Source organism: Thiomicrospira microaerophila, from assembly GCF_000934765.1.
GTDB classification, from domain to species: Bacteria; Pseudomonadota; Gammaproteobacteria; order Thiomicrospirales; family Thiomicrospiraceae; genus Thiomicrospira; species Thiomicrospira microaerophila.
Genome location: NZ_JYNN01000008.1, coordinates 57672 through 115342 on the forward strand (window position 1 = coordinate 57672; position 57671 = coordinate 115342).

A 57671-nucleotide genomic window follows, 5' to 3' on the forward strand; every position below is an offset into this window, starting at 1 on the left:
AAGATTTAAGCGCGTTTTTAACCAGTGTGCGCGATATTGAACAACAAACCGGGCTTAACTTTTTTCACAAGCTTGATGATAGCGTTGAAGCCTATATTGAAACCCTAATTGATCCACAGAGCTGGCAATTTACACCCAACATCGCGAACCGACCTGCACGTTTTTAACTCGGATGTTTCATAAATTCGCGTGATGATCGCGCAGGATATTGGTTTACCAGTGCTTTTTTTCGAAGGAGCGCTGTAGTTATTCATACAGCCGACTGAGAAAAAAGTGCTGGGGAATCAATAGACAAGCGAGGGCGCGTGAACTTTATGAAATATCCGGGTTAAGGTCAAATACCATCTTCGGCGCGAATTTTTTTGCGCTGAAGAATCGCTTTTTTTAAAATGGGAACAATAAAATGATCCATTTGATTGAGCGCTTTTTTAACGGTAATTTTCTTGTAGTGCGCTAAATCTTCTTCCAACTCTTTACGTTTAATTTTGGGCAGGTTTTCCATCACTTTCTTTTTGATACGGCCCGACTTATCAATATTACACAAAATAACTTTTTGCATAGGATTGAGTTCTGTAAGCACTTGCTGAATCGTGGGATTGTCAATTTCAACCATTTTCAACACCAGTCTACGGTGCGCTTCTAGGCTTTTTTGCAGGGCCGCTGCATCTTCAGGGGTCAACTGCTTGAGACGATAATCCATCATCTCCACCAACGAAACAGCCGCTTGATCGGGTAAAGTAATAATAACATAACCCGCTTCAATCAAAAAAGTGTGCGCATCCTTGCACTTAACCTTAACATCCATACATTACCCTACAAATAAGCTGACGAATCGTAGTGAAACTCGATAACACCCTGATCTTCAAGCTCATAAATCAATCGGATCATACGCACGAGCGCCTCTTTCTGCCCAAGTTTATCTGGTAAAGGCAGAGTTTGAATATCTTCGAGCATTTGTTTTTCCAACGCCTGCCCCATATTACGTAAAACATTGCGTTTTAAATCCGGATCTTGTAACAAGGTGAGCCAAACCCTAAGGTCCGATTTATCCACTCTTTGCATAAATTGTGGCCAATCTATCGATGATATAAACTTGAGCTTTAGCGCCATTTTTAAATAGCTTTTAATCACCGCATCCTGATCTTGCCCTGCACCCGCTGAACGCAAGGAGTGCTTTAAACTAATGCGTAATAAATGTGTTGTAAAACGATCAAGACGCACAATCGCATTCCCCATTTGTATCAACCACTCATTATCATTTACTTTTTGCATTCCAATTTTCATAGGCGTCTTCTTTTTGGCATTTACTTTTCATCTAACGAAATAATAATCTCTACACGGCGATCTTTAGCATAGTTTGCAAAATCACCGGCTTGCGTCACCGGCTTAGAATCCGCTCGCCCTTCCACTCTTAAGTTGGTCGGCTTTACAAATCCTAACTCAATTAAATACTCGCCCACTGAAGCGGCGCGCGAAGCCGACAAATCCCAGTTAGTGCGAAAACGACGGCTACCGGTTAAGGGTATCCTATCCGTGTGGCCACGCACCAAAATCTTTGCATCATCTATATCCCTAACAGGAAACATCCGCCGCAACTCAACCCTAAACTCAGGCAATAAATCCGCACTACCTGAACGAAACAACGCTTCACCTTCAAAGGTCAAATGCACCGTTTGATCCTCCGGGTTAACATCAACATTTACATCTTGCTGCTCTTCAAAGATTTCCTGAATGATCTGCGCCATCTGCTCAAACTTTTCGTTTTCCTCATGATCATTTTCTACTGGCGAATCAGGGTGCATTTCAATAATAGTTTTACCATCATGCTCAAAGATACCACTTTTTGCATCACCAAATACGCTTTGTAGCGAGGTGGCGATTTCTTGAAACTTATGGTCCTCTATCGAACTCATCGCATAAAGCAATGCAAAAAAGGCCATCAACAGCGCCATTAAGTCAGCAAAGGTCACCATCCACCCGGGTGCACCCTTTTTACAGGGTTTAGCAGGTGGGCACTTATTTTCACTCATTAGGACGTCTCAGGTAACTGATAAAAGTCATGGGTTAAATAGGGTTTGACGGCTTCTCGCATAATCATCGGCGACTCGCCGTTTTTGATATACATCAAACAAATCGCAATCATCTCGCGCTCATGCACCGTCACCGCCTGCCAAGACGCAATTTTTTCCGCCATCGGAATAAAGGCCGCGTTGGCGACAATCGCACCGTACAGCGTCGTCAACAATGCCACGGCTAACGAGGGGCCGATGGCCGACGCATCTTCGAGGTTACCCAACATCAAAATCAGGCCGATAACCGTACCAATCATCCCAAACGCAGGCGCGGCGTCAGCCATTGAGTCTAACACCGCTTTGCCACGCTGAGCCTGGTTAATCACATTTTGAATTTGATCCGATAAATAACGCTCAAGCGATTTAGCATCCGGTGCCGCCAACATATAGGCTAAGCCATCATCGTAAAAATCATTGCCCGACGATTGGCCCTCAATCGAAATTAACCCCTCTTTACGGGTTTTCTTTAAAAGCTCTTCGGTAATATTAACCAACTCATTTAAATCCGTGACATCTTTACGTCCTTTTGCTGCCAAAGTCGCTGTTTTAAATCCCTTACCAATATCTTTAAAGTTATATTTCGCGATGGTCGCACCGACGGTCCCCCCGATAACAATTAGAAAAGAGACCGCATCAAAAAAGGCGCCTAACCCCCCTCCCATCAACATAGCCAAAATAATAAAGACAAAGGCAACGGTAATGCCAACAAACATCATAATAACGGCCCTTTTATAAGGATGTAACAGTTATAAATTAAAGATAATTGCAAATTCTATAGAAAACACAAGGATTTGTGTAAAAATTTGTGCCTTAAAATCACTGGGGGAGATAGGTTTATTCGACAGAACCTCGTCCTCCCTCACGCTTTAGGAGGATTAATAGGCAGGACCGACTCGATGCGATAAGGTGCCAGGACTAAACAATACTAAAGCAATACTAAAACAATTGAGCTGTCAGTTTATCGAGATCTTCTTTGCGAATCGGCTTGGTCAGGTAACCATTCATACCGGCTTCACGCGCCGCTTGACGATCCGCAGGTGTATCATTACCGGTCAGCGCCAAAATCGGTGTGCGAATACCGGCTTTTCTGATTTGTCGCGTGGTTTCTAACCCATCCATACCCGGCATCATCACATCCATTAAAATCAAATCAAAAGACTGGCAAGACAAGCGCTGGATCGCCTGCTCACCACTGCTCACAGCCTCAACCTGGTGACCAAATTTAGTCAGCAGTGCCGTTTGAATTTTATGTAAAAACAAGTCATCATCAACCAGTAAAAGTGTTAAGTTTGTTATCGACATGCCACCAAGCCTAATTAAAAAAAGTTATTTTAACGTTGTTTTGCGGCGTGAGCCAACCACTTTTCCAACGTTGTTTTCGTTCCCACGCTGTGCGTGAGAACGCCAGTCCACTCGAGCCGGGAGTGCGTTATGAACTTGCAGAAACTGAGACCGAAACAACAGATCCATCTATACTGAAATTAACAGTGGCTGAGCCAGTTTCATCAGCAACGCTCGGTGCCGTTACCACCACTTGCATCGAACAGTTACCCAGCTCATCGGTACGGTTGCTGTTTGGGCCATAACATTGTGGGGTCACAGTAACTAAAAATCCAGCCGGTCTCTCCAAATAATCAACTGAATGACCGATAGTGATATAAGGCACAAGTATGTCGCTGGCATCTCTAACACGTAAACTAATGTTTGTTGTCCCCACACCAATTTGTTCAACCCCATCCACACTTATCAACTGCAATGGGTGCAATGGCGAAAAACAACCCTCATTGAAAAGAACGTTATGGGATAGTAAAACTTATACTAATGGGTGATGCATTACCCCCCGCACTTATTGTTACGGTCGCTGAATCGCCTGATGCTCCACCTGTGACATTAATTGGCAACCTACAATTTCCATTTGCATTCGTGCGTTGATCCGTGCGCCCAGAACAATTGCCAACTGAAACCGCAAGCAGTCCTGTATTCGTTTCATAACTGACATAACTGCTTAGCGAAACAAAAGGTAAAGGAATCAATGTTGCATCGCGCAACGTGACACTTACCGAACCATCGCTGGAAATGCCGTTATTAATTAACTCAAAGTCATGTAGCGCACTAAAACACGCTCGATTATCAACCGTAGTTGCACCAGTTTCTGAACTCTCAGCCACCACCCAAACCTGGGCTGAACCAGCGGGCGCAGCACTTTCTCGGGTATCCAATGTCGGGTTATCTTGAAAACAACCGGTTAAAATATGTAATTCATCAGCAGGGTAGCGTAAATAAAAAGTTGCATATCCATCTTTGGTGATTGCCTGTCCTCTAACTGGCGTGCCTGTTAGCATATTCATCCCATCAATCTGAGAACTCAATAAAGAAGCGCCTGCGACATAGACAAGGCTACTATTTACAGTCTGACTTTGATAGTTTTTATTAGCCGTTACCGTATTAGCAGTAAAGTTATCTACAAAACGGCTTTTATCTTCCGATTGAGCATTTAACAATAAAACACGGTCCTTGTTTTTCAGTCCTCGTGAGGTATTATTCCGCGTAATGCTTCCCAAGAAAGGAGAGTTCGTATTATCTCTCAACAAACTAGTGCCAGAGTCAAAGGAGGCATTCGAGTCTGGATTCCCTGTATTGACCGCATATCCTGGACTAGGATTATTACTGGCTATCACACTATCCAATACCCCTAAACTGATTACGGTGCCATCAGGAACGGCATTACCAAAACGGTCAGTCACAAAGGCTGAACCCACTCTGCGATACACGCCATTTCCAAGGTTACTAACTGCATTAGCTACCGGATAGCTCAAATTAATCGAGTGAGGTGGCCCTGATGCAATAGAAACTTGCGGTACCACCCCAATTAAACGTGGAGCTAACGAGTCACCATTTGGCATCAAGGCTTCGGCTTCAATCTCAACCACACCAGGTAAAGTCCCAGATTGCAATGTTAACGTCGCCACGCCATTGAGTGTTCTTAATGGCAGTGTCGAGACACCCGAACTGGTCTCCACAACATTACCCGAAGCATCTTTACCAATCAGTTTTTCACCCGCATTGGGACGGGTTTTTAAACTAACTCTTAAATTATTTACCCCCACCTCTGCATCATCAATTAAATTACCTGAAGCGGTTTTGACCGTAATCGTTAAACTGGTCGTGTCTTGCTTACCTACCCCAAACACATAAAGTTGTTTGTTAGCAATATTGAACTCAAGATTAGCTGGATTGCTATTAGTTTCAGAACCAAAGGTAACGGCTCCAGTTATGCTAGGATATTCCAAAATAGAAAGTGTGGCGTTGGAGGCGATGGAGGGGGCTTGTAAAGTAAAAGTCGCACGACCTAATGTTGTTGTAGCTGGGTTGGTTGAAATAATGGCCCCCGCTGTGGTTTGTAGGGTAACCTGAGTGCCATCGGCCACTAAATTGTTATTTGCATCTCTTAAAGAAAGTGTTATCACCGAAGTGCCTAGTCCGTCTGCTGGCAAACTGCTGGGCGAACTAACTAATGTTGAGTTCGCCGCACTCGGTTGAGCTGCACGAAACTGAACCGATGTCTGCGCGCTAACTCCCTCCGAGTATGCCCTAATAAGTGCTGTGGTTGCTTGGGTAGAGGCTTGTAAAAACACCCTAACTGAGCCATTATCATCGGTAGAAATTGTCAGTGCATCGGTTGCGCCGAAAAAATTAGAAGCTGAAGCCGAAAGTAATCCACTGGTTGTAGTTAAGGTTAATTGTGTATTCGGAAGCCTGGCAACCGCGCCAGCAGAACTATTTAAATCATAAGTCACGACATCAATTGCAACAGTTGAAGAAGCATTAGCGTTAATTTCATTATTTCTTGGGGTAAGTTCAATCGAACCTAAAAGGTTTGATATAGCTGCCGTACCAACATTGATATCAAAAGCCGTTGAATTAATACCGTTACTGCTAATGGCTTCAACCACATCTTTTACGCCTAAACCTCCTCCATTTGAACCAGCGCGATAATAAACCATTGCACGGCCAAAGGCATCTGTTGTTGCACTTAACGAGTTCACACGAACTTGTGAAGCGTTATAAACGAAATCTGTTGTTAAGTCAGTAGTTAAATAGGCGCCCGAGTTATTTGTACTGATAGCAAAAGTTACCGCTTCACCGATTAGTTTTAAACCATTAACATCCAACACTTCAGCAAGTAATGTTGAATATCGTCCAGGTTGAGTATTTAGGGGAATAGCGGTTAAGCTAACAGATGAAGCTTGAGAAGCGGTAAAAGTGGTTGTCGCATTCTCAACAAACCCAGCTACAGATGCGGTTACTTTTGCCACTCCCACTTGTGAACTGGTCAAGAAAACAGTCGCTAAACCATTGGAGTCCGTTGTAGCCGATGATTCAGACAATGAACCAAGCGTAGTCAAAAAATCAATCGCTTGATTAGGCATGGGTAAATCAGCGCTACCTATTGCTAACACTTGAAACCCTATCGCTGTAATAGCATTAGCTGGCGCTTCTGCTCCTAATGCGCTCAGTGTGATGCTTTTGAGCGTTTGGTTTGTGGCAGCAGGGTCATTTGTAGATTGCCCTACTGGCGGAGGATTTGAGCTTCTCTGGGCCAATTCTTCGTCTGCGCCGTTACAGGCTATTAGTGTTAGAGTTGCTAGTAGGAGTAGGATGGATTTAATGGATTTCATAACCGTTTTCTTTTAGATAGGGAACATTTTTAATGCTTAGCAAAAACCAGTCCAAGACTAAGCTTAAGACTGGTTTTTATGCTTTTTTAAACTAACTAAACTTTAGCCTGTGACTTGGCTCTGAGGTCTAGTAGTCGTTCTTTGCCTTTGGCGCGTTGGGCGGCGATGACGTCGAGTTGGTTTTGGATCGCTTGCTTGGCTTCCTCATCCGCTGCCTGTTCGAGTTCAGAGCGTAGCTTTTGTTCTTTTTGCTTGAGCCCCTTTAGCACTTCGCGCAGGGATTTAATTGTCTTTTTACACTCTCGCTTTTCTGAATCGAGTAATAAACCGAGTTTTTCTAGCATTTTTTTCAGTTTCATCTTTCGCTCCTAAGGCTTAAGCCTTTGCTTGGTTTTGCGCTGTGTCTGTTGCCAATTGTTCAATCTCATGACCGCTTAGTGTCAAGTCTTGGTTTGATTTTACGTTTGACTCAATTAATATCACTTGTAATGCTTCAATTAGATTACGCCCCAGTTCTACACTGTAGCCTTCATCATTCATAATCGATGTCGCAATAGCCGATTGAATTCGACGGTGACGGATTTTGTCATCCAGTTGCGCAATCAATTGACGCGATGATTTTTCAAGCTCTAACTTTAGCGCATCCATGGATAAAGGAATCACCTCGGCGGGGTCTTTGCGCACAACTTGCAGTGCGCGCAAGAGTTTGGCAATCATTAAGCGCATCGCATCATATTCTTCACGAATCGCTAAATTACCGGATACACCATGTTTGCTGAGGTTTTTATGCAGGTGTTTCATCGCTTTTACTGATTCCACCACATCACGGCTCGCCTGACGCAAAATATAGAGTTCTTCAGTCGCTTCGGGGGTTAATTCTCGCATTTGCGCTTGACCGATAAAATCCACAATTTCATTATGCAGGCTTTTGATTTTATTTTCATAATTATCGTCTAAATCCAGCGGCATAATGCGGCGCGTGTATTTAACCGCCTCTTCTAACGATTCATCAGATTCAATCACCGCGCGACGCAGGCTAATGCCGTGTGCGAGGATGCCATAGGCATTGTCAAAAAGGTGAGCCACTTCTTGACGCACCGCACTCACGGCGGTAGCTGGGGTTTCTAGTGCTTGAGGATAGAGATAAAGCGGTTGCTCGGACGATTCGGGTTTGAAATCAACACGCTTGATCAATTCCGCTTCAAGACGATTAACAAAAGGCCAAAGTAAAATCACACCCAATAGGTTAAACAGTGTGTGAAACAAGGCCAGTTTTAATAAATAACTATCATCGGCGATGCCTAAAAACGAGGCTAAATGATCGACCAACCAAACAAATTGGTTGATAAAAATAATCGTGACAGCCGCGGTTAAAATATTAAAAGTAAGGTGCGCAAACGCCAAGCGCTTGCCCCAAATATTGGAAGCCACCCCGCCCAATAAGGCGGTAATGGTACTGCCTAGGTTTGCACCAATCGCTAAAGCCAGCGCGTTTTCATAGGTGACTTGTCCGGTCGCTAAGGCCGCAATCGTGATCAACAAGGTGGCATGGCTCGATTGCATAATAGTGGTTATCGCCATCCCGATTAAAGTAAACAGCAATACTCCAACCAGGCCTGGTACCGCATAAGCGGTTAAATCAAAGCCAGATTGAAAGGCTTCAAAGCCGATTTTCATGTAGTGAATGCCGAGGAATAAAAACGCCACCCCCATTAAAATAGAGCCGATGCCTTTATAAACTTTATTTTTTTGAAACAGCAATACCACACCAAACACCAACATCGGCATTGCATAACTGGCGATATCGACTTTCAAACCAAAGCCGGCAATCAACCAAGCGCCGGTGGTGGTGCCGATATTCGCCCCCATAATAATGCCGATACCTGCCGCCAATGTAATCATTTGCGCGCCGACAAACGAAATCGTAATTAAAGACACCAAACTACTGGATTGCATCAAGGTAGTGGCCACTGCACCAAAGCTAAAGCTTTTCCATTGGTGACTGGTGGATTTGCGCAACACTGTTTCCAAAGCACCGCCGGTAAAGGCTTTAAAGCCCTCCTCCAATAAAATCATGCCGAACATAAACAGCGCAATGCCGGCGGCAACGTCTTTAAAATCAGGACTGACCCAGAAGCCATAGGCCAGTAGTACAAGAATCGTTGGAAGGAGTACTTTTTTTAACATGTAATAAATCTCAAATAAAATTAAGGGGTAACATTAAGGGGTAGCCAGTTGATCTACCGCAGGATAGTTTATCTTACCTGTGCCCAATAAGGGAATCTGCTCAACAAATAAAATTGTTTTCGGTACGGCTAATTCGCTTAAACCCGCTTGACGAATCGCTTGGGAGACCTGTTGTTTGCTAAGATGCGTGTCATCGGTCACAAGCACAATCCGCTCACCTTTCAGTTCATCAGGCAAGCGCACCGCGACCGCCTGACCTTGATGACATACGCTGGCAACCGCCGCTTCTATCGCTGACAAAGACACCATTTCACCCGCAATTTTAGCGAAGCGTTTTGCGCGCCCTTGAATCGTGATAAAGCCTTGCGCGTTGATGGTGACGATATCCCCTGTGTCGTACCAGCCCTCTTTTACAGGCTCCAAAACACCGGGATTATCGGCTTTAAAATAGCCGAGCATCACATTTGGGCCTTTGACCCAAAGCTGCCCGCCTTCAACCAAGCCTGCTACGGGTTCCAGCCGATATTCCATCCCCGGCACCAACTGGCCGACCGTGCCATGCTGACACATCTGCGGGATATTGACCGCCAACACGGGTGCCGTTTCGGTGACACCATAACCTTCAAAAATCGGTTTATGAAATTGATCACTATACAACTGGCGGGTTTCAGGTTTAAGTTTTTCCGCGCCAGCGACCAGTGCATCAATGCTATAAAAATCATAGGCATCGGCTTTTTTGGCATAACCCCGATAAAAACTATCGGTGGCAAAAAACAACCGCGCATTGGTTTGGTAAATGCGCTCGGGGATAATGTGATAATGCAGCGGCGATGGATGCAACTCGACCCGCGCACCTTTTAACAGCGGCCACAATAACCCAGCGGTTAAGCCAAAACTATGGAAGGTCGGCAAGGCATTAAACACCGGATCACCCGGTAGCAAGCTAAACATCGCGCTGACCTGTTCAATATTCGCTACGATATTGGCATGGGATAACAATACGGCTTTGGGTACGCCTTCCGAACCGGAAGTAAACAATACAACGGCGGGTTCGGAAGGCTTAACAACCCGACCTGGTAGGGTTTTAACCGAACGGCTTAGCGCCTTAAGCTTTAAACTGAGGCCAATCTGTTCACGCAAGTCTTCCAAATATACCAACTCTACCTGTTCGGCTAATTTTTGCGCCAAACTCTCCAACCCCGCCAATTCAATAAATTTTCGGGAGGTTAAAATGGTTTTGAGTTGCGCGGTTTCGCAGGCCGAACGCAAGGCCGCTTCACCAGCGGTAAAGTTCAACATCGCTGGCACACGGCCATACGCCTGTAATGCAAAAAACACCGCCGCCATCCCCGCCACATTCGGCAACATCACGCCAACATAGGTTTGATTAGGCAAGCTTTGATCAAGCTTTAATCCTAAAACCCGAGCCGCCAGCACCAGTTTTTTCAAACCCAATTGATTGCCTTGCGCATCAGAAATCGAGCAGGCCTGGTGACCAAACTGCTGTTTGGCATCGAGCAAAGCTTGGGTTAAATTTTTAGGTTGATAGCGCGCATAGAACTGGCTGTCGCGCATCAGCAGGTAAATCGCCGATTTAAGCTGGGCATGACGCGCATGACCTTTTAATTCAGCGGGAATGTTAAGTGACTGAGGCGCTAAAATCGTTAAGGTAATCTTAGGAAACCAACGGCGTTTAATCCAGCGTACTCGGCCATCTAAATAAGAAAAACGACTCAAATGCGCATTATCAATATGCACGGGTAAAATCATAGCGCCAGTCTTATCCGCCACTAAGCCGGTGCCTTCATACACTTTCATCAAGCCGCCAGTGGTGCTAATGCGCCCTTCTGGGAAAATCATGCCTTGTTTACCGGCTCTTAATGCCTCAATCATGTGCTTGGCGGCCAGCGGACTGCGCATATCAACCTCAATAAAGTCCGCCAGCTTTAACAACCAACGCTTCCAACCGCCGGTATGATCGGCATGAATCATAAAGGTGGTGCGCCCCGGCACAAATAAGTCAATCAAAGGCCCATCTAGCAACGATTGGTGGTTCGCCACGATTAGCATCGGCGTTTGGCTTTGATCCACTTTTGTATAGTGCTCCAGCCCTCTCACCTCTACCCGCCACAACAGCTTAAACAACCACCTTACTAGTGTTTTCATCTCGCCTCCTCAATATGTTTAGTGGCTCTTCTCCGCTCAAGCATGTAAAAAACCAAATAACCAGAGCGGTATTTTTTTACTAGTCCCCACTTCTATGCCATCTAAAGCAAGATAAGCAGGACGTTGTTGTTGCTTTAATTGGCTAAAATCCTTTGAGCGGCCGCCAATTTCGAATACCCATTGCTCATCTACCAAAAAATCACCTTGATCACAAAACTCAATCCGATGATGACGCCCCAACTGCGACGCAAAAAACGATTCCCTTAAGGTACCTATTTCAGGCGCTATACACAAGGCACTAAACAGATTAGGATGGAATAAATAGAGCTTGTCTGCTTTCCTAATTGTTTTATATTTTTTTAACTCATGCGGAACTTGACGAACCAATTCGCCGCGCTCTAAATAATCTAAAAACTTATAGAGTGTCGGCTTTGATAATTCGACACTTGTAGTGATCTTTTCAATCGACAACTCCAGTGGTTTAGAGCGACAAATAACCACCAACAGTTTTTTTAAAAAATCGAGTTTATCGGGTTGGATATTAAATATCATGCCTAATTCTAACTGAATAACAAGATTAATCGTATCCGTTAATCGCTGGGCGTAACTATTAGGGTCTTCATAATAAAATGGATAAGCACCCGTTTTTAAATATTGATTAAACAGCGGGAGTATTTTTAATTCGCCTAAGGCTTGGGTAACCGCAAAAGCCGATTCCATTGGCTGATTCAAAACATCCTGCAAACTAAATCCAGGCATAACAAGACCCGTGGCAATTTCAATCGATTCTTTTAAACTCAATGGACTTAGCGAAAACATCGAAAACCTGCGCGCTAAATCTGGGTGGGTAAGTGAGATCGCAGAGGATCCAGAAAAAATCACACGAATAGAAAGAAAATCATAAATTGACTTCAGCGATTGTTCAAATCCGTCTGACTCATGGATTTCATCGACCACTAAGGTTTTAATGCCATATTGCTCAAAAAACTGGGCTAACGCAAATAAATTAACCCCTTTATAAATAGGATGATCACAAGAAATATACAGGGTTTCACTCAATGGCAAATGTTGTTTTTTTAGCCACTGTAACATCAAGGTCGTTTTGCCAACACCGCGAGAACCATAAATACCAATAATTCTGGCTTTAGATAAACCCACTTGACTCAGGCATTCACGTTCATAAGCGGGTAAAGGCTTTTTAAGCAAACCCAAATACAATAATTGAGAAGATTCAAGTATATTTTCCATAAAACCCCTTTTTAGTAAAATGTATTTTACTAAAAAAATATATAAAGTAAAATAGATTTTACTTACATCTTTAACCATCCTGATGTAACACGACACGTTTGCGCCAGTGCCATTCTATTAGCGCCATTAATAATATCGCGACAACCAGGCCTGAAGCGACGGATAACCAATTTAAGCCGATGCTGTAGCCGAGCATAATCAATATTGCCGAGCCAACCATAAACAAGGCGTTCATTACATTATTCAATGCAAACGCTTGGGCTCTTTCTTCATCGGCGACTTGACGCTGAAGTTGGGTATAGAGCGGTACCGCATAGGCACCCGCCAAGATGGCTAGTAACAATAAGTCAAACATCACCCGATTGCCCGGCCATTGGATTAAATACTCAGTCAAGCTGAGCAAACTGGTTTGCACAGGCACTTGCGAGCTTGCCCAGAGTGCATCCACCAGCGCCAGCGCCATTAAAACCAACAGAAACGGTTGATAACGCAATTGCGTGCGGCCTTTTAGATGGCGGTTAATCGCCCAAGCACCTAGCGCAAAACCCAAGGCAAACAGCGCCATAAATAACACCGCGACCTGCTCATCGGCATACAGAAAGTCTTTCACCCACAAGGGAAACTGACTCAGCAACGACGCGCCAATAAACCATAAAAACGAAATCGCCACCACAATATAACCGCGCCCATCGGCAAAATGATTAAATGTGTTTTTGAAAATTGACCACCAGGCCTGGTTGTTAATTGGCTCATTTTGAATCGATGTTTGAGCAGATATTGGCAGTGAACTTGGCAGAAAACTTGGCTGTGAAATCGCACTATTAAGCGGCACCCAACGGCTAGCTGTATAGCCGATTAACGCCAGCGCGAGCATTAAGCCGCTTAATACCATAATACCACCTTCGCTGAGCACCACCAGCCCGCCAATGACGGTACCGATTAAAATAGCGACAAACGTTGAACCACTAAACCACGCATTGGCTTGCATCAACAAGCCTGAAGGAACCTGCTCTGGCAGAATTGAATATTTAATTGGCCCAAAAAACGCCGACTGTACTCCCAGTAAAAACAACACCATCAACATCAAACCAATTTCACCACTCACTAACGCCAAGGACGCTAGTAACATAATCAACACCTCGGCTAGCTTAATTTTGCGCATTAGCCAAACTTTATCCCAACGATCAGCCAAATAACCGCCATAAGGTGAAAACAAGAAAAACGGTAAAATAAACAGCCCCGCCGCCAGCGTAATCGTCAAGCCCGCATCGCTATCCACCATAATTCGATAGGTAATCAGCATCACCAGTGCGTTTTTAAACAGGTTGTCGTTAAATGCCCCCAAAAACTGCACCACAAACAGTGCAAAAAATTTAGGTTGGCGAATCAGATTCGAATCGGATGGCATAGGCTACCTTAATTGTTGATCTGAGCGCGCATCCCAGATTTGAGAAGGCTGCGATAAGCCACCCAATGCGCCAGCTAAACACCAAACCTGATCGGCAAAATAGTGTTTAATTTGTTGACAATTGAGGGCGGGCGCTAAGCCTGCAGGGTTGGCGGATGTGGATACGAGTACACCTTGCTCGCTGGCTTCACAAAGAGATTTAACGATAGGATGATGGCTGACACGCACCGCCACCGAGTCATGCTCGCCGCTAATCCAGTTTGGGCACGCCGCCGTTTTAGGCAGTACCCAGGTTATTGCTTGCGCAGGATTTTTCCACGAATTTAATACTTTTTCTGACCAGGCCTGGTGGTAAAGTTGGGTTAAATTTGACAACGCATTCGGGTCTGCGGCGACCAAAATTAAACCTTTTTCAACAGAACGTTGTTTTAAACGTAAAATCTGCTCAACCGCTTGCTGGTTAAAAGGATGACAGCCTAAACCAAATACCGCTTCAGTTGGGTAAGCAATCACCTCACCAAGTTGTAATTTTAATATTGCTTGCGCAATGCGTTCATCCATAGCTCTCAATCCAAAAAGAATAAAATTAAAACAACTATTTTAGGCGAGTTGGCTTCACTTTAGCGGATATTTAACCCGAATATTTCGCTTCGGGTTAAGCGCCTGTCGGCTTAGTTGTAATACGCCTTATACTAATCTACAAACCTAGGAGCCTGTCGGACTAAACCGGTCGAAGCGAAAAAAACCCATATACCCGGCTCCTGATATGGCAATTTTTACTTTAACTCGCTACCGTCTCGAATGGACTGGCGTTCCCTCACATAGCGTGGAAACGCAGAAAGAAGTGTGCATACGTTAGGCGGTAAACGACGGAAATATAAGCGCTGTTTGGATAAATTAAATGTCTTGCCTCTATAAAAACATTTATAATACTGTACTTTAAAATTAAGTAATAGTGGAATTTATATGTTGTACTTGCCATTCTCTATCAACACAAAAGCCCGCTGGTTGGGCGTAATGTTTTCTATCCTTTTTACATTCACTCATGCATCTGCCGCGCCCACTGCACAAGAGATTGAACTGTTTAAAAGCCTGCCCGCTGCACAGCAGCAAGCCCTGATTGAACAGCAAACGAGTGGACAAACCTCAAGTACACCATCTAGCGCCCCGGCGCCTTTTACGGATACAGTTAAACCGCTCCCTACTGAAAACAAGCCCTCTGAAAATAAAGCGGTTGAAGAAACAGTAGAAGTCGCTATTGCAAACGAGCCCGCTTTAGCTCGATTCCAAGGACTGAGTGCGCCTCGCAACCAGCTGGCTACAACACGCCTTGAGCGCTTTGGCGCCGGATTGTTTGCTGGACAGCCCACCACCTTTGCACCTACCAACGATGCGCCCGTTCCACTAGACTACTTATTGGGCCCAGGTGATCAAATTATTATTCAATTGTTTGGCTCACGAAATGAGCGTTTCCAGTTAACGATTGACCGCAGTGGCTTTGCCACTATTCCGCGCGTTGGAACGGTAAATCTATCAGGGCTCACTTTTGAGCAAGCCAAACAGGTTTTAGAAAAACGTTTGGAAACACTAGGCGTGGGTATCGACCCGGTTATTACTATGGGTGAAATGCGCTCATTTCGCGTTTTTGTAATGGGTGAAGCCCGGATGCCAGGCGGCTACATGGTATCAGGCATGGCTTCAATTACCCATGCACTCTACATTTCAGGCGGCATCTCCAACATAGGCTCATTTCGCAATATTGAACTGCGTCGCCAAGGTGAGCTCGTTGCCAGCCTAGACTTGTATGATCTTTTAACCAAAGGCGACAACTCAAGTGACATCCGCCTACAACCAGGTGATACCGTATTCATTCCAGTTCAAGGCAAGCAGATTTCTTTAATGGGCGAAGTCCATCGTCCGGCTGTATATGAGGTTAAAAACGAAAAAAGCTTCCAAGACATGGTTAAGCTAGCAGGCGGTTTAACCTCAAAAGCCTATGCCGAAAACACCAAGGTCACCCGTATACAAGACAATGGTTTTGCAACGGTTTTAGGTCTAAATCTTAATAAGTCATCTGATCTAAAATCTAGCTTTCAAAATGGTGATCTTGTCAAAGTACCGGGCCTTGTGGATGAGCTCGACTCGGTGGTCAGTTTAATCGGCGAAGTACAGCGCCCAGGGGTCTATCCTTGGTTTAACGGCATGGTTTTACAAGACATCCTGCCCAATGTGCGCACCTTTAAACGCGACGCAGATCTGGGCTACTTGGTGATTCTTCGTCAAGAAAACCCTGGCGATAACTACCATGTGGTGACCCAATCATGGTCAAGCAATAATCGTACAAACTTAAAAGCCGGTGACCGTGTATTTGTATTTTCTAACATGTCAGAAGAAGCCCGTGCCGATTTATTAAGACAGGTTACAGGCTACCTTGACGAGCAAAAAACCGCTTCTGAACCAGCACAAATTGCAAGCATTGCTGGGAATGTTCGTTTTGCAGGCCGTTATCCTATTGAGCAAGGCATGTCATTGCATGATCTTGTTTTAGCATCAGGTGGCTTATTGGCAAAAACAGATGAAAACTACATTCTAGTTCGCCATGAACACCCCAGAACCGGCCACCTATCATTTTCTCGCTATAAATACGCTGAGCTCAACAATGTCAAAATTAAGCCTTATGATAAAGTCTATTTGTTTGATTTAGAGCAGCAAAACCGTGCGGCGCTTTTGGCTGCGGATATCACCGTTTTAAATAGACAATCTTCACAAAATAAGTTACCTGCGGTTGCCTCTATTTCAGGCATGGTGCGCCATAATGGCACCTTCCCAGTTCCTGAAAATAGTACCGTGGCCTATTTGCTAGACGCCTCTGGTGGCTTGAGACAAAAAATTGACGAGGACTATATTCTTGTGCGCAGTGAAGAGCCTAGAACCGGAATGCTCAGCTTTAATCGCTACCGACTAACTGAACTCGATCAGGTCGCACTCAAGCCCAAGGATAAGGTGTATGTGTTTGATGTTGAAAGTATGAACCGTTCCGAACTTTTGGCAGGTGATATAGAAAAACTAATGACACAATCATCACAAAACAATCCGCCTCCGATCGCCACCGTTTCAGGCCTGGTCAGAAATGCAGGAACCTTTCCCCTGTCAGCCTCTAGCCGAATCAGTGATCTTATTGAATTGGCCGGTGGTTTAAGCATTAACGCGGTAAGCACAGAAGCTGACCTTATAAGAACCCGGATTATCAACGGCGAAGAGCGTACAACTGAGGTGGAAACTATCAACCTGTCCGCTGTGATGGCTGGCGACACTCGCGCAAATCTACTGGTCGAACCTGGCGATCAAGTTATTATTAAACGTGTAGCTAACTGGGAAGATTCCGCGAGAAGCATTCTCGTTGAGGGTGAGGTACGCTTTCCTGGCCGTTATACGATTGAACCAGGTGAAACCCTAGAAACCATACTCGTGCGCGCAGGTGGGTTCACTCAGTGGGCGGCGCCCAATAATGCGGTATTCTTAAGAGAAAACTTAAAAGCTCAAGAAAAGCGCGAACTTGAAGCGGCGGCCGATGAGTTAGAGAAAAACCTACTCCTCAGCGTGAAGGCCGATGCGGGTTTTTACACCACAGACCCAGGTTCTATTTTGCAGATGGGAAATGCCTTGGTTGAGCGCATGCGTCAATCCCCTGCACTCGGTAGGCTGGTCATTGGTTTGGATCCCGCCAACGAAAGACGTTATCGGTCGACCATGCAAATGACATTATTAGATGGTGATCGTCTAGTAATCCCACCAAGACCAACAGAAATCGTGGTAACTGGCGAAGTGTTACGCAGTGTTTCGTTTATTTATCAAGCAGATATGTCGATTAATGATTATATAAGACAAGCAGGCGGCATTTCTAAACGCGCAGACAAAAAGTCTATATTTATTGTTCAAGGTGATGGCACGATAGAGCATTACAGCATGGGATTGTTTAGCTCGTTTAATAACATCAAGCTTCAGCCTGGCGCAACCATTGTCGTACCCATGGACGTGGAACGTGTTAACCCGCTGCTAAAATGGAACAGTGTAGCCAAAATTCTAGCCAATTTTGCGGTCACAGCGGCGACGCTTAAAACTTTGGGGGTCATTAACTAATGGAAAAGCCATTAAATACGACATCATCAACAGAAGACACAAAAAAACGCAATCAAGCTGAGACGCGTCGAGAAGAGCCACACTATGATGATGAAATTGATTTGGTCGAGTTGTTTCAAGCACTCTATAAGCGCAAGTTTTTCATTATCGGGCTTTCTTTGTTATTGGGCGTGATTGTGGCGGCGTATTCACTCACCATTCCCAATCAATTTAAGGCGCAGGCCACTCTAATGCCCGTTGGTTCTGGTGGAGGTGGGCTTGGTCAATATGCGGGGCTAGCAGGCTTAGCAGGTATCAGCTTACCTAGAGGTGAAACACCCAAGTCTGAAGAAGCCTTAACAATCTTACGTTCTCATCGGTTTTTAAGTGGATTTATTGACCAATACCAACTCAAGCCACTACTTTTTCCCGACAATTGGGATAAAGAGCAAAGTCAATGGATTGTGGGTGAACCCGGCTTGCGTTCTCGCATTATGGCTTCTTTGCGTGGAACGCCAGATGATACCGGTGAATCAAAAGCTTACGAAGGTCAAGAAATCCTGTTGCCCGGTGAGCCTAGCATGCAACGTTCGGTAAATAGGTTGCGCGGTGCGTTGCAAGCGAACGATGGTGGTAGAACAGGTGTCATCACTGTTGCTATAGAGTGGACAGATCCGGTCTTAGCGCGTGACTGGGTTAACTTACTAGTGCGGGATATTAACGAACACTTGCGTCATCAAGAAATGCAAAGCGCGCAACGTTCAATTGATTTCCTTGAGCGTCAAATTCAACAAATTAGCCTAGTAGAACATCGCCAGGTTGCCTTTAAGATTATCGAAGAAAACCTCAAAAGCCTAACGCTTGCGCAAACCGAAGCGGATTTTGTGTTTAAAGTCATCGATCCAGCCATAGTACCCGAAAACAGATCAAAACCTAAGCGCAGCCTCATGGTTGCCGTTGGGTTAGTTTTAGGTTTTATGTTAGGGGTGTTTATCGCACTAATATTAAACTGGCGTGAAAAAAGAGCCGAAGACACTCTACTTAATTGAAATTAAATATCGACGGATTCAAGCGGCTATTTACAACCAGGCCTGGTTGCAAATAGCCGCTTTTTTATGCGTTTTAAGCCGCCTTGGTTAAGCTTAAAATACCGCAGTGGCGTAACAGTGCCTCTATCTGAGGTTCACGGCCACGGAATGCCTTAAACAACACCATCGGATCAATTGAGCCGCCTGCCGCCAGTATAATGTTTTTAAACTTATGACCGGTTTCTGGGTTTAATATGCCGGTTTCTTCAAACAAACTAAACGCGTCCGCCGATAATACCTCCGCCCACTTATAGCTAAAATAGCCCGCCGCATAGCCGCCAGCAAAAATATGACTAAAGCTATGGGCAAACCGATGATAGCTAGGCGGCATCACCACCGCAACCTCGGCACGCACTCGCGCAACCAGATCACTCAAGGGTTCAGGGTTTTGTGCATCGTACTGGGCATGTAATAAAAAGTCGAATAACGAAAACTCTAGCTGACGCGCTAGCATCATCGCTGACTGAAAGTGTCGGCTTTGCTGTAAGGCGCTTAACAAATCATCGGGGAGTGTTTCGCCTGTATCGAGATGCGCAGAGATGAAATCTAACCCTTCGCGCTCCCAACAAAAGTTTTCCATAAACTGCGACGGTAACTCGACCGCATCCCAAGGCACACCGCTAATCCCTGAGATATTCAAATGCTCCATTTCGGTAAGCATATGGTGCAAACCATGACCAAACTCATGGAACAGCGTGGTGACCTCATCATGGCTTAAACAAGCGGGCTTATCGCCAATCGGTGGGGTGAAGTTGCAAACTAAATAGGCAACGGGCAAATGCAGCTCACCCTGCGGATGACGCCAACGGCTTTGTACCACATCCATCCAAGCGCCACCGCGTTTGTTTTCTCTGGCATATAAATCTAAATAGAAGCCTGCAATCACCTGGCCATCGGTATTATGCAATTCATAATAGCGCACCGCCTCATGCCAGACAGACACGCCGGTCTTTTGTTCGACCTGCACACCAAACAACTTCTCAACAATCTTAAACAAGCCACCCAGTGTGTGCTCTACTGGAAAATAGGGTTTCAGTTGCTCTTGAGACAGGCTGAGGGTTTGTTGTTTAAATTTTTCGCTGGCATAGGTGATATCCCAGGGCTGTAGGTCATCAATCGCTAAATTAGACTTTGCAAAAGCTTGCAGTGTGGCGAGTTCGTTTTGCGCCTGAGGTTTAGATTTGTGACTTAAATCACGTAAAAAATCGATAACCTGATCGGTTGTTTCGACCATTTTGGTGGCAATCGAATAGTCGGCATAACTTGCAAAGCCAAGCAACGCCGCCTTTTGCTGACGAAGTTGACGAATTTCTTCAATTAAAGCAGTATTATCAAACTCGTTATGCTCACTTTGATCTGACGCACGGGTGGCAAACGCGCGATAGACCTCTTCGCGCAGCGCGCGGTTATCGGCATGCGTCATCACCGCTAAGTAACTGGGGAAGTCCAGGGTCACGCGCCAACCCGCTAGCGCTTTTTGCTGGGCATATTGCGCCAACAACCCCTGCGCTGACTCAGGCAAACCCTGTAACAAGGTGACATCGCTAATGTGTTTTGACCAGGCCTGGGTCGCCTTTAAGACTTGATTACCAAATTGACTGGATAACTGGGATAACCGTTGGCTGATTTTTTTATATTCCGCCTGCTGCTCGCTCGGCAAATCAATGCCCGATAATCGAAAATCGCGCAGGGCATTATCAATCACCTTTTTTTGCGCAAGGCTGAGTTGCGCATAAGCATCACTGTTCGCTAAGCCATCAAAACGCGCAAATAACTCGGCATTCTGTCCCAGCTCGGTGTAATACTCGGTGACCTTTTGCATCGCCGCATCATAAGCCGCATGCCAATCATCCGCATTACGCACCGAATCTAAATGCCCAATCGGCCCCCAAATACGCTCGAACTGCTGATCAATCATTTCAAGCGGCTCAACCAAATTTTGCCAGCTCGGTGCTTGGCTACTGGTCACTATTTGACTTAAAGCTAAGCGACTATCCTTCAATAATTGATCAATCGTAGGTTCAATTTGATGGGCGCTAAGCGCATTGAAATCAGGCAGTTGATTTTTTAAGAAAGCGGTTTGCATGAATAAAGAGTCCTTTTAACAAAAATAATCAACTCGATTATAACTGAAAGACTAATGTGCTGCTTCGACCTGTTTATCAAAAAGGAAACTGATAATACGGCGGCGATCTTGTTCAATCACATCCTCAAAGTACAAGCCTAAGTAATTTGGCTCCCCTGGCACTAGCCTGACAACCCGTGAGCGAATCAATATCAACGCATCTTCACGACTTAACTTAATCATCACATCCACAATATCACCCAGGTTGGCTTGGCGAGCCGTAGCCAAACCTAACCCATTTCCGCTTAAGTTAATTTTGCGCTGTGGTAACACCAAACCAATATCCTTTTGATCCATCGTACTCAAAATCATATTCAACTTGTTATTCAAAATTTCAAACATAATCCCTAAGGGTTTACTTTTGACTTTAATTTTGGTGAGTAACTGTAAAAACTCCTCGTTCATCTTGCACAGGTCTGAACCAAAATAATCAATGATATCATAAACATCTTGATCTCTAGGCAAGCGCGTGATTTCCGCCTGCTCTGGCGATAGGATTTTGAAACCAAACCCTGCCTTAATATCCATTCTAAAATGGCGGCGGCGATTTTGAATCGACTTTAAATGGGGTTGCCCTGGTGTGTCATGCGTTTTCATGTTCCGTGTCTCAGTTTTTTTCAATGCATTCATTTTATCCCCCTTTAGCCACCCGGTACACATCGAACCAGGTTCACTAAAAATATTACAACCTTTTAATTCTTTTTGTTTTATAAATTACATATTAGGCAATCACTCACAAAAGGTCAATAAAAACAGTACCCACAAATCATGAAAAAACACTGCAAACGCCGTGCTTCTTAACAATCACGAAACATTTTGCACCAAAATAAAACAAAACAGGTGCATTAAAAGTAATAATTCTCTTATTAAATGTATGAATAATATATATTTAAAAAAATTTTGCACACTAAATGCTTTAATTTAAATAACATTATCTAGGAGCGCCTATCATGAGAACACTCTATTATCAGTATTTAGACTTATCTTTATTTTCTAAGATTCTTCTCCCCTTAGTCTTCTTAATTATTATGGGGGCAGCTATTTCTTATAACCGCATGCAGCTGCTTAAAAACGATGCGCTACATGCGGCTGGTCAAAATGCCGCGCTGAGTATGGTGGCGATGGCACAAAACTCGCGTACGTTTTATGTTGATGAAGTCATACCAAAAGCGCGTCAAGCGGGGTTAGCATTAAACCATGATTATCAAACACACCCGACAAACCTACCCCTCGCGGCGAATGTTATGATAGCGCTGGGCGAAATGAGTGCGGCACAAGGGGGCGATTTAGGGCAAGTTAAATTGTTCAGTGACCAGCCTTTTAAATTTAGAGGCGCCGTACAGCTCGATGACTTTGAAAAACAAGCCTTAGTGCATCTGGCTAAAAATCCAGAACAACCCTATATTCAAATTGAAACCATCAATGGTGCGCCGTTTTTTCGACTCGCGGTACCCGACCTAATGAACCAAGCCTCCTGTGTGGCCTGCCATAACACACACCCTGATTCACCCAAAACTAACTGGGCGCTCGGCGATGTGCGGGGTGCGCTTTCCGCTAGCATCCCATTACAAAACCTTGAGCAAGCGATTACCACCCCCGTTCAACAAACCACGCTGAGTTTTGCGCTGCTCGCCTTGGTGTTTACGCTATTAATGATTTTGACGGCCACATCAATTCGCCAGCGCGTTAAACGCTTAGCAGACAGCATGATACAGGTTGATCAAACGGGACGATTTGAAACGCTAACCGGTTTTGAGCGCAAAGATGAAATTGACACCATGGGACGGGTGTTCACGACGATGCTATCAAATATGCACCGTGCGATAACTGAAACCAACCGAGTAGTCGGGGCCATGGCACAAGGGCAATTTGACCAACGCATTGAATCTCCCCTTAAAGGCGATTTAGCAACAATGAAAGACGGCGTAAACCACTCAATGGATGAAATGAGTCAAGCCATGACACAGCTAAATACAAGCTTAAAGGCATTAAAATCAGGCGATTTTAGTTATCGCTCGAATGGAACACTAAAGGGTGAGTATCAGCAGATGATCGACAACACCCAAGCCGCCATGACCAGTCTAGATCAAACCATTAGCGAGATCCTAACGACAATGAATGCTCTCAATCAAGGTGAGTTTGATCAACGCATTCAAGTAGATGCACAAGGTGCCCTAGCTGACCTGAAAAACGGTATTAACCAAGCTATGCTAAATCTCTCTCAAGCCGTTGAAGATATCAGCCGCGTAGCCGTAGCACAGTCTGAAGGTGATTTATCTGAACGTATTGATCATGACTACCAGGGTCAACTCGCCATCTTACGCAATGCGATTAACCGCAGCGCCGATAAACTCGTTGAGGTCATCAGCCGGGCTTCAGAAGCCAGCTTGATTGTTAGTCACGCTGCGGATGAGGTCAATACAGCATCAGAACACCTCAGCCAGCGCGTACAAGAACAAGCCGCTGCCATTGAACAAACCTCGGCCTCTATGCAACAAATGAGCGAAGCACTCAAAACCTCATCCCAACGCCGAGGACAAACCGCGCAAATGGCAGAGGATGTTCAAAACCAAGTGGTTAAATCGACACAAACCATGAACCAAACCATTGAGGCCATGCGTAAAATTCAAGCGTCCAGCGAAAAGATTGCTGAAATTGTCAGTCTTATTGATGGCATTGCATTCCAAACTAACCTACTCGCCTTGAATGCCGCCGTTGAGGCCGCGCGGGCAGGTGAGCACGGACGCGGCTTTGCCGTCGTCGCAGGCGAAGTCAGAGCCTTGTCACAAAAATCTGCTGAAGCCGCTAAGGACATCAAACAACTGATTGAAAATAGCACCTCACAAATAAATCAAGGCACCCGCCTAGCCACGGCATCGGGCGACATGCTTAAAGGTGTTAATCAAGCAATTGAACAAGTATCCGGTAGTATTGGGCGTATTGCCAAGATTAGCGCTGAACAGTCATCAATGATTTTGCAGGTTGAGACCGCTATCAACGAAATTGATGGCGTAACCCAACAAAACGCGGCCTACGTTGAACAAACCAGTGCCGCTGCAGAAAGTCTAAAGGATCAGTCGGCTCAACTTAAACAAGAATTAGATTTCTTTAAAACCACACCAAAAAAACGCGAGCGGTCTTAACCCGGATATTTCGCTTCGCCTTCTTCTTTAGCAGCCTGGCCTAACGTAGGTGCCTAGGTTAGGCCGTGAAAACGAGGTTTTACACGCTGTTCGGATAACTAGGGTTATGGCTTAGTTTGAGTCGTCTGCAAAACCAACAAAGGTTTCTATCTGACGACGTTCGCGTTTAGTCGGACGTCCCTTGCCTTTTTCACGATAACCTACCAATGCCATATCCGCAGTCGGTTTACGCTGAAGTAGCTCTTCATTTACCAGTTCATAGAGCTGTTGGGCTTGCTCGGCCGAACCACGTTTATCGGATAACACCAATACCCTTACCTCGACCTTACGGTGCGCTTGGGTAATTTTCAGTTTATCCCCCACCGCAAGGGTTTTACTCGCTTTAGGTTTGCTGCCGTTCAGCTCGATTTTGCCGCCTTTTAGCGCTTCAGAAGCCAGACCACGGGTTTTAAAAAACCGCCCCGCCCACAGCCATTTATCACATCTTATTTTCTGCTCTTCCATGACCAGGCCTGGTTAATCCAGCCACTCGCGCGGCGTTAAATAATCATAAAGCTTGGCTTCTTCGGTGCCGGGCTCGGGTTGGTAGTCGTATTTCCAAGCCGCCAGCGGTGGCATCGACATCAGTATCGACTCCGTACGCCCGCCCGTTTGCAATCCAAACAGCGTGCCACGGTCAAAGACCAAATTAAATTCAGCATAACGCCCACGACGATACAATTGAAAATCACGCTCACGTTCAGTGTATGCCATCGCTTTACGCTTCGCGATAATCGGCCGATAGGCTTGGATAAAATGATCGCCAACCGAGCGCATAAACGCAAAGCAGGTTTCAAAATCCCATTGATTGAGGTCATCATAAAACAGGCCACCGACACCCCGAGTTTCGTTGCGGTGTTTGAGATAAAAATACTCATCACACCATTTTTTGTATTTTGGATAAATGTCATCACCAAACGGGTCACAGGCATTTTTAGACATCTGGTGCCAGTGTTTAACGTCTTCGTCAAACGGATAAAATGGCGTTAAATCAAAGCCACCACCAAACCACCAAACCGGCGCTTCACCCTCTTTCTCAGCAATAAATAAACGCACATTGGCATGGGAGGTCGGAATATAGGGGTTGTGTGGATGAATCACCAGCGATACGCCTAGCGCTTGAAACGAACGACCCGCCAACTCAGGGCGGTGAGCCGTGGCGGACGCTGGCAAGGTTTTGCCACGCACATGGGAGAAGTTCACCCCGCCCTTTTCAATCACCGCCCCGTTTTCCATTACGCGTGAACGGCCACCGCCTGTAAGCCCCATCGCACCCTCTGCACCTGGGCGCTGCCACGCATCAACAATAAAGTCCTTCGCACCGTCTTCTTGCGCTAATTGGGCGCAAATGTCGTCTTGTAACGCCAGTAAGTAGTCCTTAACTGCATCAATATTCATCTTGTTAAAACCCTATCTTTTAATTTATGTTATTTTATTATAGTGCAAAATCTGTATATTTCCCAAGGCTACAATCTAAAGTGTCGGCTTGAGTTGTCTCCCTCATGCCCTGTCACCCTGCGCGAAGTCGCAGGGTCTATGGCTGCAGGCAGTTGGATACGGCGACTTCGCGCAGTATGACGCGGGAACGGGAACGGTGATAAGGTAATCGGCACTTTCGATTACACCCTTTTCCCAATCAAGTTTTGATTTAAAATAAAGCTCTATTTTCAAGGAGAGTAAAAATGATTTTTCGCTTAATTTCTGTTGCATTTGTTTCGTTGATGTTAACCAGTTGTGCCATCACTAATACTACCCAATCAGGCTTGGTAGGTGTAGAGCGCAAACAAACGTTTTTGGTATCACAAAAACAAATGATAGAGGGCGGTCAACAAGCCTACAGCCAAGTGTTAGAACAAGCGAAAACCGATGGCACACTCAACACCGATGCGCAACTACATGCTCGCCTTCAAACTATCTTAACCAATATGATTCCACATACAGCGCATTTTAGAAAGGATGCGGTGAATTGGGCTTGGGAAGTGAATCTGATTGAAGAAGACACAATTAATGCATGGATTATGCCCGGTGGCAAAATTATGTTTTACACTGGGCTGATTAATCAACTCAATTTAAATGATGATGAAATAGCGGCGATTATGGGGCATGAGATGGCGCATGATTTGCGTGAGCACGCGCGTGAACGGACGTCTCAAGCCATGGCTACGCAGTTAGGTCTAGGTGCCTTAGGTCAACTTACCGGTGCGCAAGCCAGCACACTCGATATTGCTGGCTCGCTATTAAATGTCGGGATTTTACTACCCTACAGCCGAGTGCATGAGGTAGAAGCGGACCGTATTGGCATCGAACTGGCGGCCATGGCCGGCTACAATCCTTCCGCCGCTGTCGATATTTGGCACCGTATGGCGGCACTTTCAAAAGGTAATCAGCCACCCCAATTCCTGAGTACTCACCCGTCGTATGATTCACGCATCAAAGACCTGACAACCTATTCACTCAGACTGATGCCGGTGTATGAACAGGCCCGTTTAGCGCGTGAAGGCAAGTAAAGCGGGTTAACCACGCTCAAACGCCATCCATTCATCTAATTTTAACCAGGCCTGGTCAAGGCCTTGCTTATTTAATGATGAAAACAATTGGGCGCTGGCGTGCGGATAATCTTGCTTTAGGGTTTTTTGTAAACCGAACAGCGCCTGACTCGCTTGATTTTTACTCAGCTTGTCGGCTTTGGTTAACAAAACATGCACTGGCAAACCGATTTCCTTGGTCCAATCCAGCATCATCACATCCAGCGGTTGCAATGGATGACGACCATCCATCATCAAAACCAAGCCTTTTAATGCGTCACGTTTTTCAATATACTCGGCTAAACCCGCTTCCCATAATTTTTTCACATTAACATTGACCTTGGCAAAACCATAACCAGGCAAGTCAACCAGACTACGCTGCTCATCGAGTTGGAAAAAATTAATCATCTGAGTACGCCCGGGGGTCTTACTGGTTCTAGCAAGGCTTTTTTGCGAAGTAAGGACATTCAAGGCGCTCGACTTACCGGCGTTAGAACGGCCTGCAAAGGCGACTTCATAGCCGATATCTTCTGGGCAGTGGCTAAGATTAGGGGCACTCTTTAAATAGGTGGCTTTTTGATAAAGTGGATGTTGCATAAAATCTTCTTTCCTTTGGTGTTCCGTTTTTTATCCTTATTAACCCATTTAGTCGGTTCTAAAATACCCTACAGGATTACTAGGTTAATTACATGCGAGTCTTTAACTCTTGTGCAGAGAAGTATATACTCTTCTACCTGCAAAATTTTATTAGCATTCAACAAAAGATAAAAACCTATGTCAGAGCAGAAAAAAATAAGCAAACCATCACGCAAACCGAATGTTTGGCTTGAATTTCTTGGATCAATGAATCTTGCGATCACCTTATTGGTTATGCTTGCCATTGCTTCGGTCATTGGTACTGTGCTACAGCAGTTTCAACCGGTTCAAGACTATATTATCAAATTCGGCCCTTTCTGGTATGAAGTATACGGCAGCCTAGCCCTGTATGATGTCTATGGCGCCGCTTGGTTTATGATTGTTTTATTATTCTTGCTGATTTCTACCGGTGTGTGCGTTACCCGAAATACACCGGTTTTTATCAAGGACATGAAAGAGTACAGTGAAAAACTATCGATCAATGCGCTCAAACATCAACCTAATCACACACAATTTGCTGTAGCCGGTGATTTCGAACAACAAAAAGCCTATGCCACTGAATTTTTAAAACACGAAGGCTTTAAAACTCGCATTAACCAACGAGATGATGGGTCGGTCACTGTGGCAGGTCTAAAAGGACATTGGAATCGGCTCGGTTACTTTTTCAGCCATATATCGATTATTATTATCTGTATTGGTGCTTTAATGGATAGTAATATTTATTTAAAATACTTCGAGTTAACAGGCAGTATGCAGGCTGAAACTCGAAGCGTCCCTCTGAGTGAAGTGGATAAACGCGCTTGGTTACCCCCGTCTAACTTTTCTTATCGCGGAAACGTCAATATCACCGAAGGCCGTGATGCCGATGTATTGTTTTTGCCTTGGAATGAAGGCTATCTAGTCCAACAATTGCCCTTCCGAATTGAAGTCAAAGCCTTCCGGATTGATTATTATGACAACGGTATGCCGCGTACCTACGAAAGTGATCTGTTGTTGTATGCCGATGATTTAGATGAACCAATTGAAAAAACCATTGAGGTTAACCACCCGCTTTATTACAAAAACTATGCGATTTACCAATCCTCTTATGGCGATGGCGGTTCCTTGGTGAATATGAATGTGCATGCACTCGCTTCACCTATCGTTAGCAAAACCGAAATTGAATCAGCGATAAACCGTCATGAATCTTTGACTACCCCTGCTGGTCGCTTCCGCGTTGAATTTAGTGATTTCAAACTGCACAATATTGTGCCGCGCAGCGAAGAAGATGCATTAGCGACGGGGCGTAAAATGAAAAACAACGGGCCCAGCGTACTGTTTAGAGTGCGTAACGAAGAAGGCCGTGCTTGGGAATATGAGAACTATATGATTCCTGATGAACAGGAAGGTCGCTGGTTTTACATGAGTGGTGTGCGAAATGCCGTATCTGAGCCTTTCCGCTATTTGTTTGTACCCGCTGATGACTTGCGCAGCAAAAAACGCTTCTTTGAATTCTTAGCTCTGGTAAACAATGCACCCAAGGCAGACCGTATTTATCGTCAAGCGATGCCCAAGCCAATGGAAATGGAACGCGCTAACTATGAAACCCACATGCAGCTGATGCAGCAATTAGTTAAACTCTTCCGTGAAACAGGGTTTGATGGCATTAGCCGCTTTATTGAAACCAATGTGCCACAAGACCAACAGCAAGAAGTTGCGTCTTTTTACTTTGGTCAACTCGCGAACGCACTCCAAACCCTATATTTACATGTTCTTGAACAAGAAGGCGTGCCAATCAATTCACAAGGCGATATCAGTGAAACCCACCAGGTATGGTTTGAGGATGCAATGACGGCGATTGCAAGTTTAAATCGCTATGGTCCTCCACTGTTTTTTGAAATGACTAGTTTTGATCAACGTTGGTCAACCGGTTTACAGATTACCAAATCACCCGGTAAGGACGTGGTGTATTTTGGCAGCGCATTACTCACACTAGGGATATTCTTTATGTTTTATGTACGTCAACGTCGTGTTTGGATTCATCTAAAACGCAATGGCGAACAAACCGATATTACGATTGCAGGACGTGATAACCGGAAACTTCCGGAAACAGATAAAGAGTTTGAAAAACTCGTTACCAACTTTAGGGCTTAATAGTTAAGAGGCGGCTACATTATGGACATGACAATAAAAAAACGAAGCTTTTTAGAGATATTTACCCCCAGAGACATACTCTGGACGTTGATTCTCTTTATTGGCTCAATCATCGCTTGGCAGGTGTATCAAGATGAAATGGATATTTACGAGGTCTACATCCTATTCGGTACAGCGCTATCTGCCGTTTGGTTAGGTTGGTACTGGCGTAGTTTTCAAACATTTAGTTATGTAGTAACGGCTATTAGTTTACTCGCAATTTGGATGTATGCCCGTAATGACTTCGACTATGAAGCGCAAAACGATGTATTTCTTCTAAAATATTTAATTTCTAGCCAAGCCGCGATTATGTGGATGAGTTTCTTAGTGCTAGTAAGTACAGTGACTTATTTCTTTGCCTTATTTAGAGATTCGGCGTTTATTTACAAACTCTCAACCTTTATTGCTTGGACAGCCGCCACCCTCGGATTTGTCGGTTTAATGGTGCGCTGGAAAGAATCATGGTTAATCCATCCAGATTATGGTCATATCCCTGTTAGCTCGTTGTATGAAGTATTTATCCTATTCATCGTAATGACCATTTTGATGTACCTTTACTATGAACAAAAATTCAAAACGCGCGCAATGGGCGGGTTTGTAATGATTGTAATGAGCGTATCGGTTTTATTTGTACTTTGGTATGTCTTCGATCGCCAAGCGCATGAAATCCAACCGCTGATTCCTGCACTACAAAGTTGGTGGATGAAAATCCATGTTCCCGCTAACTTTGTGGGTTACGGTGGATTCTCTATTGCCTCAATGGTGGGTGTAGCGATGTTAATGCGTTTGGCCATTGAAAAACGTAATCCAAATAATGGACTACTTAAAGCACTGCCAAGTCATCAAATCATGGATGACATCATGTATCGTTCGATTGCCATTGGTTTTGCTTTTTTCACCGTCGCCACTATTTTAGGCGCCATGTGGGCGGCAGAAGCTTGGGGCGGTTACTGGTCTTGGGATCCAAAAGAAACATGGGCATTGATTGTTTGGCTTAACTACGCCGCTTGGTTACACATTCGCATGACCAAAGGCTGGCACGGTGCGCCGATGGCTTGGTGGGCTATTATCGGCTTATTTATTACCACCTTTGCCTTCCTCGGCGTGAATATCTTCTTGTCAGGTTTACATTCGTATGGTGAACTCTAGGAGCAAAACATGTTAAGAAGACGCTTTTTTCAACTTTCAGGACTGGCGCTATTAGCCGGTCTGAGCAACCAGGCCTGGTCGTCAATCCGCCCGGGCGTGGACTATAAAAATCTACGTGTGGTGCAGCCCATTGCACCGCACAAAAAACAAGTGACCGAAGTATTCTTTTACGGCTGCCCCCATTGTTACAATCTGCAAGACAGCCTGTATCAATGGCTTCGAGCTAAACCGCGTGATGTACATTTCGAACGGGTTCCGGCGGTTTTAAATAACCCAAGCTGGGTGTTTATGGCGAAGGTCTACTATGCCGCTGAAGATTTGGGGATTATTGAACGCTCTAACCAGCCGTTTTTTGAAGCCCTGCATCGTGATCAATTACCCTTGACTAATTTAGCCTCTATCGCTCAGTTTCACAGTCAGTTTGGCGTGACCGAACAAGCCTTCATCGCTAGCTTTAACTCATTTAAAGTCGATCAAGCTGTGCGTCGTGCCCAGCGCTTAACCGAAGCGTTTGGCGTTGAAGGTGTGCCGAGTATCGTGGTGAATGGTAAATATATTACCAGTCTATCAATGAGTGGAAGCCAAGCCAAGCTTTGGCAAAATGTTGATCAGTTATTAGAACGCTAGGAAGCCAGCATGCAAGCCGCTAAATTGTTTGTTAAATGCCTTGAAAAAGAAGGTGTAGAGTATATTTTCGGTATTCCTGGTGAGGAAAACCTGGATCTTGTTGACGCATTGCTCGACTCGGATATCGAATTTATCACCACGCGCCATGAACAAGGCGCGGCGTTTATGGCGGATGTCTATGGCCGCTTAACCGGCAAAGCAGGGGTCTGTTTATCAACCCTAGGCCCAGGTGCTACCAACCTCGTTACGGGCGTGGCGGATGCCAACATGGACAACGCACCCCTCGTTGCAATTGCTGGTCAAGCGGCTACCAGTCGAATGCACAAAGAATCTCACCAAGTAGTTGATTTGGTCAGCATGTTCAAACCAATTACCAAATACGCCACTCAAATTTTAGAACCGGAAACCATTCCTGAAGTCATACGCAAAGCCTTTAAACTGGCACAAGCCGAAAAGCCTGGTGCGAGTTTTATTGATTTCCCCGAAAATATTGCGGACATGGATACCGATGCCACACCGTTAAAAGTGACCCAAACACGCTTAACCACCGCCGCCGAACAGCTGATTAAACAAGCAGCACAAACCATTCAACAGGCTAAAAACCCGTTAATACTGGTCGGGAACGGCGCGGTTCGTGCCAAAGCAGGCGGCGAAGTTTATGCCTTTGCTAAACAGCTCAATATTCCAACGGTTAATACCTTTATGGCTAAGGGCGTCATTCCTTTCTTTAAAAATCGCACCGCGATGGGAACGGCGGGTTTGCAAAAGGGTGATTATGAAAATGGGGGTTTTTCTAAAGCCGACCTGGTGATCTGTATTGGTTTTGATATGGTCGAGTACCATCCCCATCTTTGGAACCCAAACCACAACCACCAAATTATTCATATCGATACCCTGCCCGCTGAAGTAGATTCAAGCTATATGCCGGATATTGAACTGGTCGGTGATATTGCGAAAAACATTCAAACTCTACGCAGCCTGCTTAATCAATCCGAGCCTACTGAACTTGATCATCCTTTGCGTGATGCCACCAAAGACGAGATGAACCGCTGTGCCAACAGTGACGCCTTCCCGCTATTGCCACAAAAAATTATCTGGGATTTACGTACGGCGATGAACTATGACGACATCGCTATTTGTGATGTCGGCGCCCATAAAATGTGGATGGCGCGTATGTTCCGCGCAGAAAAACCTAATACGTGCATCATCTCCAACGGCTTTGCCGGCATGGGCATTGCCGTGCCAGGTGCTATCGCCGCCAAACTCGCTTATCCTGAACGCGCGATTGTCGCGGTGACCGGTGATGCCGGCTTTATGATGAATTCACAAGAAATAGAAACAGCGCTACGTTGTAACACGCCGATTGTTATTTTAATTTGGAACGACAGCCAATATGGGCTGATTGAATGGAAACAAAAACGTAAATATGGCCGTGCCGCTTACATCGATTTTAAAAACCCCGATTTTGTCCAGTATGCTCAATCCTTTGGTGCTAAAGGCTATCGTATTGAAGCCGCTGATCAACTCTTGCCCGTGCTCAAACAAGCGCTACAAGACAATACGGTGTCGATTATAGACTGCCCAGTAGACTACTCACAAAACGACCGCCTAACCCAGCTCCTTGGCAACGTCATTTCTGAAATGCAGTCTTAACCCAAATGTTTAGCTTCGCTCTCTTCAAGTCATAAATTCGCGTCATCGCAAGACCAAAAACATCCCGTCATACCCGGCGAAGGCCGGGATCTAATGCACAAGTGCCGGATGTGTTTTCCCTATCCTCATTGCCCGTCATTGCCCGTCATTGCGAGGAGCGCAGCGACGCGGCAATCTCTTAAGGGCGTGCACAGTCTGCAAGAGATTGCCACGGCCTTCGGCCTCGCAATGACCGATTTTTTTACCTAGCACCGTCATCCTGCGCGAAGTCGCAGGATCCAGCCGCTGACGGCAATAGACCCTGCGACTTCGCGCAGGGTGACACGGCAATAAGGGAAGCAAGTCCAGTTGCCACTTATTCCTTAACTTAATGGCAGTGACTTAGTCGAAATATTGCGTTACTTCTGATCGAGGTTTGCGTGTTTGATTGGTTTCGCAGGCGGGATAACCTAAATATAAAATGCCAATCAACTCTATTTCAGCGGGATGAATATTAAGTATTGAGAAGGTTTGTTCAGATTGTAAAATGGGCCCTGTGCTCCACTGAACGCCTAAACCTAATTCGGTAGCCATTAGCTGAAAGTTTTGAATTGCGCAGCTACAGGCCGCATAGTCTTCCTTATAAACCACTGGATTTTCTGATTTAACCTGTCCAACGATAACAGTGGCTGGATTACCGAGGAAACGTTTACAAGCCTTTTCATAAATAGCTTGATGTTCTGGACTGCCCGACTCTGCCCGTTTATCAGCGCGAAGTTGAGCATAAATTGACATCAATTGTATTTTAGTTTGTTCGCCTATGACATAAAACTGCCAGGGTTGCGTCATACCATGATTGGGTGCCCATATCGCCGCATCAATACATTCGTTTATTTTGGCTAGATCAACAGTAACAGGTTGAAATTGATAGGTTGTTCGACGTTTTTTAACGAGTTGATTAAACATCTTGGGGCTCTTATTTAAATTCTTGCGACCATTGTCTAATTTTTTAACTCCCAGCACAAGCCAACAACTTTTATAATAAGCTGTGGATGAGTGTGGATAACTTACCTGCTTTTATTAACTCACAATTTTATCCACAATTGATCCACAAGCCATGCATCCGGCTTAAGCTATTTTTTTATACATATTAATAACAGCTTAACTATTTAATAAATTTAAAAAAAATTAACTTATACCTAAATACCCACTACTACAAGAATAACAAAAAAAAGAAACAGAGAATCAATAAATACATAATAGGGATAACTTTATGACGCTCAATGAACTTAAATATATCGTCGCCGTAGCGAAAGAACGTCACTTTAGAAAAGCATCAGAAACCTGCTTTGTAAGTCAACCAACACTAAGCATAGCAATTAAAAAATTTGAAGAAGAAATAGGTGTAGAACTATTTGAACGAAATAAAACAGAAATTTTAGTAACACCTATAGGAAAACAAATTATTCATATAGCAGACGAAATTTTACAAAAAACACAAATAATTAAACAATTAGCTAAAGAAGATCAAGGTGACCATACTGGAGAAATAAAACTAGGTGCTATTTATACTATAGCACCTTACTTATTACCTAAATTAATTCCTATGTTTCATAAACTAGCAAATAAAACACCTATTATTTTACAAGAAAACTATACTCATTTATTAATGGAAAAACTAATTAACGGAGATTTAGATTTAGTTATTTTATCCTTGCCTTTTGAACATAAAAATATAGAAACACAAGTTATTTATACTGAACCTTTTGTTGTTGCATTACCAAAAAATCACATACTACATAATAATGAAAAAATAAGTATAAAAGAAATTAAAAAAGAAACATTACTTATGTTGGGAGAAGGTCATTGTTTTCGTAATCAAGTTATTGATGCTTTTAATCACCAAGAACAAATTAATTTTCAAACCAATAAATTACAAAAAACACTTGAAGGCAGCTCATTAGAAACCATTCGCTATATGGTTGCATCAGGTGCAGGTATTACTATTTTACCTTGTAGCTCTGTGCAATCTTATGATGAAGAGTTACTTTCCATTAAACCGATTGATCCACCTATTCCACCAAGAAAAGTGGCTTTAGCTTGGCGTAAAACTTTTCCACGTAAACAATTACTAAAAACAATGATAAATGCACTTCAAAAAATCCAAATTCCTTGTACAATCAAACAAAATTAACCATGATACTAAATTAAATGAAAAAATTAACTTACTTAATATTCTCAATCACTTTAACCAGTTTAAGTTTTCAAGCGATTGCAAATCCTTTTCACTCTGACGATAAGTATGAAAAATTTAACCGAAGTATGTTTGAATTTAATTTAACATTTCATGATTATATTGGTGAACCTGTTGGTAACACCTATAAAAAAGCCGTACCTCAACCCGCACGTAATGCCGTATCTAATTTTTTTAACAACCTGAAAATGCCATTAAATATGACCAATAACTTTTTACAAGGAAACGTTGAAAAGGGACTGGGTGATTTTATGCGATTTTCAATAAATACCGTATTTGGTTTTGGCGGCTTAATAGATATTGCAACCCCGGCTGGACTGCCCTATGAAAAAACAGATTTTGGTCATACGCTTTACAAATGGGGCATTTGGGATGATTCCGCGTTTGTAATGATGCCTTTTTTAGGCGGATATACCGTTCGTGATTTATTTGGAAAAGGCGTTGATTCTAGTTATGATCCTACCTTTAGTTATATCATTCAAACAACTAACGATGGCCGCATCGCTTTTACGATAGGCGATGGATTCGATAGTTATGTAAAAGTAATCGACCTGGTAGATTTAGTAAAAACCATGCCTGATCCTTATATTTTTTATCGGGAAAGTTATTTTCAACAACGTGGCCGTTTATTGAATGATGGAAAAACAACTATTACACCCCTTGATGATTTTGACTTTGATTAATTTATGACAAGTAATAACACAAAAGAAACCATCGTCTCTATTGCCACACCACCGGGTCGTGGTGGTATAGGTGTTATCCGTGTGTCAGGCCCAAATGTTGCTCATATCACACAAATCATTACCAAGGCACTACCTGAAGCAAGAAAAGCCCATTACACGGCTTTTTATGGCGAAAACGATGAGATACTTGATCAAGGTATCGCGCTTTATTTTAAAGCGCCGCACTCCTTCACTGGTGAAGATGTTTTAGAGCTGCAAGCCCATGGTGGCCCGATTATTTTGCAATGGTTAATTGAGCGCGTTGTTCAACTCGGTGCGCGTTTAGCCAAACCGGGTGAATTTTCACAACAGGCGTTTTTAAACGATAAACTCGACTTAGCTCAAGCTGAGGCCATTGCTGATTTAATTGATGCCTCATCAGAACAAGCTGCGCGCAGTGCTTTAAAATCCTTGCAAGGTGAATTTTCACAACAGATCGATCAATTAGTTGAAGGGCTTATTCAATTAAGACTTTATGTTGAAGCGGCGATTGATTTTCCAGAAGAAGAAATTGATTTTTTATCGGATGGTCATGTCGCTGGACAATTGCATCAGTTAATGCAAAAAATCAACCAGGTTTTACAAACAGCACAACAAGGTGTTTTGTTACGTGAAGGCATGTCTGTTGTTATTTTAGGCCGACCGAACGCAGGTAAATCAAGTTTATTAAATGCCTTATCAGGTAAAGAAAGTGCGATAGTTACGGATATTGCGGGTACCACACGCGACATTGTTAAAGAACATATTCATATTGATGGTATGCCGCTACATATTCTGGATACAGCAGGTTTACGTGAAACCGGTGATGAAGTTGAAAAAATTGGTATTGCCCGTGCTTGGCAAGCGATTGAGGGTGCGGATAGGGTGTTAGTGATGGTACAAGCGGGTAACGACATTGATGCGCAAGACCAAGCTATTTTAGATAAATTACCTAAAAAACTGCCTATTACCTTAATTCGAAACAAGATTGATTTGGCTAATTTACAACCAGGCCTGGTTGAAAAAACGGCTTATACAGAAATTTATTTATCGGCTAAACATAAGCTAGGTTTAGATTTACTCATCCAACATTTAAAACAAACGATGGGGTTAGCACAAACCAGTGAAGGCGTCTTTATGGCACGTAAACGTCATTTAGACGCGTTGAATTGCGCTCAACAAGCCATGCACAATGCACAATATCAACTTGAACATTTTGCCGCCGGCGAGCTTGTAGCCGAAGACTTACGCTTAGCGCAAAATGCCTTGTCAGAGATTACCGGACGCTTTAGTTCTGACGACCTACTTGGACGTATTTTCAGTTCGTTTTGTATTGGTAAATAAAAATTGTAGATATTTGTTTACCGAGCTGCCATTAAGTTAAGGAATTAGTGGCACCACACAGCAACCAACTTGCACTAAATAGTTTTTCAATGCCATGGTTTTCATTCTTGCAAAAATAACCCAGTCCATACAGGGCCACTCTCAGGGAAAACGCATCTAAATAATATAAAAATCACGCGTCATTGCGAGGCCGAAGGCTGTGGCAATCTCTGGCAGACGGCGCACGCCCTTGAGAGATTGCCGCGTCGCTGCGCTCCTCGCAATGACGGGCATTTTCTAAGTTTAATGGCAATGACGTTCAACGTGGGAGTGCGTATTAGTTATAACTTGTTCATTTATTATTTAAGATGCGTTTGCCCTGATCCCACGCTGATTATTTGGCTTTTTGCGTTGAAAATTTTGTGCTTAATCAGCAATTGTTTCAGCTTAACGAAGCCGACATTAATGCCTTTGAAACCGATTTGATGGCACCACCAAAGCCGAATGATCAACTTAATAAATTGATGCAGGAAACGACGCATTAAAGCGGCGCTTTAGGTTTCAACGCCCACCAGACCCATAGGCCAGATAAAAACATCATCGCACCGACAAAGTAAAACGGCCAAACCAGCGAGTGGGTATAGAAAGCCAGTAAGCCCAACAATAACGCGCCGACGGCATAACCAAAATCACGCCAAAAGCGATAAACCCCCAGCATCGAGGCACGTTGTTTTGGCTGACTGTAATCGGCTACCGCCGCGCCCAACGTGGGATACAGCATCGCCATGCCAAAGCCCATAAAGGCGGCCAGTAGTGACCAGGCGGCCATCGAATCCACCCAGACAAAACTAATACTGGTAATCGCACACAACCAAAACCCACCAACAATCAGTGCGCGACGACCAAACTTATCCGATGCCGGGCCGGTGATGAGTTGAGACGCGCCCCAGACCACGCCATACACTGCAATAATCCCACTGGCTTGCACCAGTGTTTGGGTTTGCGAAATCAAATAGACCGGCATAAAAATCCATACCAAGGCGTCAATAAACTTTTCCACCAGGCCTGCTTGATTGAGTGCGACCAGTTGTTTATGTTGAAAGGTACCGATTTTGAAGGCTTGTGCCAGGGATTGCTTTTGCTCGGTTTGTTTTTCACCATCATCAGCGTGGTATTGGTTGTGCTTGTTGTTGTCATAATGAAGTTGATGCAAGCTTGACCAAGGACGCGTATCCAATACTTTCCAAATCGCGAGCACTAAACCTAAACCTATAACCACCAAACCAAAACCTAATAAGGCTTCACGCGCGCCATAAACTTCAGCTAAATAAGCCGTCATCCAGCCTGCCAAACCGACCGCCGCATAACCGGAAAACTCATTTAAGCCGTTAATCAATCCCTTTTGATTCGCCTTGGCTAAATCGAGTTTACTATTAAGTGCCATCGACCAGCACAGGCCTTGATTTAAACCCAAAAACACCATCGCCCATACAATCCATGACCAGCTTTGCGCATAGTAGATTAAGAAGGGGACCGGTAAAGCCAATAACCAACCGACTACCAATAATCGACGGCGCCCATACTGCTCACTTAAATGCCCCGCCACCAGATTCATGGTCGCCTTGACTAGGCCAAAGACCAAGACAAACATCACCAGACTCATAAAGGCTTGTGCCGCTAAACCAAACTCTGTTTCCGCCAGGCCGGGCACTACAGTTCGGGTCATCCCTAAGGCCAAGCCAACCAAGAACACTTGAATCAGTTGTTGGCTGATTTGTGATAGATTGGCTTGTATGCCATGTTCAATTCTAGTTTGCATCAATACGCCTTTAATATTCAACTATAACCTCGTTCCACGCTTTGCGTGGGAATGCAGACCAATTTAACCTATGAAACAGCGATCGAACCCAAGTCCAAGGCGCTCACACGTTGAACGTGTTGCCATTAAGCTTAGAAAATGCCCGTCATTGCGAGGAGCGAAGTGACGCGGCAATCTCTCAAGGGTGTGCTCAGTCTGCCAGAGATTGCCACGGCCTTCGGCCTCGCAATGACGCGTGATTTTTTTATATTATTTAGAAGCGTTTGCCCTGCCTTATTCAACCAACTGGTTGAATATTAGCCGACAAAGTCGTATAGTGTCAATTCCAATTTGATCTAGCAAGAGAGGCAAACACATGTTTTTATTCCAACACACCCCCGACTCTGAACCCGGTTCTTTATCTTATTTACTCTATTGTGTCGGCCAAGGCAAAGCCATAGCGGTCGATGTTCATAACACCGAAGTGGACCTTTATCTAGAAAAAGCGATGCAAAAAGGGGTCACGATTACCCATGTGGTCGATACCCATGTTCATGCAGATCACTACAGCGGTGGCGCGGAGTTGGCGAAACGCGCGGGTGGCGAATATTGTTTGTTTAAAGACGCTCCGGCACAATGTGATTTCACCCCGCTGACCGACGGTCAAGTGATTGAGGCAGGCAATGTACATGCCCAAATTCTGCATACTCCGGGCCATACTGAAGACAGTATTTGTTTATTGGTCACCGACAAATCACGTTGCGACGAACCCTGGTTTTTAGTCAGTGGCCACACCTTGTTTGTTGGCAGTGTGGGGCGTCCTGATTTACGTGGTCGCGAAGAAGAAATGGTGGAAAAACTCTATGACTCGATTCACACCAAACTACTGAGCTTACCCGACTACCTAGAAATTTTGCCTGGGGCGCAAGCGGGCAGTGTGTGCGGTGCAGGCATTAGCGGTAAACCGGTTTCCACCATTGGGTTTGAAAAACGCCATAATCCAACCCTAAGCATGAGCCAAGAAGACTTCAAAAAAACAGTGCTCGGCGCGATGCTACCTTATCCAGAAGGCATGGACAAAATCATCGCATTTAATGCGAATCCATCAAACTAAATAAAAACGTTACCGACGGCATTACCAAAAGCAAACTCAGTTATAAGATAGCCTAGATGCCGCAACGCGCCATAATAAATCCGTTACAATAGAGTTCTGTAGCTTATTTAGTGGAACAAAATATGAGACAAATTACCCTCAATGTGAATGACTCAATGCTTGAGCATTTTTTATATCTCATTAACCATTTGGACTCGTCAGAAATCCAAATCGTTGAAGAAAAACCGATAATGGATGCTAACTTGAACAGTGAGACCGCCTCACTGAAATCAAAGCTAACTGCGGTTCTAAAAACCAACCCAGGGGCATTCAAAGATATTCAAGACCCCGTTGCATGGCAGCAAGCTTGTCGTGGATATAATTAAAGTTCAATGACGAATTCACTTAAATACAACTTGTTTGATCAACTTGCGCAGGTTAGCAAGGCGCTGGGGCATGCGAATCGGTTGATGATTTTGGATGTGCTGGCGCAAACCGACTGCGATGTCGAAACCCTGCATAACAAGCTTGGCTTAAGTATCGCCAATGTTTCCAAACACTTGCAAACTTTAAAACAAGCAGGCCTGGTTAGGCATCAACGTCAAGGTCAACATATTATTTATGCGCTGAGTGACCCTAGCGTGTTTCAATTGATTGTCAGTTTGCGCGAGGTTACTGAAAGCCAACTCGATTCGATGCAAACGCTATTGCAAACGCATCTGCAACCTAATACCCCGTTTGAACCCATTTCGCTGAAAGCCTTAAAAGACTTTAAACAGCCTTATACCCTGTTAGATGTTCGACCCGAGGACGAATATGCCGCCGGGCATATTCCCGAAGCGATCAATATCCCCATTGAACAACTGGCACAAAAACTGCCCGACCTTCAGACTGACAAAACCCTAGTGGTGTATTGCCGTGGCCCCTATTGTATGTGGTCACAACAGGCATTAGATCAATTGCAAAAACGGGGCATAAAAGCCAAACGCCTCGCCGAAGGTTATCCAGAATGGTTAAACAATCTCGATCGAAACCGTTAGTTTATACCCATAGCCGCGAATAAATTTAATCGAAGAAGCCGGTTGGGCTAATGCCACCAGTTTTTTTCGTAAACGCGATACGCGCTTTTCGAGGGTAGCGCGTAATGTATTTGAATCTAAATCTAGATCGAGGTTTTCAGCTAACTCCCATATTTCAAGCTGTTGTTGCGGTGCTTGTGACAGTATCGTTAACAGCCGTGTTTCTTCAATCGACAGGCATATTGGGGTTATATCCGTTTGTAAGTTAGCCAGTTGATTGGTTAAAAAATAAAGTGTTAAATCTTTGTGATTGAGTTTCGGAATGCGTCTACAGACGGCTTGAATGGCGGCATTTAATTCTTCTGGCGATACTGGTTTGGGCAGGTATATATCCGCCCCACTGGTATAACCAGCCAGTTTATCTTCGATGCTATTTCTGGCTGTGAGCATAATAATACCGATGTTAGGTGACTGCATGCGCAGTTTTTCAGCGAGATACAAGCCGTCTTCGCCCGGTAGATTAAGATCAAGCAAGGCCAAATCAAATGCCGTGGCTGCTGAAAGCGCAAGCACTTGTTCGGCAGACTCATGCGCACAGACCTGGTGGCCCTGTGAGGTTAAAAATTCACTGAATACCTCACGCAGCGCTAGGTGATCTTCAACCAATAATAATTTTAATTTTGAATAGTCAGACATAAGCGAAAAATCACCTTTTCTTTCATCGGAATATACTCAATGTGAGTTTGTAATTGCAGGGCTAAGCGTTTCACAATGTACAAACCTAAACCAGAGCCTGTTTGCATCCGTGCTTTTGGGCTGCGGTAATACTTGTCAAAAATATGCTTAGCATCCGGTGCGGGTTCGTTGATTTGATTGCAGACACCGATACACCAAGTCGCTTTTTCTTTTCTAATATAAATGCGGACGAAGGTGTCTTTTGGGCTGTATTTTAATGCGTTATCTATCAAGTTAGACAGGATCACTTTTAACCAATCTTCATCGGTTTGAATATGAAGATTGGTGATGGCATCTGTAAAATCCAATCGGATGCGTTCAGGTGCCTGGCTGTGATGGGTTACATAGTTAATCAGGGATACCAGATTAACGGTTTGTATTTTTAACGCTACGTTCTCATCTACTTTTTCTAGTACCGCACAGCGATCAATAACCATGCCCATGTCATTGCTCGCTTGAATGATGTGGTTGCGCAAACTATCCGACATGGTTTGTTGTGAAACGCCCATTCTGATAACGGATAAAGGTGTTTTAAGTTCGTGTGAGAGCATGCTTAAAAACTGTGCTTTCTGTTCTTTATCTTCGCGTTCTTTGTTAGCAATAGCTTGGGCATGGCTTTTTTCCAGGGCTATTTTTACATGGTCTTTTTCAATTTGACAGATATGTTGACTCATGCTGTCTTGCGCAATCATTACGAGTGCCATGCCCATGACAATAAACGTAAGGGTCGCTAAAAATGAACTGAGCATCAAAATAGCACTCATTGGCGTATCCGCGATGAAATAGCTAATAGTAAACTGCGATGAGAGCGCGAGTGTAAAAATGACCAGCAACAGCAACAAGGTCATAATGTATTTAATATTGAGTTTAAACACGGAAATCAGCAAAAGCGGATAGAGCAGGAAGATAAGAAAACCGTATTCAATCGAGATGAGGGTGATAATGATCCCTAGGGATAAAAACAATAAAAAATTAACCTTTTCGTTAGATGAAAAATCCCTGTTATCCATGCTTTTATAAAGCGGATAGAGCAGTAGCAAGCCTAAGGTATCTGAAAAAACAATCATCACAATGTAATTAATCACCATTTCATGCGCAATGTCGCCGGCAATCATCCAGTTAAAACTGATCACCACACCGGTGAGCAATGAAGGTATGACCCCGACCAGCAGCGAGAATGGAAGCAGGATAGATATATTGTTAAAATCGGTTTTGACATATTTTTTGAGTAAATAAACCGCCAGAAGCGGCGCAAGGCTATCGGCTATAGAGGGGATAATTCGATGGATGATGGCAAATAAATCTGTGTCAGTTGCGAGGTTAAGGTGCGATAAAAAACTGGCTAGAAAGATAATTGGTAGGGATTTAAGTCCGTATTTTTCAACTAAAATTACCGCAATACCAAAGGGAAGCCAGAGCAGTGATAAGCCCGTTGGCTGTAATGAAAAAATTGACATTCCCAGTTTTGCAGTAAAAAAATACAGGAAACCACCTGCAAGCAGGGGGAGGTAGTTTTTTATCATTTAATGTGCCATTTCATAGTAATTATTTTCTATATAATTTTACTTTTATTTATATAGTATAAATAATTCGATATGTGTATTTTTATAAAAATTGAATATATATTGCACGATAATACCGCAATTTAGCGAGGTTTACCATCTTTAGTTTACTGTTTGGTACAATCCGTGCCAGGAGCCTGTCGGATGAAACCACTCGAAGCGAAAAAAATCTGGGTTAAGTCAGTTTTTCTCATTCCTAAAGCACTCCCACCTGCAACGTCACAGCCATTAAGTTAAGAAAACCCGTCATGCCGGCGGGGTCCGGAATATCAAACCGACAGCACATAACCTCAAAAGATCCAGGTTAATGGCCATGACCTACAGCATCGGAGTGAGGAGGAGAAGTTGTTGGTTTATTCTTTTGATTCCCCTTGTGTCAGAGTCGGTCAGTGACAAGTATTGGACTTTACTATAATCCTTATAGACCAGATTTATTCTAATTAATTAAGTATGTTTTTTATTGATCGATTTTATAGCGTAAGACTTAAACAGGAAGCTTTAACATGACCGATACTATTGCGAAAAATGAATACCGACTTTCAGAGGATATGGTTATTCTCTCGACATCTGATTTGAAAGGTAATGTTGTTGAATACAATCAAGCATTCAAAGAAGCATCGGGTTATGATGATGTCGATTTAATAGGTCAGCCTCACTGTTTATTAAGGCATTCAGACATGCCAAAAGAAGCCTTTAAAGATTTTTGGCAAACGATTCAAGCGGGGTATCCTTGGTTTGGCATCGTCAAAAACAAGCGTAAAAATGGTCAATATTATTGGGTAGCGGCGAATGCCAGTCCGATTAAGGTCGCGGGAAAAATAACCGGCTACCTGTCTGTACGTTATCCCGCTTCAAATGAACAGAAGTACCAAGCGCAATTGTTATATCAACAGGTGAAATCCGGTCAAACGGCATTTCCTTATACCCCTTTACCTTCAACAGCACGATTACGTTGGCAAAATGCGATCTCGGCTACGTTTGTCGGCGGCACTATGGCATTATTGGGTTTGGGTATGACTACTCCGGGATTGGCATTACTGCCTTTTGCGATTGCGGGGTTGGGCTATTTGATCTGGGCGACAGAGCGTAAAGACCGCTTCAGCAAAGAGGTGCAACAGGGGTTTGAAGATGTTGCGAACGGGGTATTTCGTCAACCGATAGCCAGTCGTACAACCTTAGGGTTTGCTTTAAATATGGTTCGCTCAAGAGTCGCGGAAGCGGCGGCAAAAAACTATGATGCCTTAAACGCATCACAAACCCTCATGACGGCATTGAACACCGCGAGTACAAATATTATGGTGACGGATGTTGATTTGAGGGTTAAAAGTGCCAATGTTTCTTTAATGAAAATGTTTACCCGCAACCAAGCTTCGCTTCAATCTGTTTATGCCAATTTTGATGTTTCTAAACTCATTGGAAGTTATATAGATAGGCTTTTAAAGCCGATTCCTGAAGCGAGTCCTGTTTTTACTGATTTAAGCGCTTGTTGGTCGGGCGAACTTAGGATAGCGGATCTGGTGATGCGTTTAACGGTTGAGCCGATTTTTCAAGGAGAAAAAAAGATTGGCTATGTCATTGAATGGTTAGATCGCACCGATGAAGCCAATGTATCGCGAGAGATTATTCAGGTCATGCAGGATATGGAATCGGGTCACTTTACTAGTCGCGTGGATTCCGCCGCCAGCGGTGAGTTAGCCTTGATTAAAGATTCCGTCAATGCATCGATGCGTGTCCTATCGGATTCGGTCAATCAAATTGGTCAAGCGATGCGCGCCCAGGCGGCAGGTGATTTAACCGTCCAACTACCTGATGGCTCATTTAAGGGCGATTTGGACAAGCTTAAAGAAGCGATTAACTACTCGCTGGCCAATTTAAAAGGCGTGGTAACCGCGGTGATGGAGGCGTCGAATACAATAAAATCGTCGGCCGCGGAAGTCGCTCAAGCATCCAGTGGCTTGAGTTCACGCGTCCAGCAGCAAGCGGCGGCGTTAGAAAAGACCTCCAGTTCGATGGTGCAAATGAATACGCGTATTCAAGAAACCAATACGCATGCACAGCAAGCAAGTGAGCTGGTGTCTGGTGTCCAACAAAAAGCCAACCAAGGACGTGCTGTGATGACGCAAACCATTCATGCCATGCAAGGTATCAAAGCCTCAAGTAAGAAAATTGAACAAATCGTGAGTCTAATCGATGGGATTGCGTTTCAAACCAATCTGTTGGCACTGAATGCTGCCGTTGAAGCTGCGAGAGCAGGAGAAAATGGGCGTGGTTTTGCGGTGGTGGCCGGTGAGGTTCGTGGTTTGGCACAAAAATCCGCCGAGGCGGCAAAGGATATAAAATTGCTGATCGGTGAAAGTGTCAACCAAATTGACGAAGGCACGCAGCTTGCCGATGCATCGGGTGAAGCATTGATGGCGATAACTCAGGCAGTTGATGAAGTAACAGGCCTGGTTGAATTTATTGCGAATGCGTCAGTGGAGCAAGCGGACGGTATCGCACAGGTCAACCATGCTATTGCTAACATAGAACAGGTTACCCAACAAAACGCGGCCTTGGTTGAAGAAACCGCCGCGACAGCGATAAGCCTGCGTGATCAAGCCCATGTTTTGGAAGAAAACATGCTGTTTTTTAAAACCGATTTCATGCCAACAACCCCCACAGCGCACAAGACGCTTGAGAACAAGTATGCCACGACGAATTAGTGCTTTTTCATATGGGTTATGCCTAATATTATTGGTGAGTCTGCAAGCCCATGCTCAGCCCGTTCCCATGCATTTAACCCCGGTTCAGTTGCAATTAAAATGGCAACACCAATTCCAGTTCGCGGGTTATTATGCGGCGCTTGAAAAAGGTTATTATCAAGATGCAGGACTGGATGTCACCCTAATTGAAGCACAGGCGGGCATGAATCTGATCCAAAAAGTGCTAGAAGGAAAAGCCGAGTTTGGTGTCGGTACCAGTGAGGTCTTGTTAAACTATCATCAGGGTGATCCGCTTGTGGTTTTAGCGGTCATTATGCAACATTCACCCTTAGCCTTTGCCACCCTAGCATCTTCCGGCATCACCAATATTCATCAATTAGCAAATGAAACCATGATGATTGAACCCAATTCGCTTGAGCTGTTTGCTTATTTAAAGAGTGAAGGGATTGGTTTAAAACAAATTAATCAAGTCATGCATAATCATGTTATTGAGGATCTCATTGACGGCAAGGTCAAAGCGATGTCGGTCTATACAACAGACGAACCGTTTGAGTTTGCGCAACTCGGCATCGAAACCCAATTATTCCGCCCTACGATGGCGGGCATTGATTTTTATGGTGACAACCTGTTTACTTCACAGGCGATGATTCAGCAACAGCCTGAGTTGGTGGAACGCTTTCTAGAGGCGTCATTACAGGGTTGGCGCTATGCGATGCAATATCCTGATGAAATCATTGATTTAATTTTGACAGACTATTCTTCAAGAAAAAGCCGTGCACACTTGGCATTTGAAGCTCAAAAAATGCGCGAAATCATGCGCCCAGATTTGGTTGAGATAGGTTATATGAATCCAGGGCGCTGGCACCATATTGCCCAGACCTATGCGCAATTAGGTATTTTACCCGAACATATAACTATTCAAGGCCTTCTTTACCAAAACTCAGATTTGGCTTATCAGCAACTCAAAACGCAATTTTATTATGCTCTAGTCTTGCTTGTGAGTATTGGTTTATTGGCTGGTATTTTTTATCACCAGTTTTATTTAGCTAATCTGCGTCATAAACAATTTGAATCCTTGTTTTTAAATGCGCCGATTAGCTTGATTGAAATCGATCAGCATGGCACCATTTTTAATTGGAACCGTGAAGCACAAAATACTTTTCATTATGCTAGCGAAGAAGTGGTGGGCAAAAATGTATTTACATTATTGGTCCATCATCAAGACCTTGATAAGGTCGAAAGCGTGATAAAAGAGGCTTTTGAAAATAAAAAAATCACCTTTTCAGAGAATAAAAATGTGCGTAAAGACGGCCAAAGCCTGCTTAGTTTTTGGTCAAATATGCCGTTTGCAAGCGGGCACCGAAAAACCCAACGGCTGCTTTGTATGGCAAGAGACATTACGCTAGAAAAACAAATGGAAGCCAAGCTTTACCAAGCGGCACACTATGACGAGCTAACCGGTTTACCTAATCGCGTGCTTTTGTTAAGTTTACTCAAACAGACCCTTGCGGATGCCAAGCGTTATCAGTCTAAAGTCGCTATTTTGTTTATTGATCTTAATGATTTTAAAGCCATCAATGATACCTGTGGTCATTATGTTGGTGACCAGGTTCTTAAGCAAACAGGGAGGCGCCTTGAGCAATCATTACGTGAAAATGATGTGATTGGTCGTTTAGCGGGTGATGAGTTTGTTGCTATCGTTAAAGACATTAATGAATCAACAGATATTCAAATTGTGATAAGTCATATTATGGCGGCTGTTCAAACAGATATTGTCGTGGATGAATTGCGTCTTTCAATTAGCGCCAGCATTGGCTTTAGTCTTTATCCGCAGGATGGGCAAGATATTCAACAACTACTTACCCTCGCGGATGAATCCATGTACAAAGTAAAAGCGGCGTCCAAAAATCGAGCCTAATGTGACAAGCTCCTAGCCCGAATATTTAACTTCGCTTTCTTCGATTCATCAAGTTTACGCGCCCTGGCTTGTCTATTGATTCCCCAGTATTTTTTCTCAGCTGACTGTATGAATAACGACAGCGTTCCTTCAAAAAAGCACTGGGAAGCCCATATTCTGCGCGATCATCACGCGAATTTATGAAACATCCGGGCTGGGTGGTTATAATAATATTTAATATTATGGATTTTAGGGTGGGCGTTATGCGTTGGATAATGTTTTTTGGTATGTTAATGATGAACACGTTTAGTTGGGCATCAGACACTTGGCGTTCGCAAGTGGTCACTCAGTCGCTCAATGAAGTGGTGATTCAATTATCCCAGTCGTTTAGTGCCGAGGTCATTAGTCCGAACCATACCGCATTATCAAGCGAGCTCAATGCGCGCATTAACCGCATTCATCCTCGCCCAGGTGATCGGGTTAAATCCGGCCAAATCTTAGTTGAGCTGGACTGTCGCGACCAACAACTGCAACTTGAACGTTTAGCTGCGCAACAAAAACAAACCCAAGCCAACCTTGACTTAGCCGAGCGGCAGGTTTCTCGGCTAGCGCAATTACAAGCCCGAGACCTCACCAATCGCAGCCAGCTGGATGAAGCGCAAACCCAAGTCCAGCAACTTCAAGCCCAACAACAACTGCTCAATACTGAACAAACGATTACCCAACGTCAAATTAATCGCTGCCAAATTCGCGCCCCCTTTGATGGTGTGGTACTCGAACAAAAAGTGGGGCTAGGGCAATGGGTGAATGTGGGCATGCCATTGCTTGATCTACTGCAAACCCAGTCTGCTGAGATAGAAACTCAAGTGCCTTTTAATTGGCTACAAAACACCGAAATCACAACCAGGCCTGGTCAGCTGAATGCATTATTCCGTGCACAAGGCTTCGATGATCAGTCCGTTACGCTGTTACGCCAAGCGCCCAATATTGAACCCCGCAGTCGCTCAGTAAAACTCTGGTTCTCCTCTGACACCCCATTACCGATTGGTCTAAGTGGTCAGATTTTCCTCACCCAATCTCAAGCCTATTTACCTACCAGCGTGATTGTTCAACGTGGCGAGGATTTGGGTGTGTTTGTTGTAGAGAATAATCAACTGCAATTTCGCGTTTTACCCCAGGCGCAAGAAGGCCGCCCCCATAGCCTTCCAGCGGACTGGTCAAATGAAATCGAGATTGTCACCCAGGGCCAACAGCGCCTCAGACGCGAGTAACCTAACATGATGAAGCGTTTTATAAGTAACTCGGTTCTAGCTAACTTAGTGTTTGCGCTGGTGTTGGTCATTGGCGCTATGTCCTATATGGATATGCCACGTCAAAAAGACCCGACGATTAACTTTAACTGGATCATTATTGTCACCGCTTTGCCGGGTGCCAGCGCGGAGGACATTGAAACCCGCGTTACCCAGCCACTTGAAGATGCGTTGCGTAAGCTCAATGACGTCAATTTCGTATCAAGCACCTCGCGCGTCGGGCTATCAAATATCTTAGTACGCTTTCGTGATCTCGATGAACGCACCTTCGATAAACGTGTTAATGATTTACGCCGCGAAATTCAAAACAAACGCCCAGAACTGCCTGCCGATATAGTCGAACCCATGGTGATTGAAATTACCAGTGCGAATGCCTACCCCTCGGCCACCTTGGTATTAAAAGGTCAAGCCTTTGATGAAACACTACGCGCACAAGGTTATCAACTTAAACGCGAACTTGAACGCCTGCGCGGTGTGGATCGGATTGATACGATTGGACTCGAAAAGCCAGAACTGCAGGTGCGGATGGATTTTGAGCAGCTGGCGAATTTGGGACTTAGCCCGGCTTTAGTCGCCGATATGATTGCCGCCCAATGGCAAGACCAGGCGGCAGGCAAATTACGTGTCGGTCAAGAACAATGGCTTATTCGTCATATTGGGCAAAACCCGGATCCTCAGGCGCTATCGCAACTCCCCCTCCCTACAGCGCAAGGCGAGGTGTTGCTCGAAGAGGTCGCACAGATTCTACGCGCACGTCAAGATGCCACCCAAAAGGTATCGATGAACGATCAACCTGCGATTATGTTAGCCGTAATGAAATCCGGCTCAGCCAATACTCTCGAGCTGGTTGAGCGGCTTGAAGACTTTATCGATGACTACAACCAACAATATGACGCGCAGGGCCTCACCTTAACGTTAGCGGATGACCAAACTCAATCCACCCGCGATGCGATTTCCATGATGCAAACCAATGCACTGCAAGGATTGGCCTTTGTACTGCTTGTCAGCTGGTTGTTTTTAGGCTGGCGCATTGGTGTCTTAGTCGCGATGGCGATTCCGTTCTCGCTTACCGGTGTGTTTATTGTATTAAACATGACGGGGGAAACCCTGAACTTAACCGTACTCCTCGGTGTGATTATTGCGTTAGGCATGCTGGTGGATGTCGCTGTTGTCATGATTGAGGCGATGCACCAGCATATGCACCGAGGGCGCAATACGCTCGATGCAGCGATTGAGGCGATGCGCGAAGTCGGTTGGCCGCTGGTCGCTGCGGTGTTGACGACCATTGCCGCGTTTTTACCCCTGATGTTGCTGCCGGGTATTCTGGGCGATTTTATGCGCATTGTGCCGATGGTGGTGACCATTGCGTTAATCATTAGTTTGATTCAGGCCTTTTGGATGCTACCTTCACAAAGCCATGCGCTTCATCTCAAAGCCAACCAAAGCCACCACCTCAGCCCAGGGCGTGAGCGCCGTCTGATGAAATTGCGTAACCTTTATGGCCGCGCGTTAGTAAAAAGCTTTCGTCATCCTTGGCTTACCTTAATTATTCTGATTGGCGCGTTTTCTTCAGCGGTATATTTGGTGGCCTCAGAGCGAATTAGCACCAACTTTTTCGCCTCCGATACCCTAGAAATCTTTTACCTAAACGTTGAGCTACCGACGGGTACACCCTTGGAGAATACCCTTGCCACCACCCTAGAAGTTGAAAAACTGGCCCAGGCCTGGTTAAAACCCGAAGAAAAACGTGCGCTTGTGAGTTACGCCGGACAAATGTTTACCGAAACCGAACCGCTGATGGGTGAAAACTATGGTCAGGTATTTATCAGCCTATACCCAAAACAAGCCAATGGACGAACCATCGATCAAATCATTGATGGCTTGCGCGACCATGTTCAGACCCATGCGCCGATTCCAGCTGAAATTGGCGTGTTAAAACTCTCAGGTGGGCCACCCAGCTCCAAGCCCATTAGCGTCAAGGTGCGTGGCGATGATTACGACCAAATTGCCGCCGCCGTAGCCGACTTAACCCATGTACTTGAAAATACACCCGGCATCAAAGATATCCAAAACGATGCCACACTAGGAAGTCCACAACTCATCACACAGTTGAACATGAGCGCCATCAGTCGTGCTGGGCTTGACCCTATGACGGTGGTGCGCAGCCTAAGACTGCTCACCGATGGCGAAGTCGTCGCGCAAATGAATGATCGGGGGGAACAGGTCGATTTACGGGTACGCGCTGCCTTGCCGCAAACAGACGATATTGAGGCCTGGTTAGCTACCCAAATCGCCAGCCCAAGTGGTCAGCGGATTGCACTCGGCGAACTGGTGGATACTCAAATTCAACAGGGTTATGTCAGCCTGCGCCATCACAACTTTAGCCGCGCGATTACCCTAGAAGCCGATATCGATCGCAGCCAAATTGACACCCTTAGCGCCAATGCGATTTTGCAGGCGGCTTGGGAAGACTTAGCGCTCAATCACCCCGGCATAAATTTGGACTTTTCTGGTGAACTGGATGAAATCAACGAGTCACTGAATGCGATGTTGCTATTGTTTGTGATGGGGATTGGTTTGATGTATTTGATTCTTGGCGCCCAGTTTAGAAGCTACTTTCAACCCTTTATTATCCTCATCACCATTCCGATGGCGTTTACCGGTGTGGCTTATGGTTTATGGTTTAGTGGCTATCCACTGAGTCTTTACACACTCTACGGCGTTGTTGCGCTGTCTGGGATTGCCGTAAACTCGGCCATTGTATTGATATCAGCCGCCAATTCACGCCGAAATGATGGCATGTCACCGCTTCATGCGATTCTCTATGCCGCTCGCCGCCGTCTAGTACCGATTTTAATTACCACCTTCACCACGATGGCGGGTTTAATGGGCTTGGCAATAGGGTTAGGTGGCCATTCACTGATGTTCAGCCCCGTTGCCACCGCGATTGTTTGGGGTATCGGCGTATCGACACTTTTAACCCTGTTCACCATCCCACTAATCTACCGCCTAACCGCGCGCCAAAGAAGAACCTTATGAAATCAGGTAGCCACCATCGCCTGACATTAAATCAACAAGTTACAACAACTCATTTGGCGTATAATAAAACGGAAAAAATTGAATAAGGAGCTAAACTCTATGTACGCCATTGAATTTGAAGCCGATTTAAAAAGTGAATATGTGCGCATTCCTCAGTTTGAAAAACTCAAAAACAAGCATGTTAAAGTAATTGTTTTGGCAGACACTATTGAAAAGCCACATGGTAATAAAAACCTTAATAATTTGGCTGCGTATGACTTTTCAGACCTGGTAGGTAAACTTGAATGGCAGGGAGATGCTCTCACAGAACAAAAAGCACTGCGTGATGAGTGGTAAACGTTATTTTTTTGATACCAATGCCATTGTTGCCTTATTAACCCGGATATTTCATAAATTCGCGTGATGATCGCGCAGGATATTGGTTTCCCAGTGCTTTTTTCGAAGGAGCGCTGTAGTTATTCATACAGCCGACTGAGAGAAAAGTGCTGGGGAATCAATAGACCAGCGAGGGCGCGTGAACTTTATGAAATATCCGGGTTAAAAGGGCATCCTGAAGTTGTTGGCTTAGCCCATAAAGCAGATTTTATTGCTATATCAGTGATTAGTCGTCTTGAATTTTTTGCTTTTTCAGCGCTATCGCAACATGATAAACAGATGTTTACAGAATTTGTTTCGCGTGTAGAAGTGTTGAATCTTGAGATGGCGGATACCAAATTATTAGATGCGATTGCTGATATCCGAATCAAGCGTTCATTAAAGCTACCGGATGCCATTATTATGGCATCCGCTCAATCGTTAGACAGCGTGCTGGTCACAGCAGATGTAAAACTTGCCAAAGCAATGGAAAGCGCATCTTACCTGTTTAAACCCTATTGAAGAGCACGGTAATAATGGCATGTCACCGCTTCATGCAACTCTCAATGCCGCGCGCCAAAGAAGAATCGTGTAAAATCAGGCAGCCACCATCGCCTGACAATAAAAAAGGGGCTTTCGCCCCTTTTTAGTATTCTCTTAACCAGGCCTGGTTGGCCTGTGTTTTGAAGCTTATTGCTTAGCGTTTAGCGCGTGGTGCACCAGCGGGCTTGTTACGGCTTAGCTTTGGGCGTGGGCTAGATGCGTTTGCACCTGCACCCCCTTCACGCACCTCAGTTAAATCAGCAGGTTGGCCACAAATCCAAGTCTTTTTCAAAGTGGCTAATTGCGCCTTAGATAAATCCGCTGGCAAATCAACTAAACTAAAGCTATCTTGAATATTTAATTGACGAATCGATGAACCTTCAATACCGCCTTCATTCGCAATCGCACCAATAATGTTGCCTGGCTTGACGCCATTGGCAAAGCCAACATTAATGCGGTAACGCTTCATACCTGATTCAGGTGGACCGTCGGCACGTGGGCGACGCGGCGCACGCTCTGGGCGATCACCACCACGGCTATCACGGTCGTTGCGATCACCACGACCACGTGCTGGACGATCACGGCCAAAGTCGCGCGAACCGCGATCATCATCACGGAAGCTGGCCTGGCGCACGGGTTTGTCTTCTAAGAAGAAAGGCACGTCACCCTGAACTAGTTTTGCTAATGCGGCCGCAATTTCAAGCGCTGGGATATTTGAGGTTTGTTGCATATCCTCAATAATCTGCTGATAGAACTCCAAGCCTTCTTGCTCAAGCGCTTCCGTAATGCGTTGCTTGAATTTTTCTACACGCTGGTCATTGATATCTTGGGTGCTTGGTAGCGTTAGCATGTCGATTTTTTTATTCGTTGCACGCTCAATTTGCTGTAACAAACGACGCTCACGTGGCGCTACAAACAATATCGCATTACCTTCACGTCCCGCACGACCGGTACGCCCGATACGGTGAACATAGCTTTCGGTGTCATAGGGAATATCATAGTTAATAACATGGGTGATGCGATCCACGTCCAAACCACGTGCCGCCACATCGGTTGCAATTAAAATATCAATTTTGCCTTTTTTCAACTGATCAACAATACGTTCACGTTGGTTTTGGGCAATATCACCATTTAGGGCAGCGGCCGAGTAACCCCGCGCTTCGAGTTTTTCAGCCAGCTCAACCGTCGCAGTTTTAGTACGAACAAACACGATAATGCCATCAAACTCTGTAGCTTCTAAGATGCGTGTCATCGCATCGAGTTTATGCAAACCGCTAACCAACCAATAAGACTGGGTGATGGTTGAAGCCGTACCGGTTTTTTGTTTGATAATCACTTCAACCGGATTATTCAAATGCTTAGTGGCAATCTTATGCACTTCTTTTGGCATGGTAGCCGAAAACAAAGCAATTTGACGATTTTGCGGGGTTTGTTCGAGTACCCACTCCACATCATCAATAAAGCCCATGCGTAACATCTCATCGGCTTCGTCTAATACTAAAGCTTGTAGATTGTCTAGGTTCAATGTGCCTTTACGCATGTGGTCCATGACGCGCCCTGGCGTACCCACAACAACCTGTGCGCCACGCTTTAGCGCACGAATCTGGCCGCCATATTCCTGACCACCGTAAATAGGCAATACATGAAAGCCTTTCATGTGATGCGCAAAGCTTTGGAATGCTTCAGCAACCTGAATCGCTAATTCGCGGGTAGGGGCTAAAACAAGAATTTGAGGGTTGGTATTTTTGATATCAACCCGCGATAACAAAGGTAGGGCAAACGCGGCGGTTTTACCGGTACCGGTTTGCGCCATACCTAAAATATCACGGCCTTCTAAAATAGATGGAATCGCTTGGGCTTGAATCGGTGACGGGGTTTCATAACCGACATCTTTCAATGCCTGAAGTACTTGGGGAATGAGGTTAAAGCTTTCAAATGTAACATCAACAGTGGTTTCGCTCATAAAGATTTCCTTTAAATGATAATTAAATAAATGCTTAATGGCTCATTCAACGGAAAAACGGCTGTCTGGCATAAATCCCAAAGGATGCCTAAACGCCTAACAGGCAAAAGCAACACTGGACTGATGCAATAAGAAAGTTAAGAAATAGCGCATGAAAAAGGCCACTTAAAAGTTCCCGAGCTCCGTATGGCTCTCGGTCTAGCGAAATCAATCTGCGAATAAAAACAGAGATAATAAGTCGTCACTAATGAGAGAGCATGAGGTAAAGCACGGAAGATTATAAGTTATTAATAATTTTTATGCAAATTAAAGTTTTGTTCATTAGGGTAAGGGTGTCTTAAACCGGATATTTAGCTTTGCTTTCTTTGATTCATAAATTTCACGCAAAAATAGTCGGGCATTACGAGCGAAGCGCGGCAATTTCTTGAGGGGGAGTACAGTCGGTTTGAGATTCCGGCCTGCGCCGGAATGGCATAGAAACAACCCGTCATCCCGGCGCAAGCCGGGATCTTTGGAGGGCGCGGGCAGTTTGCGAGTGGTTTATTGGCCTCGCGTCCTGCTAATCTTAACGCGCCCGAATCTTGTAGCGTTTATTGATGAGATGCACCATATATAGGCTGGCTAAACCGAGTAGCAGTAACATTAAGGAGGGAATGGCGGCACGGTCATACAGCCCTTCTGAGCTGAGCTCATAAATACGAATCGCCAAGGTGTCCCAACCGTAGGGGCGTAGTAAATAGGTGGCGGGGAGTTCTTTCATGACATCCACCGCCACCATAAAGCCGGCAATCACCAGGCCTGGTTTTAAAATAGGGAAATAGACATCTGACACTAAGCGTGGTGTTGACGCGCCTAAACTGCGTGCGGCCTCGGTCATCGAAGGTGTAATCGTATCAAAGCTGCTTTCAACTGGGCCATACGCCACCGCCAAAAACCGCACCATATACGCCAACAACAAAGCAAACACGCCTGAGCTTAACCAAATGCCGGCGCCCGGCGCTACCAGCTCACCCAGATCAATAATCAACAGCATAATACCGACCGCCAACACCGAACCCGGTAGCGCATAGCCAAGGTTTGCAAATCGAATACCGACCTTGAGTGGCCAAGACAAACGTGCCTGCATGCGCACACTATTAACAATCACCGCCAAGCCCACGGTTAACAAGGCCGCACCAAAAGCCAGCATAAAGCTATTGCTAATCCAATCAAGATAGCGACTATCCCATTCTTCAACTAGCGTTTTGCTCGCCCAGATGAGCAGTTGGCTAACAGGTAAAATAAACGCCAAGAAAACTACGCTGCTGACTAAGGCCGTGACCAACCAGGCTTTCGCGCCCTTGAGTTTATAAGGGCGCGAATTCATCCGTTTGGTTGCATCATAACGCGCGCGTCCTCGGCTCCAGCGTTCAATTAGAATCAAAAGAACCGCAATACCGAGCAGGGCGGTAGAGAGTTGTGCGGCGGCTTGAAGTGAGCGGAAGTCTTCCCAAACACTGAAAATGCCGCTGGTGAGGGTGGAATAGTTGAAAATGGAGACGGTACCAAAATCGGCGAGGGTTTCCATTAATGCCAACATCACCCCGGCGGCAATTGCTGGACGCGCAAGCGGAATGGATACATGCCAGAGCACTTGATAAGGGTTATAACCCAACAACCGCGCGCTCTCAATCAAGCCGTTGCCTTGACTATAAAACGCATTACGCGCCAGCATATACACATAAGGATAAAGTACCAGCGTCATCACGATGATAATGCTCAGGCTGCCTTGGCGTATATCCAGGCCTGACCAGCCAAAGGTATCACGCAAAAAACTTTGAACCGGTCCGGGAAAATCAAATAACCCCAAATACACAAACCCCAGTACATAGGCCGGAATCGCAAAGGGTAAAAACAACATCCACTCTAACCATTTTCGCCCTGGGAACTCACACATGGTGACAAACCAAGCCATAACCACACCCAGTAGCGTTACGCCGATGGCGACACCCAGCAGCAACCAAAGGGTATTACCCACTAAAGTCCAAAGCAGGGTGTCATAGAGGTGTTGCCAAATTTCGGTGTTGGGTTCAAACCAAGCGCTTAATAAACGCAAAAGGGGCAAGCTGATTAAAATAATCAGTGCCCACAAAGAAATTTGCCAAATCGTTTTCGAGTTCATCTCGTTATTCTAAACGATTTGAACTCTAAAAATGACAAGACAATTATTCATAACCCACGCGGTTGATTAACATGGTGGCTTTTTGCTGGAGCACACCGACTTGACGCAGGTTAAGTTGGTCTTGCTTATACTCACCCCAAGCGGCGACTTGAGGGTCAAGCTTAATTGTTGGATTCGCCGGATATTCACGATTTAGCGCGCC

Annotated in this window: 47 protein-coding genes (2 of these 47 cut by a window edge); 22 read left to right on the forward strand and 25 right to left on the reverse strand. The window is 44.8% G+C overall.

The window, feature by feature from the left end; translation table 11 throughout:
* Nucleotides 1-167, forward strand: partial view of a DNA/RNA non-specific endonuclease gene (locus NA59_RS04695; RefSeq protein WP_232504032.1) — the 3' end only. It extends 763 nt beyond the left edge of the window; the window shows 167 of its 930 coding nt (coding positions 764-930); its start codon lies off the left edge, out of view; the stop codon is at nt 165-167.
* A gap of 167 nt (nt 168-334) precedes the next feature.
* Here NA59_RS04695 and NA59_RS04700 read toward each other — a convergent pair whose 3' ends face one another.
* The 13 genes from NA59_RS04700 to NA59_RS04755 all read right to left on the reverse strand — a co-directional run bounded on the left by NA59_RS04700 (nt 335) and on the right by NA59_RS04755 (nt 14321).
* Nucleotides 335-805, reverse strand: a complete 471-nt coding sequence (locus NA59_RS04700; protein ID WP_044408733.1) for a FliG C-terminal domain-containing protein — start codon at nt 803-805, stop codon at nt 335-337.
* A gap of 8 nt (nt 806-813) precedes the next feature.
* Nucleotides 814-1284 (reverse strand): FliG C-terminal domain-containing protein, encoded by a 471-nt coding sequence (locus tag NA59_RS04705; RefSeq protein WP_044408736.1) that lies wholly within the window; start codon nt 1282-1284, stop codon nt 814-816.
* Nucleotides 1285-1304: 20 nt separating this feature from the next.
* Nucleotides 1305-2030, reverse strand: coding sequence for an OmpA/MotB family protein (locus NA59_RS04710; protein WP_083944945.1), 726 nt, complete (start codon nt 2028-2030; stop codon nt 1305-1307).
* Complete coding sequence (locus NA59_RS04715; protein ID WP_044408742.1) at nt 2030-2788, reverse strand: motility protein A; 759 nt, start codon at nt 2786-2788, stop codon at nt 2030-2032. Before NA59_RS04715 ends, NA59_RS04710 begins: the two co-directional genes overlap by 1 nt.
* Nucleotides 2789-3008: 220 nt before the next feature.
* Complete coding sequence (locus NA59_RS04720; RefSeq protein WP_044408744.1) at nt 3009-3374, reverse strand: response regulator; 366 nt, start codon at nt 3372-3374, stop codon at nt 3009-3011.
* A 127-nt stretch (nt 3375-3501) separates the two neighbouring features.
* Nucleotides 3502-3813 carry a hypothetical protein gene (locus NA59_RS15045; RefSeq protein ID WP_198401050.1) on the reverse strand — a complete coding sequence of 104 codons (312 nt, stop codon included), beginning with the start codon at nt 3811-3813 and terminating at the stop codon, nt 3502-3504.
* 55 nt (nt 3814-3868) lie between these two features.
* Nucleotides 3869-6751, reverse strand: a complete 2883-nt coding sequence (locus tag NA59_RS04725; RefSeq protein ID WP_044408747.1) for a beta strand repeat-containing protein — start codon at nt 6749-6751, stop codon at nt 3869-3871.
* 95 nt (nt 6752-6846) lie between these two features.
* Complete coding sequence (locus NA59_RS04730) at nt 6847-7110, reverse strand: hypothetical protein (protein WP_044408749.1); 264 nt, start codon at nt 7108-7110, stop codon at nt 6847-6849.
* Nucleotides 7111-7126: 16 nt separating this feature from the next.
* Nucleotides 7127-8938: a Na/Pi cotransporter family protein gene (locus NA59_RS04735; RefSeq protein ID WP_044408752.1), complete on the reverse strand. Its 1812-nt coding sequence runs from the start codon at nt 8936-8938 to the stop codon at nt 7127-7129.
* Between the two features lie 33 nt (nt 8939-8971).
* Nucleotides 8972-11104 (reverse strand): AMP-binding protein, encoded by a 2133-nt coding sequence (locus NA59_RS04740; protein ID WP_044408755.1) that lies wholly within the window; start codon nt 11102-11104, stop codon nt 8972-8974.
* A 36-nt stretch (nt 11105-11140) separates the two neighbouring features.
* Complete coding sequence (locus NA59_RS04745; RefSeq protein WP_044408918.1) at nt 11141-12352, reverse strand: ATP-binding protein; 1212 nt, start codon at nt 12350-12352, stop codon at nt 11141-11143.
* A 70-nt stretch (nt 12353-12422) separates the two neighbouring features.
* Nucleotides 12423-13760, reverse strand: a complete 1338-nt coding sequence (locus NA59_RS04750; RefSeq protein WP_044408758.1) for an MFS transporter — start codon at nt 13758-13760, stop codon at nt 12423-12425.
* Nucleotides 13761-13763: 3 nt separating this feature from the next.
* Nucleotides 13764-14321 carry an L-threonylcarbamoyladenylate synthase type 1 TsaC gene (locus NA59_RS04755; RefSeq protein ID WP_044408761.1) on the reverse strand — a complete coding sequence of 186 codons (558 nt, stop codon included), beginning with the start codon at nt 14319-14321 and terminating at the stop codon, nt 13764-13766.
* A gap of 456 nt (nt 14322-14777) precedes the next feature.
* Here NA59_RS04755 and NA59_RS04760 point away from each other — a divergent pair, with 456 nt between their 5' ends.
* Nucleotides 14778-17900, forward strand: coding sequence for an SLBB domain-containing protein (locus tag NA59_RS04760; RefSeq protein WP_198401051.1), 3123 nt, complete (start codon nt 14778-14780; stop codon nt 17898-17900).
* Nucleotides 17900-18928 (forward strand): Wzz/FepE/Etk N-terminal domain-containing protein, encoded by a 1029-nt coding sequence (locus tag NA59_RS04765; protein WP_044408767.1) that lies wholly within the window; start codon nt 17900-17902, stop codon nt 18926-18928. The genes NA59_RS04760 and NA59_RS04765 overlap by 1 nt, the downstream gene beginning before the upstream one ends.
* Nucleotides 18929-19001: 73 nt before the next feature.
* On the opposite strand, the gene NA59_RS04770 is transcribed toward NA59_RS04765, so the two are convergent.
* Both NA59_RS04770 and NA59_RS04775 read right to left on the reverse strand, forming a co-directional pair.
* Complete coding sequence (locus NA59_RS04770; protein ID WP_044408770.1) at nt 19002-21053, reverse strand: M3 family metallopeptidase; 2052 nt, start codon at nt 21051-21053, stop codon at nt 19002-19004.
* Between the two features lie 51 nt (nt 21054-21104).
* Nucleotides 21105-21722 carry a PilZ domain-containing protein gene (locus NA59_RS04775; protein WP_044408773.1) on the reverse strand — a complete coding sequence of 206 codons (618 nt, stop codon included), beginning with the start codon at nt 21720-21722 and terminating at the stop codon, nt 21105-21107.
* Nucleotides 21723-22042: 320 nt separating this feature from the next.
* Between NA59_RS04775 and NA59_RS04780 the strand changes: the two genes are divergently transcribed.
* Nucleotides 22043-24235, forward strand: coding sequence for a methyl-accepting chemotaxis protein (locus NA59_RS04780; RefSeq protein ID WP_052501469.1), 2193 nt, complete (start codon nt 22043-22045; stop codon nt 24233-24235).
* Nucleotides 24236-24346: 111 nt separating this feature from the next.
* Here NA59_RS04780 and NA59_RS04785 read toward each other — a convergent pair whose 3' ends face one another.
* Together NA59_RS04785 and hemF are read right to left on the reverse strand one after the other, a co-directional pair.
* Complete coding sequence (locus NA59_RS04785; RefSeq protein WP_044408776.1) at nt 24347-24739, reverse strand: RNA-binding S4 domain-containing protein; 393 nt, start codon at nt 24737-24739, stop codon at nt 24347-24349.
* A gap of 12 nt (nt 24740-24751) precedes the next feature.
* Nucleotides 24752-25672, reverse strand: a complete 921-nt coding sequence (gene hemF, locus NA59_RS04790; protein ID WP_044408779.1) for an oxygen-dependent coproporphyrinogen oxidase — start codon at nt 25670-25672, stop codon at nt 24752-24754.
* Nucleotides 25673-25956: 284 nt separating this feature from the next.
* Here hemF and NA59_RS04795 point away from each other — a divergent pair, with 284 nt between their 5' ends.
* Nucleotides 25957-26781 carry a M48 family metallopeptidase gene (locus NA59_RS04795; RefSeq protein ID WP_044408781.1) on the forward strand — a complete coding sequence of 275 codons (825 nt, stop codon included), beginning with the start codon at nt 25957-25959 and terminating at the stop codon, nt 26779-26781.
* Between the two features lie 6 nt (nt 26782-26787).
* On the opposite strand, the gene yihA is transcribed toward NA59_RS04795, so the two are convergent.
* The gene (gene yihA / locus NA59_RS04800; RefSeq protein ID WP_044408784.1) at nt 26788-27396 is read right to left on the reverse strand and encodes a ribosome biogenesis GTP-binding protein YihA/YsxC; all 609 of its coding nucleotides are present in this window, start codon (nt 27394-27396) and stop codon (nt 26788-26790) included.
* Between the two features lie 177 nt (nt 27397-27573).
* Between yihA and NA59_RS04805 the strand changes: the two genes are divergently transcribed.
* Genes NA59_RS04805 through NA59_RS04820 form a run of 4 tightly spaced genes read left to right on the forward strand, consistent with a single transcriptional unit; the run spans nt 27574 to nt 33036 of the window.
* On the forward strand, nt 27574-29568 hold the full coding sequence (locus NA59_RS04805) for a cytochrome c biogenesis protein ResB (RefSeq protein WP_044408787.1): 1995 nt from the start codon (nt 27574-27576) through the stop codon (nt 29566-29568).
* Between the two features lie 21 nt (nt 29569-29589).
* The gene (gene ccsB, locus NA59_RS04810) at nt 29590-30756 is read left to right on the forward strand and encodes a c-type cytochrome biogenesis protein CcsB (RefSeq protein ID WP_044408790.1); all 1167 of its coding nucleotides are present in this window, start codon (nt 29590-29592) and stop codon (nt 30754-30756) included.
* A 9-nt stretch (nt 30757-30765) separates the two neighbouring features.
* Nucleotides 30766-31383, forward strand: a complete 618-nt coding sequence (locus tag NA59_RS04815) for a thiol:disulfide interchange protein DsbA/DsbL (RefSeq protein ID WP_044408792.1) — start codon at nt 30766-30768, stop codon at nt 31381-31383.
* A 9-nt stretch (nt 31384-31392) separates the two neighbouring features.
* Nucleotides 31393-33036 carry an acetolactate synthase large subunit gene (locus NA59_RS04820; RefSeq protein ID WP_044408795.1) on the forward strand — a complete coding sequence of 548 codons (1644 nt, stop codon included), beginning with the start codon at nt 31393-31395 and terminating at the stop codon, nt 33034-33036.
* Nucleotides 33037-33417: 381 nt separating this feature from the next.
* Here NA59_RS04820 and NA59_RS04825 read toward each other — a convergent pair whose 3' ends face one another.
* The gene (locus tag NA59_RS04825) at nt 33418-33981 is read right to left on the reverse strand and encodes a nitroreductase family protein (RefSeq protein WP_044408798.1); all 564 of its coding nucleotides are present in this window, start codon (nt 33979-33981) and stop codon (nt 33418-33420) included.
* Nucleotides 33982-34288: 307 nt separating this feature from the next.
* On the opposite strand from NA59_RS04825, the gene NA59_RS04830 reads away from it, so the two are divergent.
* The 4 genes from NA59_RS04830 (at nt 34289) to NA59_RS14765 (ending at nt 37838) form a co-directional block, all read left to right on the forward strand.
* The gene (locus NA59_RS04830; protein ID WP_044408801.1) at nt 34289-35209 is read left to right on the forward strand and encodes a hydrogen peroxide-inducible genes activator; all 921 of its coding nucleotides are present in this window, start codon (nt 34289-34291) and stop codon (nt 35207-35209) included.
* A gap of 17 nt (nt 35210-35226) precedes the next feature.
* Nucleotides 35227-35952, forward strand: coding sequence for an MlaA family lipoprotein (locus NA59_RS04835; RefSeq protein ID WP_044408804.1), 726 nt, complete (start codon nt 35227-35229; stop codon nt 35950-35952).
* Nucleotides 35953-35955: 3 nt separating this feature from the next.
* Entirely contained in the window at nt 35956-37314 is a 1359-nt protein-coding gene (gene mnmE / locus NA59_RS04840; RefSeq protein ID WP_044408807.1) for a tRNA uridine-5-carboxymethylaminomethyl(34) synthesis GTPase MnmE, read from the forward strand.
* Between the two features lie 401 nt (nt 37315-37715).
* Nucleotides 37716-37838, forward strand: a complete 123-nt coding sequence (locus NA59_RS14765) for a type II toxin -antitoxin system TacA 1-like antitoxin (RefSeq protein WP_157792550.1) — start codon at nt 37716-37718, stop codon at nt 37836-37838.
* Here the strand turns inward: NA59_RS14765 and NA59_RS04845 are convergent.
* Nucleotides 37835-39112, reverse strand: a complete 1278-nt coding sequence (locus NA59_RS04845) for an MFS transporter (protein WP_044408810.1) — start codon at nt 39110-39112, stop codon at nt 37835-37837. The two genes, NA59_RS14765 and NA59_RS04845, sit on opposite strands and share 4 nt — an antisense overlap.
* A 355-nt stretch (nt 39113-39467) precedes the next feature.
* Here NA59_RS04845 and NA59_RS04850 point away from each other — a divergent pair, with 355 nt between their 5' ends.
* The 3 genes from NA59_RS04850 (at nt 39468) to NA59_RS04860 (ending at nt 41224) form a co-directional block, all read left to right on the forward strand.
* Nucleotides 39468-40205 carry an MBL fold metallo-hydrolase gene (locus NA59_RS04850; protein WP_044408813.1) on the forward strand — a complete coding sequence of 246 codons (738 nt, stop codon included), beginning with the start codon at nt 39468-39470 and terminating at the stop codon, nt 40203-40205.
* A gap of 122 nt (nt 40206-40327) precedes the next feature.
* Nucleotides 40328-40570 (forward strand): hypothetical protein, encoded by a 243-nt coding sequence (locus tag NA59_RS04855; RefSeq protein WP_044408816.1) that lies wholly within the window; start codon nt 40328-40330, stop codon nt 40568-40570.
* Between the two features lie 6 nt (nt 40571-40576).
* A complete protein-coding gene (locus NA59_RS04860; protein WP_044408819.1) occupies nt 40577-41224 on the forward strand; it encodes an ArsR/SmtB family transcription factor in 648 nt (215 codons plus the stop codon).
* Here NA59_RS04860 and NA59_RS04865 read toward each other — a convergent pair.
* Both NA59_RS04865 and NA59_RS04870 read right to left on the reverse strand, forming a co-directional pair.
* Nucleotides 41198-41899, reverse strand: a complete 702-nt coding sequence (locus NA59_RS04865) for a response regulator transcription factor (RefSeq protein WP_044408821.1) — start codon at nt 41897-41899, stop codon at nt 41198-41200. The genes NA59_RS04860 and NA59_RS04865 overlap by 27 nt on opposite strands.
* The gene (locus tag NA59_RS04870) at nt 41878-43461 is read right to left on the reverse strand and encodes a sensor histidine kinase (protein WP_044408824.1); all 1584 of its coding nucleotides are present in this window, start codon (nt 43459-43461) and stop codon (nt 41878-41880) included. Before NA59_RS04870 ends, NA59_RS04865 begins: the two co-directional genes overlap by 22 nt.
* Nucleotides 43462-44003: 542 nt before the next feature.
* On the opposite strand from NA59_RS04870, the gene NA59_RS04875 reads away from it, so the two are divergent.
* From NA59_RS04875 to NA59_RS14770, 6 genes are all read left to right on the forward strand, one after another.
* The gene (locus NA59_RS04875; RefSeq protein ID WP_044408827.1) at nt 44004-46202 is read left to right on the forward strand and encodes a methyl-accepting chemotaxis protein; all 2199 of its coding nucleotides are present in this window, start codon (nt 44004-44006) and stop codon (nt 46200-46202) included.
* Entirely contained in the window at nt 46186-48120 is a 1935-nt protein-coding gene (locus tag NA59_RS04880) for a diguanylate cyclase domain-containing protein (protein ID WP_044408830.1), read from the forward strand. The genes NA59_RS04875 and NA59_RS04880 overlap by 17 nt, the downstream gene beginning before the upstream one ends.
* 242 nt (nt 48121-48362) lie before the next feature.
* Entirely contained in the window at nt 48363-49370 is a 1008-nt protein-coding gene (locus tag NA59_RS04885; protein WP_083944961.1) for an efflux RND transporter periplasmic adaptor subunit, read from the forward strand.
* Between the two features lie 6 nt (nt 49371-49376).
* Nucleotides 49377-52448, forward strand: a complete 3072-nt coding sequence (locus NA59_RS04890; RefSeq protein WP_044408833.1) for an efflux RND transporter permease subunit — start codon at nt 49377-49379, stop codon at nt 52446-52448.
* Between the two features lie 99 nt (nt 52449-52547).
* Nucleotides 52548-52784: a hypothetical protein gene (locus NA59_RS04895; protein ID WP_044408836.1), complete on the forward strand. Its 237-nt coding sequence runs from the start codon at nt 52548-52550 to the stop codon at nt 52782-52784.
* Between the two features lie 66 nt (nt 52785-52850).
* Nucleotides 52851-53324 carry a PIN domain-containing protein gene (locus NA59_RS14770; RefSeq protein ID WP_083944953.1) on the forward strand — a complete coding sequence of 158 codons (474 nt, stop codon included), beginning with the start codon at nt 52851-52853 and terminating at the stop codon, nt 53322-53324.
* Between the two features lie 175 nt (nt 53325-53499).
* Here NA59_RS14770 and NA59_RS04905 read toward each other — a convergent pair whose 3' ends face one another.
* The 3 genes from NA59_RS04905 to NA59_RS04915 all read right to left on the reverse strand — a co-directional run.
* Nucleotides 53500-55308 carry a DEAD/DEAH box helicase gene (locus tag NA59_RS04905; protein ID WP_044408839.1) on the reverse strand — a complete coding sequence of 603 codons (1809 nt, stop codon included), beginning with the start codon at nt 55306-55308 and terminating at the stop codon, nt 53500-53502.
* A gap of 565 nt (nt 55309-55873) precedes the next feature.
* Complete coding sequence (locus NA59_RS04910; protein ID WP_044408842.1) at nt 55874-57469, reverse strand: ABC transporter permease; 1596 nt, start codon at nt 57467-57469, stop codon at nt 55874-55876.
* Between the two features lie 43 nt (nt 57470-57512).
* Nucleotides 57513-57671, reverse strand: partial view of an extracellular solute-binding protein gene (locus NA59_RS04915; protein WP_083944954.1) — the final stretch only. Its footprint extends 879 nt past the window's final position; only the last 159 of its 1038 coding nucleotides appear in the window; the start codon falls outside the window, past its right edge; it ends in the stop codon at nt 57513-57515.

What these genes read in the sequence shown, in the direction of transcription:
- NA59_RS04700 (WP_044408733.1), bottom strand. Translation starts at nt 805, where the DNA reads ATGGATGTTAAGGTTAAGTGCAAGGATGCGCACACTTTTTTGATTGAA.
- NA59_RS04705 (WP_044408736.1), bottom strand. Translation starts at nt 1,284, where the DNA reads ATGAAAATTGGAATGCAAAAAGTAAATGATAATGAGTGGTTGATACAA.
- NA59_RS04710 (WP_083944945.1), bottom strand. Translation starts at nt 2,030, where the DNA reads ATGAGTGAAAATAAGTGCCCACCTGCTAAACCCTGTAAAAAGGGTGCA.
- NA59_RS04715 (WP_044408742.1), bottom strand. Translation starts at nt 2,788, where the DNA reads ATGATGTTTGTTGGCATTACCGTTGCCTTTGTCTTTATTATTTTGGCT.
- NA59_RS04720 (WP_044408744.1), bottom strand. Translation starts at nt 3,374, where the DNA reads ATGTCGATAACAAACTTAACACTTTTACTGGTTGATGATGACTTGTTT.
- NA59_RS04725 (WP_044408747.1), bottom strand. Translation starts at nt 6,751, where the DNA reads ATGAAATCCATTAAATCCATCCTACTCCTACTAGCAACTCTAACACTA.
- NA59_RS04730 (WP_044408749.1), bottom strand. Translation starts at nt 7,110, where the DNA reads ATGAAACTGAAAAAAATGCTAGAAAAACTCGGTTTATTACTCGATTCA.
- NA59_RS04735 (WP_044408752.1), bottom strand. Translation starts at nt 8,938, where the DNA reads ATGTTAAAAAAAGTACTCCTTCCAACGATTCTTGTACTACTGGCCTAT.
- NA59_RS04740 (WP_044408755.1), bottom strand. Translation starts at nt 11,104, where the DNA reads ATGAAAACACTAGTAAGGTGGTTGTTTAAGCTGTTGTGGCGGGTAGAG.
- NA59_RS04745 (WP_044408918.1), bottom strand. Translation starts at nt 12,352, where the DNA reads ATGGAAAATATACTTGAATCTTCTCAATTATTGTATTTGGGTTTGCTT.
- NA59_RS04750 (WP_044408758.1), bottom strand. Translation starts at nt 13,760, where the DNA reads ATGCCATCCGATTCGAATCTGATTCGCCAACCTAAATTTTTTGCACTG.
- NA59_RS04755 (WP_044408761.1), bottom strand. Translation starts at nt 14,321, where the DNA reads ATGGATGAACGCATTGCGCAAGCAATATTAAAATTACAACTTGGTGAG.
- NA59_RS04760 (WP_198401051.1), top strand. Translation starts at nt 14,778, where the DNA reads ATGTTTTCTATCCTTTTTACATTCACTCATGCATCTGCCGCGCCCACT.
- NA59_RS04765 (WP_044408767.1), top strand. Translation starts at nt 17,900, where the DNA reads ATGGAAAAGCCATTAAATACGACATCATCAACAGAAGACACAAAAAAA.
- NA59_RS04770 (WP_044408770.1), bottom strand. Translation starts at nt 21,053, where the DNA reads ATGCAAACCGCTTTCTTAAAAAATCAACTGCCTGATTTCAATGCGCTT.
- NA59_RS04775 (WP_044408773.1), bottom strand. Translation starts at nt 21,722, where the DNA reads ATGAATGCATTGAAAAAAACTGAGACACGGAACATGAAAACGCATGAC.
- NA59_RS04780 (WP_052501469.1), top strand. Translation starts at nt 22,043, where the DNA reads ATGAGAACACTCTATTATCAGTATTTAGACTTATCTTTATTTTCTAAG.
- NA59_RS04785 (WP_044408776.1), bottom strand. Translation starts at nt 24,739, where the DNA reads ATGGAAGAGCAGAAAATAAGATGTGATAAATGGCTGTGGGCGGGGCGG.
- hemF (WP_044408779.1), bottom strand. Translation starts at nt 25,672, where the DNA reads ATGAATATTGATGCAGTTAAGGACTACTTACTGGCGTTACAAGACGAC.
- NA59_RS04795 (WP_044408781.1), top strand. Translation starts at nt 25,957, where the DNA reads ATGATTTTTCGCTTAATTTCTGTTGCATTTGTTTCGTTGATGTTAACC.
- yihA (WP_044408784.1), bottom strand. Translation starts at nt 27,396, where the DNA reads ATGCAACATCCACTTTATCAAAAAGCCACCTATTTAAAGAGTGCCCCT.
- NA59_RS04805 (WP_044408787.1), top strand. Translation starts at nt 27,574, where the DNA reads ATGTCAGAGCAGAAAAAAATAAGCAAACCATCACGCAAACCGAATGTT.
- ccsB (WP_044408790.1), top strand. Translation starts at nt 29,590, where the DNA reads ATGGACATGACAATAAAAAAACGAAGCTTTTTAGAGATATTTACCCCC.
- NA59_RS04815 (WP_044408792.1), top strand. Translation starts at nt 30,766, where the DNA reads ATGTTAAGAAGACGCTTTTTTCAACTTTCAGGACTGGCGCTATTAGCC.
- NA59_RS04820 (WP_044408795.1), top strand. Translation starts at nt 31,393, where the DNA reads ATGCAAGCCGCTAAATTGTTTGTTAAATGCCTTGAAAAAGAAGGTGTA.
- NA59_RS04825 (WP_044408798.1), bottom strand. Translation starts at nt 33,981, where the DNA reads ATGTTTAATCAACTCGTTAAAAAACGTCGAACAACCTATCAATTTCAA.
- NA59_RS04830 (WP_044408801.1), top strand. Translation starts at nt 34,289, where the DNA reads ATGACGCTCAATGAACTTAAATATATCGTCGCCGTAGCGAAAGAACGT.
- NA59_RS04835 (WP_044408804.1), top strand. Translation starts at nt 35,227, where the DNA reads ATGAAAAAATTAACTTACTTAATATTCTCAATCACTTTAACCAGTTTA.
- mnmE (WP_044408807.1), top strand. Translation starts at nt 35,956, where the DNA reads ATGACAAGTAATAACACAAAAGAAACCATCGTCTCTATTGCCACACCA.
- NA59_RS04845 (WP_044408810.1), bottom strand. Translation starts at nt 39,112, where the DNA reads ATGCAAACTAGAATTGAACATGGCATACAAGCCAATCTATCACAAATC.
- NA59_RS04850 (WP_044408813.1), top strand. Translation starts at nt 39,468, where the DNA reads ATGTTTTTATTCCAACACACCCCCGACTCTGAACCCGGTTCTTTATCT.
- NA59_RS04855 (WP_044408816.1), top strand. Translation starts at nt 40,328, where the DNA reads ATGAGACAAATTACCCTCAATGTGAATGACTCAATGCTTGAGCATTTT.
- NA59_RS04860 (WP_044408819.1), top strand. Translation starts at nt 40,577, where the DNA reads ATGACGAATTCACTTAAATACAACTTGTTTGATCAACTTGCGCAGGTT.
- NA59_RS04865 (WP_044408821.1), bottom strand. Translation starts at nt 41,899, where the DNA reads ATGTCTGACTATTCAAAATTAAAATTATTATTGGTTGAAGATCACCTA.
- NA59_RS04870 (WP_044408824.1), bottom strand. Translation starts at nt 43,461, where the DNA reads ATGATAAAAAACTACCTCCCCCTGCTTGCAGGTGGTTTCCTGTATTTT.
- NA59_RS04875 (WP_044408827.1), top strand. Translation starts at nt 44,004, where the DNA reads ATGACCGATACTATTGCGAAAAATGAATACCGACTTTCAGAGGATATG.
- NA59_RS04880 (WP_044408830.1), top strand. Translation starts at nt 46,186, where the DNA reads ATGCCACGACGAATTAGTGCTTTTTCATATGGGTTATGCCTAATATTA.
- NA59_RS04885 (WP_083944961.1), top strand. Translation starts at nt 48,363, where the DNA reads ATGCGTTGGATAATGTTTTTTGGTATGTTAATGATGAACACGTTTAGT.
- NA59_RS04890 (WP_044408833.1), top strand. Translation starts at nt 49,377, where the DNA reads ATGATGAAGCGTTTTATAAGTAACTCGGTTCTAGCTAACTTAGTGTTT.
- NA59_RS04895 (WP_044408836.1), top strand. Translation starts at nt 52,548, where the DNA reads ATGTACGCCATTGAATTTGAAGCCGATTTAAAAAGTGAATATGTGCGC.
- NA59_RS14770 (WP_083944953.1), top strand. Translation starts at nt 52,851, where the DNA reads ATGATCGCGCAGGATATTGGTTTCCCAGTGCTTTTTTCGAAGGAGCGC.
- NA59_RS04905 (WP_044408839.1), bottom strand. Translation starts at nt 55,308, where the DNA reads ATGAGCGAAACCACTGTTGATGTTACATTTGAAAGCTTTAACCTCATT.
- NA59_RS04910 (WP_044408842.1), bottom strand. Translation starts at nt 57,469, where the DNA reads ATGAACTCGAAAACGATTTGGCAAATTTCTTTGTGGGCACTGATTATT.